Here is a 57,671-nt window from a genome sequence, read left to right as displayed (position 1 = left end):
GGGCAACCTCTCGCGGCTGCTCGGCGGCGCTCACGGTGGCCATGTGCGTAGCGGCGGTGGCAAACAGCAGCCACGGCACCAACAGCTGGCGCCAACGCCCTGGCCCAGCCTGTCGCCTACCGACTACAGGGCGCGGCGCGAGGTCGTCGTTGTCGTGTTTGACGAAAGGCTGAAATGTCGACGAGTGCTTCACGGGCGACCATTTTAGTCTGAACTCAGTCCATAACGCAGTAGCTGGACTATTGTTTACTCGATGGACGGCCTCTTATGACGCGCCAATGACGCACATGAGCCTCATCGGATGGCTCGCAAGCAAGCGCTCGGCGCACTATTGTCAGGTCGTTGACACCCCCCTTGTGACCACCATCACAGGGATCTGCGGACAGCGCCAGATCGCTTAGACATCCCGAGCGCCTCGCCCCACGCTAGAGCGCTGATGCATTGCCCCGGGGCGGACGCGCGTCCGCGTGCATTCCAACGGGATGCGGGGAAGAGAAAAGGTACATGACACGGATCCTGCTGGTCGAAGACAGCAAGAACCTGAATAGGGCGTTCACCATGCGCCTGGAGCACTCCGGCTACGCTGTCATCACGGCTTCCCACGTGGAAGAGGCATTTGCCAAGGCGCTGGAATCGCCTCCGAAGGCCGCGATCGTCGACGTCTGCTTGCCCGGCGGCAACGGGTTCGAGCTCACCTCGCGCCTGCGCGAGCGCCTGGCCATCGAGGTGGTCCTGGCCACGGCTAACCGAGACCCTAGCCTCAACCAACGAGCGCACGAGTGCGGCGCCTTCGCCCTGCTCAGCAAGCCCTTCGACGCATCGCTACTGCTAGCGACGGTGGCTGATGCCATCGCAAACGCTAACGACTCCGCCCTGGCCTGAGCAGCCCGTGCCGGCTACAAGTCGGCCGCAGGCGCCACGCTCAGCGTGCGCCGGATCTCATCGGATTGCAGACCGATGGCCATAGGGCGTATCACGCTCGCCAACACCCCCACGTCGTAGAGTTCCTCCACCACCCCGCTGATGCGTAGCCAGTGCGGCGCGTCGCCCGTCCTCAAGTCTACGATCATGAGACCGCAGCGCGCCTCGACGTCGCGCTTGCGCAGCGCCTTATCCAAAGCCAGCCCCGCGAAGGTGTTGCGCTCACCGCGCGGCCGTGACAGGCCGATGACCGCGTACGACCCAACGAAGGCCAGCCCGCGTGCATAGCCCGGGCAGAAGGCAACCTCCTCGAAGCGCCCCGCCTGCGTATCGACCCAACCGAAGCGGCCGTTGCCCGAGTCCAGCACCCAGAGCTTGCCGTCGTGCCATCGGGGCGAGTGGGGCATGGAGAGGCCATCCATTACCACCTCACCCGACGCCACATCGATCATCACCCCACCGCCTTCGCGACGCTCGCGCCAACCGTCGGCCACATCACTGCGACTGACGGCGGTGACGTAGCCGGGACGCCCGTCGACCATCGCAAGGCCGTTCATGTGGCAACGATCTTCCGCCGCCAAGCGGGAAATAAAGGGCGGTTTCCACACCGGAGCAAAGCTGTGCGTCTCGCTGGGCCGCGCCAGGCAGCTGAAGAGCGTGCTGACGAAGATGGGCCCCCCGGCGCTGTCGAGGGCGATGTCGTGGATATCGATATCGCCGGTGGTCCACGCGCATTGCGGTACGTACATTCGGTCGTAGCCCTGATGGCGTTCCTCGGGGCCCAAGGCATTCTCGAAGCGCCACAGCTGGTAGAGCGTGCTCAGGTACAGGGTCTGCGAGGAGCAGTACATCCCCATCGAGCGATTGAAGGTGCGGTTGAAGAGTTCGAGGCGACCGTCGGGCTTGAGGCCGATCCAGAACACCTTACCTACCTGATAGGTCGTAAAGGCCAGGCTGGCACCCACTTCCACCAGCCACGGCACGAATTGGCGGGACACGGAGATTTCAAACGGCGGCGCCTTGGCAGCGGCGGCGGGCCCATCTGACGCCTTATCGCTCATTGGTCTTCCCGGGTGGAACACGCGAACCCCAGTGTATCAGCGCATCGCCGCCAGCGAGGGCATGGGTCGGACGCTATACTGACGAGTGATGACCTTCGAAGACCACGCCTGATGCTCGATTTGGGTCCCGTCTGGCTGACGGCGCGCCTGGCGGCCGTCACCACCCTCATCCTGCTCGCCCTCGCGACGCCCCTGGCCTGGTGGCTTGCGCGCTCTCGCTCCGCCCTGCGTCCCGCGGTGGAGGCCATCACCGCCCTGCCCCTGGTGCTGCCGCCCACCGTGCTCGGCTTCTACCTACTCACGCTACTCAGCCCCAACGCCCCGCTCGGACGCCTGTGGGTGGAGCTTACCGGCGATGCGCTCACCTTCTCCTTCAGCGGCCTGGTGGTCGCCTCCGTGCTGTACTCGCTCCCCTTCGCGGTGCAACCGCTGCAGCGTGCCTTCGAGGGCGTCGATCATGGTCTACTGGAAGCCGCCGCCACATTGGGAGCCAAACCTACCGAGCGATTCGTACGGATCGCCCTGCCCCTCGCCCGCCGGGGGTATCTCACGGCGGCCGTGTTGGCGTTCGCTCACACGGTGGGGGAGTTCGGCGTCGTCCTCATGGTGGGCGGGGCGATTCCTGGCGAAACCCGCGTGATCTCCATCGCCATCTATGAACACGTGGAGACCTTGCGCTACGCCCAGGCCCACGCCCTGTCCCTCGGACTGCTGCTGTTCTCCTTCCTGGTGTTGCTGCTGGTCTACACCGGCAACGCTCGGCACCCCAGATCGCGAGGTGCCCGATGAGCGAGTCCGATACGCTCGACCTCGAACTGCGGGTCGACCGCGGCACCTTCACCCTGACCCTGGCGGAGCGCCTGCCTCTGCGGGGCATCACCGCCGTGTTCGGCCCCAGCGGCGGCGGCAAGAGCACCCTCCTGCGCGCTATCGCCGGTCTCGACCGCGCCGAGGGTCACATCCAGCTCGCCGACCAATGCCTGCTCGACAGCAACCGAGGCATCGATGTCCCGGCCCACGATCGCCCCGTCGGGTTGGCCTTTCAGGATGGCCGTCTGTTCCCCCATCTCGATGTGCGCGGCAATTTGCACTTCGCCTGGCGACAGGTGCCCAAGCACGCGCGCGAACAGAACTACTTCGACGAGGCGATCGAGGCCTTCGAACTCAGCGGGCTGTTAACGCGGAGCGTGGATGGGCTATCGGGCGGTGAGCGACAGCGGGTCGCCCTCGCCCGCACCTTGCTCGCAAGACCGCAGCTGCTGTTGCTGGACGAGCCCCTGTCCGCCCTGGACGCGACTCGCAAGGGCGACATACTGCCCTACCTCGACGAGCTCACGGCACGCTTCTCCCTGCCCGTGCTCTACGTAACCCACGCCCTCGATGAGGTGACGCGCCTGGCGGATCGCGTGCTGGTGCTCGACGGGGGGCGGCAACGCCTGCTGGGACCGGTGAGTGAGGTGCTGGCGCGGGCCGACCTTGAGGCCATCACCGGGCGCTACGACGCCGGCGTGTTGTTGCTTGGCGAGGCCGGGCCCTACGATGAGCACCATCGGCTGATGAGCGTGCAGGTGGATGAGCATACGCTGGTGATCCCGACGTCGGCGCCCGTCGCCGCCGGCCAGGCCCTGCGCCTTCGGGTCCTCGCCCGGGACGTGTCCCTGGCCCTCGAGCCGCCGCCCGCCATCAGCATCCGCAACGTGCTGCGCGCGCGCGTCACCCGCTGCCAGCCCGCGGCTCCTGATTCGCCCTTCGTCGAGGTGTCCCTGGCCCTGGGACAGCAACAGCTGCGCTCGCGCGTCACCCGCTCCGCCAGCGAGGAGCTGTCGTTGCGAGAGGACCTCGCGCTCTACGCGCTCATCAAGTCCGTGAGCTTCGATCGACCGGGTGACTGAGCGATAACCTAGAGAATTCGCTAGCTCTGTCGACTCTCTTCATACATGCGGATCAGGAAACCCCGGATCGCCTCCCGCGCATCCGCCTGCGGCATCAGCTTCTGCGCTTCCATCAGGGCCGCCATGTCGGCGATCGAGCGCTGGCCGTCGATCATGGACATCAGGAAGGCATGGATGCGCGTCGACGCCGCCTGCAACTTGAAGGACTCGCTGAGGGGCACGGGACTCTCCCCCACGGTGATCCAGTCCGGCAGGCTGACGTGGTCCGCGTCGGCGCGGGCATCGCGCGTCTTGTCGGCGGCGAGTACCACCACTTGTTCCACCCGCCCATGGCGACTGTGCGGCGAGCGCAGGTACGGCAATTCGTGTTCGACCACCTCGGGCGTAGCGAAGCCCGCCTCTTCCACCAGCGCCATCACCTCTTCCAGGCAATAGCGTGTCGCTAGCTCTGCGCCTGAGAAACTGAGCGATCCGAAGGAGATCCAGCGCCCGCCGGGCTTGAGCAGGCGGTTGATCCGACGTGCCTGCCGCGCGAAGTCCTCATCCACGATGTCGACCACCCATGGGGTCAGCACCAGATCCATGCTGCCCCACAAGACGGGCGGACGATGCACATCGCCCAACAGGAAGTGCAGTCCCTCGTGAGCCGCCGCTGGGGCCTTGAGTCGGTGAGCGACCGCCACGTCCGCGAGCCCCTTGGGCGCCAGGGGAAACTCGTGCAGCACTATCTCTCCGCCGGCGCTCAGCAGCTGCCCGATGCGGCCGAGAAACGGATTGATGTCGAGGGCCAGGGTGAGGCCGTCGGCGAGGTGCTGATGGAGGTCGTAGCTCAAGCGACCTGCCCCGCTGCCGAGCACCAGCCGGTGGTGGGTCTCGGCGGGCAGCACGGCGCGCACCGCCTCGAGCGACGCCTGGTTCTCCGCCTCGCCCCACACCCAATCGCGGAAGATGTTGGCCGTGTAGGTCAGCACCCCCTGGGTGGGCGGAAGGCGCGTACGCAAGGCAATCAGCGTAGCAAGGTCGGCCTGAAGAGCAGCCTCGTCGACGGGCCCCTGCGAGAACGGGCCCAGCACCTGCGCCACTTCCTGAGCGTAGCGCGCACGGCCCTCCGCCACCTTCGCCATGCGCTCGCGACTGGCCGCGGGCAGGCGCTTGCCGGCGCTGGCCAGGTGCTTGCGCAGATCGCCAGCTTCCCGCTTGGCGAGCGCCACTTCACGCTGGAACCGCAAGCGCCATTCGCCGAGGGCTGCCTCGGGCGCCGCGTAGAGGCAAGGCAGATCAGCGCGCACCGGGTACTTGGCTGTGTCGCTGCGCCACTCCCCATCGACGAACGCCAGGGCGCCGTGGCTACTCGGGCACGCCAACAGCCCCTCGAGGGCACTCACCGCCTCTGCCCCCGCGGGCGCGTGCGTTGCCCAAGACTCACGTTAGCTTCGCAGGAGATAAGCGGTTTCAGCCATGGCCGTGAGCCCTCGCTCGCGAAACTTCGGTTCCTCGTCGAGCACATCACGGCGCATCAACAGGTCGATCTCGTGCCTGGCCTCAAACAGGGCTTGCACTTCCTCCTCCCGCACGGAGAAGGGCGGGCCTTGCATCACGCTCTCGTCGTACTCCACCACCACCAGCAGGGTGTTGCAGGCGCCGGGCAGCACGCGCGCCAGGTGATCGACGTAGCGCGCCCGGTCAGCATCGTTGAGGGCGACCAGGGCACCGCGATCGAACACGGCCGTGACGTCCGCCAGGTGCGACTGCTCGAGGGCGAATACATCGCCGACGAAGAAGGTGACGTTGCCGGCCACGTAGCGGGTGAGCTCGGGGCTCTCCTGAGTGATCTTGGGCGTCTGGCCGTACTCATCGAAGAACTCCCGGGCCGCGATATCGCTCAGGTCGATACCGATCACCGGGTGCCCGCGATCGGCGAGCCAGGCCATGTCGAAGGCCTTACCGCAGAGGGGGAGAAACACCGCCCCCGGGCGCTCGTCGAGCCCCAGGCGATCGATGAATCGCTCGAGCGTCTGGTTGGTATGACCTTGGTGAAAACCGATGGCGCCGTCGCGCCAACGCGCCAACCAGAACTCTGCATCGGGCACCGGTGGCCTCCGCACAATCGACTGATGAGAAGGCCATTGTAGCCTCCTCGGCGACGCGAGCTAGCGTCGCCGCATCCGGCCCATCCGCCCTACCCCAGGCCCCGGTGATTCCGGTAATCTCAAGGTCAGGTTCAGACCCACGGCGAAGGCCCATGTCGCGTTGCAGACTGATCTACCGCAGCAACAGCATCGACGAGATGCTCTCCGAAGCCGCTCTCCAGCAACTCGCTAAGGAGAGTGCAGAAAAAAACGCCGCACGAAACATCACCGGCATGCTCTTGCTCTCGGGCGAGAAGTTCCTGCAGGTGCTGGAAGGCCCCGTGCGCGCCGTCAATCAGCTGTACGGCAACATCATGAACGACCCGCGCCACGAGAACGTCACCCTGTTGACCTACGAACCGCTGGGACCCGCCTACTTCCCCGAGTGGGACATGGTGATGCTGGATCTGTACAACTTGCCTTTGGAACCGCGTCGGCTCCTCATGAGCAAGTACGAGTCCAACGACGGCCAGATTCGCATCCCCGACCGCCTGCACGAGGTGTACGCCTTGCTCCTCGACGCCAAAGCGATCTGCCAGCTTCCGGACGCGGCCGCCGTGGGGTTGCGCCCGGTGACCCTGGCCAGGTAGACGGCCTCGCGCTAGCTAGCGCTGGCAGCAGGTGGCTCGGCGTCCTCCGTCGACACCGGATCCCGCGCGAAGCGCAGGGAGCACACCAGCACTGCGCACACGATCGCCGCCAGCAACCAGAAGGCGGCACGCGCTCCGCCATCGAAGCTCGCGACCACGGCGGCCCGTGCCTCCTCGGCGGCCGGTACCGCCGCCGGATCGAGCGTGGGGGCGAATCCTGCACCCGCCATCACCACACTCACCGCCGCCGTGGCGAGGGCGATACCCACCACGTTGCCGGCATTGCGCGCCAGGTTGGTGAACCCCGACACCACCCCGTAGTGCTCACGGGGCACGGCGTTGATCACCGAGCTGGTGTTCGGCGCATGGAAGGCGGCAGCGCCAAAGCTCGTGACCATCATGGCGATGATCACGAACGTGACAGAAGACGTCGGCCCCACCAGGCCCAGCGCGATCAAGCCCACGACGCACACCGCGAGGCCGAGGTGCGCGAAGCGACGCGCGCCGAGGCGATCCGATAGGCCCCCTGTGATCGGCGAGGCGATCGCCGTCACGATGGCGGCAGGCACCAGCACCAGCCCCGTCGCGGTGGCATCGAGGGCGAGCACGGACTGCACGTGAAACGGCACCAGGTAGCGCATCGCGGCCAATCCCATGAAGGTGGTCAGGGTGCCGAGCACACCCATGGCGACGATGGGAATGGCAAACAGGCGCAGATCCAGCATCGGCTCCGCGGCCACCCGCTCGCGCCAGATGAACAACACGAGCAACACCGAGGCGAGCGCCAGCCCCGCCCACAGGTGGGGCGATGACCAGCCCACCCGCGCGCCACTCGACAGGCTGACCAGGAACGCCACCAGGAACATGGCGGAGAGCGCGGCGCCCAGCCAATCGAAGCGAAGTGCCTGCTCGACGGGCCGCACCTTGCGCCGACGCAGCACGGCCTGGGCACAGATCAACACTGCGATGCCGGCCACGGCGACGCCGAGAAACACCTGACGCCAGCCGAGCGTGCCGATCACCCACCCGCCGAGCGCTGGCCCCACGATCGCCCCGACGCCGACGACACCCATCTGCATGCCCAGCACGCGACCGCGCTCACGACTCTCGAACGCGTTGGCAAGAATCGCCACGGAGTTACCCTGGGCAGCAGCAGCGCCGACCCCCGTCACCACGCGGGCCAGGATCAGCATCTCGATGGAGGTGGCCGACCAGGCCACCAGGGATCCCGCCACGAAGGTGGCAAAGCCGATGAGGTAGACGAGTTTGCGCCCGATCAGGTCACCGAGCCGCCCCATGGGCACGAGCAAGGCGGCGATCGTGAGCCCGTTGCCCACCGTGACCCACTGCACCGTTGGCAGATCGGTGCCGAACAGCTGCGCCAACGTCGGCAAGGCGACCACCGTGGCGCTGTTGTCGACGACGGAGACGAACACGCCGAAAACGACGACGACAAAGACAACCCACTTACGATCCAAGGGTGCGAATCCCTCTGCCCGGTGCCGAGCGATGACTAACGTTCAGGATAGGTAAGTGCTAGCCCGGTCCCGGTCGGTCCAGGGACAGCACAAACTGGTAGGCCTGCTCGGCCAGCGGCGCACTGGTCTGCGGCGACAAGGCGTCGCCGGCGAGCACGTGTTGGCTCTTATCGCCCGCTCCCTCCACGGCCTGGAGGCGATTGCGGGGATTGGGGAAGCGCTCGTGCAGCGCGATCACCGCCGCGACGTTCAACACCTGATCCGCCGGCGAGTAAAAGCTCAACACGGGCATGGCCATGGCGGCGGGGTCACCGCGCTCCACCCGTTGCAGGAGTCGCATCATGGTGCCGACCGCAGCGGTGGGGTAGCGGGTGGTCCAGTAGCGCGCGTGGGCCTCGTTCTCCGGGGTGAACTCACGTTGCTCGCCCCCCACGACGCGCGCGATCAGATCGCCGAGCGGCCACAGGAATACCCGTGCGCTGCGATTGGCTACGCCGAAGTTCGGCGACACGAACACCATCGCCTTGACGGCCGACCGGTTCAGCTCCTCCCCCATCGCGAGGGCCGTCGCCAGGGTGGCGCCGGTCGAACAACCGACGACGATCACCTCATCACCGAGTTGGCTGGCGATGGCGAGCGCCTCGCGGCCATCCTCGAGCCAGTCGTCGACGCTCGCCTGCGCCATGGCGGCGCCGCTGCGTCCATGACCACTCAACCGGGTGTAGAAGAGATTCGCGCCCAGGGCGTCGGCCAGCAGATCGGCCATAGGGCGGGTCTCCTGGCGCGTCGCGGAGAACCCGTGCAGATACACCACGGCCAGGGGACGGCGTCGCACCTCCCCGCCGTGCCAGACGATCTGCTTCTCCGTGCCTTCGCGCACATCGCCGACGGCCGCCTCGCGCGCGGCGAGCCATGGGTCAAGTTGCGCGAGGTCAGCGGGCACTGCGGATCCTGCCCCGCTCATCTCCGGGGCCGCCGTCGTGCCGGCCGCGCAGAGCACGAGCCAAGGCAACAGCACCCAGGCCATGCGCCCCGCCTGTGCGCGAGCGGGCATGCGGAAACGTTCGGGAGGCATAAGATCTTCTTCATCAGGCGGCGCGGAATGATGGAGGCTGGGATCGGCGCGTCACCCTCAGTCGAGATCCCACTCATCGGTGGCGGGCAGATCCAGGACGGCGCGCCTGGCCGGCCCCCCCACTCCTGAGCGGGTGACGTTACCCATCAAGGACTCGAGCGTGATCAACGACGTGGGCACAGCCAGGGGACGCCCCGTGCGCGCGCTGCGCTGTGGCCCCGGCGCGTGTAAGCGCTGCGCCGCGTAGGTCTGTTCGAGTACGCGTTCCCACGCATCGAAGAGGCTCCAGAGGCTCTCGTCCATCGATCAGCGATCCTTGGCTGCACGGCACACGGCCGCTTCCGGTCACACCATCATACCGGCTCCCAGCGAAGTGCGGGCATCGGCGGTGTATGCTCTGGCGCCACTCTCATCACCGCGGAGCTTCGTGCCATGCCCTACACGCTCGTCCTCGTCCGCCACGGTCAGAGCACGTGGAACCTCGACAATCGCTTCACCGGCTGGAAGGACGTCGACCTGACGGAGCAAGGCCGTGGGGAGGCGATCGCCGCGGGGAAACTCATCCGCGAAGCCGGCCTCACCTTCGACGTCGCCTACACATCGGTGTTGACCCGCGCCATTCGCACCCTGTGGAGCATTCTCGACGAGCTCGACCTGCTCTGGCTGCCCGTGCATCGGCAGTGGGAACTGAACGAGCGGCACTACGGTGCGCTGCAGGGCCTCAACAAGGCCGAGACGGCGGCCAAGCACGGCGATGAGCAAGTTCACATATGGCGTCGCAGCTACGACATCCCGCCGCCCGCCATGGAGGACGGCGACGAGCGCCACCCTCGCCATGACCGGCGCTACGCCGGCGTCGATCCGGCGCACCTCCCCGGCACGGAATCCCTCAAGGACACCTTGGCGCGCGTGCAGCCCTTCTGGGAGCGCGAGATCGCGCCCCGAGTGCGCAGTGGCGAGCGGGTGCTCATCGCCGCCCACGGCAACAGCCTCCGGGCGCTGGTGAAGATGCTCAGCGGCATCTCCGACGATGAGATCACGGGCCTGAACATCCCCACGGGCGTGCCCCTCGTCTACGAGCTCGACGACGATCTTAAAGAGATTTCCCGCGCCTACCTCGGCGACCCGGAGGCCATCAAGGCAGCGGCCGCGGCTGTCGCCGCCCAGGGTCAGGCGCAGGACTAGCCACCGTGGGGCAGGAAATCGAGCGCAAGTTTCTCCTGCGCAACGCGGGCTGGCGCCCCCTGGTGAGTCGCTCCGTCACGATGCGCCAGGCCTACCTGAGCGAGGCCGGTCGCGCCTCGGTCAGGGTGCGCGTGGAAGGTGAGCAGGCCAACCTCAACATCAAGAGCAGCACGCTCTCGATCGAGCGCCAGGAGTTCGAGTTTCCGATCCCCTTGAGCGAAGCCCTGGGCCTCTTTCCCCTGTGCGCCGATCATCCGGTCGAGAAGGTGCGCCACTACGTGCCGGACGGGGAGTTCACCTGGGAGATCGATGAGTTCGAAGGCGCCAACGCCGGCCTGATCGTCGCCGAGATCGAGCTCGCCTCTCCCGATCAGGTACACCCCACCCCCGACTGGCTGGGTGAGGAGGTGTCCTTGGATAAGCGCTACTACAACGTCTACCTCGCCAAACACCCCTACGGCAACTGGGGCGATTCGCCGCCCGACGTCACGTCCTGACCGGTCGATTCCGACTGATCCTAACGTTCTCGCTCGCTCCGATGTGAGCGCAGGCAGGCCATCGCCTTGCCTGCGCTCGACGAGCGCCTACGGCGCGGGGGTGACGCGGGTCTCGATGATGAACTGCATCATGTCACCGTTGCGCTCGAGGTAAGCGCGCGCGCCGTGCACGGCGTGGGACGGATCGTGAAACTCGAATATCGGATCAGCGCCGGTCTCACCGGGAGCGAACTGGGCAAACTGGGCGTCGCGGCAGAGGTTCGGACCAGCGAAGTAATCCAGGTTCGGGTCGGAACAGTAGGGCTCCAGGAAGTTCAGGATCTGCAGCCGCAACTCGGTACGCACGGGGTGCGCCTTGCCATGATCTCGCACCACCAGGTGCACCTCGGCCTCAGGATTCTCGTAGCCACGACCGAAGCCCATGGGATCGACGATGTTGCCGCTCCCAAGATCCAAGCCGCCACCGGCCGCGGAGCGGTAGATCGCCCCCACCAAGCGAATGCCCCCACGCGTGGTGGTGGTGCCACCGGTGGCGAACACCACGGCGATCTCCGCCGCCAGGTTGGGATCGATCAGGGCTGGATCCGGTGTGCCGTTCTCCAGCGACTCCACGTAGGCCGCGCCGAAGATGTCCGTGGGACCGCACTGCTCCGCAGCGCCCGGATTCTCCGTGCACGCATCGGGGTTGTTGAAGATCACCCACCACACGGTGATCGCGCGGCTGAAGCCAGGATCGTCGTGATGGTCGGCCAGGGCCCCTTGGCCGGCGAGGACCAGGGCGCCGATGAGTACGAAGGCGCGCGTAAGGTTGCGTGAGGTCATGTCGACCCTCCTTGAGTCTGGCTGGGGAGCGAAGAGCGCGATCCAGCCAGCCCAGCCCACCGGGGTGTGGATCGAGGGTGATGCCCACTCGTCGTCGGCGTGTACTGCGTTGCTGCGAAGCACATCGCTCGATCGCGGTGAGGCGTCTTGTTATCTCGGTGACGCGAAACTTCTCGAACTGCCGGAACTCTAGCGCAATCCGGCGCCACAGGCGACAGATATTTCGCATCAGCCGCTGCGTGTGTGGTGCCCGAGAGGGGCCTTCGACGGTGCTGGGCGCCCAGGGCAGGACGCAGGTGGGGGCTGGCGCTAGCGCGCGGATGCCAGGCGCAGCTTGATCTCGTCCCACATGCCTCGGTACGCCATCGCCGCATCACTGGTGCTTGCGAAGCGATCCACGGGCTGGCGCTTCACGCCCATGCGCTCCACGTCGACCGCGTACGGAACACTGTGGGTCAGGGGGCGGGCGAGCTTCTTGCCCGGTAGTTGTCCGTCCATGATGTCGCGGTGCAGCTGCTTGCGCCGATCGCACATCGAGAAGAACGGTAAGAGCTGCAGCGACTTGGTCTGCTTGTCGTCGAGTTCGGCGAGCAGCTGCTCCCAGGTACGCACGGACAGGGTCGTCGGCACGATGGGCACCAGGAGTGCATCCAGGCAACGCAGCACGCTTTGCGTGAAGCGCGTGTAGCCCGCGGGGCAATCAAGAAACACAAAGTCGTAGTCGCGTTGCAGCGACTTCAGGCGCGCTGCGAGTAGCTGGTGGGGCTTGGTGATCTGGTGCACCAGGCGCTCGAGCTTGCGGTGCTTCGGGTCCGCTGGAATCAGGTCGAGATTCGCGTAGTCGGTGCTGCGCACGGCCTGCGCCAGCCTGCCGCGCTCGCGCAGCAAGCTCTTCACGCCGCCGCCAGGGGCCGGCTGCATGCGGTAGTAGAAGCTCACGGCCCCCTGCGGGTCGAGATCCCAGACCAGGGTCCGGGCGCCCTCGCACGCTGCGAGGTAAGCCAGGTTGACCACCGTGGCCGTCTTGCCCACACCGCCCTTGATGGCGAAGCTACCGATCACTGCCGTCATGGGGCGGCGAACAGGGCTTTGCAGAGCACTCGCATGTCCTTGCTGGCAAAGGTGCGCAGGGAGGCTGCCGCTTCGACGCCGAGGTCACGTTGCTTGGCCTGCAGGCCCACGCGGAGCTGTTCGATGGCGCTGGCCACCGCGGGAGTCAGGGCGTCTTGCAAGCGCATCCGCTCGGAGAGGGTGATCAAGGCTTGCTCGTGCACGTAACAGTCATGGTGCGTACCCAGCTGGTCCTGCAACGCCTTGAGCTCGCGGCGCAACGCCCGCACACGGTCCTTCGGTAGCAGGGTCGCGAAGGCATCGAGCAGGTAACGGCACCGCTTGGCGACGATGCGCGCGTCGTGCAGCACCTGCGCGTCCTGACCGTCGCCAGCGCCGACGGCCGCCTTGCGCAACTTGCGAAAGCGTCGACGCAGGCGCGCCCGGGCGTAACCGTCGATCGGCGCCATCGCGTGCTCCAGCGGCGTACGCCGCGGCGCCGGCGATGCTACGAATTCCTTTAGGGAGCTCACCAAGCGCTCGAAGCGTACCGATGCCAGACGCTCGTGCAGGCGCTCGTAGGCCTGCTCCAGCTCTCGCGCGACAAAGCTCTGACAGTGGGTCGAGAAGGCCTCGCGTACCTCCCCCTCCTCCTCGAGCAGGCTCGCGTAGTCGTCCAGCGACAGCACCAGCACATCCAGGTCGCGCGCATCCCCGGTGATTTCGCCCAGCCACTTGAGATCTCGCCGGTAGCGCTCGAGGGTGCGCTTGGGGAACACCCCGTCCAGCTCGCTCAACAGGGCGCGGGCGCGCCGCAGGGACGTGCGAAAGTCATGGAGAAACTCTGGGTCCGTGCGCGCCCGCACGCCGGGCAGATTGCATTGCATGACCCCGAAGAAGGCCGACAGCAGCTGGCGCGCCGCCTCGTCCGTTCGCGCTTCAGGCGCGAGGTGAACTCGAGGCCGGACCACGTAGCAAGCGGGCCGACGCCCGCTGAACGCGAGCGCCTCCACCATCAGGTCATGCTCGGCGAGACGCAGGCCCAGGCGCTTTACCTCGCGACTCAACGCCTTGCAGCTAGCCTCGTAGCCACGCAGGGGCTGCAGGCGAAGGCGCCGAGCCACCACGGGAGCCGCCTTGGTGTGATCGGCATCCGCCAGGCTGCCAGTCTCGAAGGTGAGCCGGGCCAGGGTCTTGCCGTCGTCGTTCTCGAAATTCAGCGTGTGGGCCTGGGTGTGCACGATCACCTGGGGCAACAATGCGCGCGGCTCGGTGAATCCAGACAGGCGCTCACGAAATGCCCCTACCGGCAGCTCGTGGGCGAAGTGGGGCATGCGTGCGTTGGGCAGCACGCGGTCGGGGGCGCCGTTCTCCAGGCACCGCCAATGCAGGTGATTGGACGAGCCGTTGCGATGCTCTTCCAGCACGTAGCCCTGATTGAAGAGCCGCCAATCGAAGGTGTCGAAGTAGCAGACCACCCATCGCTGGGCGCCAAGATCCCGCAGCGCAAAGCGCTGACACAGAGTGTCGGCGATGTCTGCCGCCGCGAAATCCTCGGGCAGCGCGTATTCGTGTCTCATTAATCCCCGCGTCCAGACGCGCGGGGCGTCTGCAACCGCAGCCGCTCAGCTCCCCGGCGCCGCTTGCTCGACGCCGTGCCGCCGCTTCCCGTCAGCGCGATCCATCATCGCTGCGAGATCCCCGGGCGGAGCGACGCTCGAGGCGCCGACTGAACTGTTTGGCCAGCCTGTCGTTCAGGCTTTTTTCCCTGCGCTTCAACGCTGCGGACGCGCGTCTTGCGGCGATCGCGATCAGCGTTTCCTGGCTTCCCTGCTTTTCTCGATGAGTTGCCGGTTGCCGTTGTACGTACGTGCCGTCTGACCTCATGTCCCACGCGCTTCTCGCGTCTGCGAGCTGCACGTTGAGCATCAGCCGCAGCTGTGCCCGCAAATCCGTGTCCTCGATCGGGGCGATTACTTCCACCCGCGATTCGAGGTTACGACGCATGATGTCAGCCGATCCTATCCAGTATTCCTCATCCCCGCCGTTGTTGAAGTAAAAAACTCTGGCGTGCTCAAGAAAGCGGCCAACAATACTGATCACTCGGATGTTGTCGCTGACCCCAGCGAGCCCCGGCCGTAACCGGCACGTGTCTCGAATGATGAGGTCAATCGTAACGCCTGCCATCGACGCGCGATACAGGGCCCGCACCACATCCACATCTTCGAGCGCATTGCACTTGAATTGAATGCGCCCAGGGTGAGTGTCGCTATGCAGCTCAATTTCGCGCTCGATGCGTGAAATCAGTCCGGCCTTGAGTGTTTCCGGTGCACACAGCACTTTCCCATAGCGTCGCGGAGTGGGATATCCCGTCAGGTAATTGAAAAGCTCTGTAACGTCTTCGCCTATGCTCTCATCGCAGGTGAACAGGCCGAGATCGGAGTACAACCTCGCCGTGCCCGAGTGATAGTTACCGGTGCCGATATGCATGTAACGGCGCAGACCGTCGTGATCGCGGCGGACCACGTGGATCAACTTGGTGTGGGTCTTTAGTCCCAAAACACCGTAGGTCACGTGCACGCCCGCCTCTTCCAAACGCTTCGCCCAACGGATGTTGGCAGCCTCGTCAAAACGCGCCTGCAACTCCACCAGCACCGCCACGTGCTTGCGATTGCGCGCAGCGTCCACCAGGTATTGGATGACCTTGCCCTCGTGGGAGGTGCGGTAGAGGGTCATCTTGATGGCGAGCACGTCGGGGTCGAGTGACGCTGTGCGCAGGAAGCGTTCCACCGAGGAGGTGAAGGACTCGTAAGGATGTTGCACCAACATCGGTCCACCCGAGCGAATCAGCTGGAACATGTTGCGCGAGTCGTGGGCGAGGCGCGGGTGGTCCACCGGGTGATGGGGCGGGGCTTTCAGGGACGGGATGTCCAGCGCCGCGATCTCGAACAGGCTTCGCATCGCGATCATGCCGCGGACGGGATACACGTCTTCGGGTTGCAGGCCGAGGCGAGTCATCAAGGTAGTGCGCAGCTGTGGGCGCATCTGCGCATCCACCTGAAGGCGCACGATGGGCTTGAAGGGCTGTTCCTCCAGACCGCTTTCGATCAGTTCCAGCAGGTCCCCGCTATCGACCTGGGGCAGGTCCAAGCGTGCGTTGCGGGTCACCCGGAAGAGGCTGCAACTCTCCACCTGCATCCCTGGGAACAGGAGATCGAGGTTGTTCGCCATCACATCCTCGAGGAGGACGAAGCGGTTGCTGTCCTCCACCCGCTGCAGGCGCGGTACCACCTCGTCGGTGACCGGCACCTTGACCCGTGCGATGCGCTGCTCCCGCTCCGCGGGGTAGTACATGGTGACCAACAGGTTCAAGGCGAGGTTGGAGATGAACGGGAACGGGTGGCCCGGGTCCATCCCCAGCGGCGTGATCAAAGGATAGACGTTGCGGATGAAGTGGTCGCGCAGCTTGGTCCGCGCCCCCGGCGACAGATCTTGCCAGCGACAGATGCCGATGCCCGCGGCGTCCAGGTCCGACACCACCTCCTCAAAAATCGCCTCGCGCTGACGCTGCACCGCAGTAATCTTCGTGCGGCATGCTTCGATCAGCTCGCTGGGCGTGCGGCCGTCCGGTCCCCGATCGGCGATGCCTGCCATCACCAGGTTGCGCAGGCCCCCGATCCGCTTCATGAAGAACTCGTCTAAATTGCCGCTCACGATGGCTAAGAACTTCACCCGCTCGAGCAGCGGAGTGCGCGAGTCGCGGGCCTCGTGGAGCACCCGGAGGTTGAAGTCGAGCCAGGTCAGCTCGCGGTTTAGGTACAGCGACGGATCGTTCAGATCGATCGCTGCGGCGGCGGATTTCGCGCGCGTGCGAGTGGGCGGTTGGCGGGTAGCAGCGCTCAGAGCGGGGTCTCCTGAAGGTGGTGGGGCCGCCCTCCCGTGGGCCAGCCGCGGAGGGTCGACAAGGCGCTGCCCGCGGCAGACGATGCCACGGGGTCATGTTCGCGCCCGGAATCCCCCAGTCTACTACGCCTGAGTCATAACGCGACCTCGCGTCGCATCAGTTCCAGCCGTCTCGCGCACACGCGTGACACCCCGCCACAGGTGCGCTAGATTCGAGTCAACTTCGACTTATCCGTCCACCCACCGCCCCATCAGGAGGTGCGCATGATTGGAGAAAGTCACGACCTGGCTGAGGATTTCCCGGAGTATCGGGATCGGATCGCAACGCTGAGGGAGTCGAGCAGCGAGTTCGCTGAGCTCTACAACGACTACCAGCGGGTCAACAAGGAAGTTGTGCGAACAGGCCTCCGCCGCACTGTGCACTCAGACGTCTACACCACTGAGCTGAAGCGAATGCGCCTGCTGCATCTGGATCAGCTCTACGCGATGCTCAAAGCCTAAGAGCTAGCGACACCCTCTCCCAACCCCGGCCGGGCTGCTCGTCGAGCGGCCCGGCCCGATTACCTAACGGTCACGTTCGTCCAGCATCGCGCGGACGGCGCGCTCCAGCGCGAACACGTGCGTATCTTCCTCCTCGGCGCTACGTAAGGCCTCAGCCATCTGGAAGAGGTAATCGCGGTTGCTTCCGCTGGGGCCCTCGGCGAGCAAGATCTGTCGGGCGATCTCGGGCGTCGGCGCGTGACCGAGATACTCGGGGTTGTCCGCTGCGGCGTGATACACGACGGCGCGCAACAACTCTCCCCCCTGGCCCGGCGAGGAGACGTGGACGATTACCTCGTCCCGCTCGTAGCCTCCCTTCTCCCGGTAGTCCAGGCGATCGAAGACGGCGTGGCGGACGTCGTCGCTGATGCGGTAAGCGACGCCCCAACAACGATCGCCCGGTGACGGGATGAGGGTCACCACTCGCCCGGGGCGTCCAGGCACTCCGCGGTGGTCCGTCGACCCCTGCCAGAAGCGCCTCGCCCAGCCCTCGATCCAACCGCTACGCCGCTCCTCGAAGGGGAAGTCGGGCCGCCACACCAGCGAGCCGTAGCCGAAGACCCAACACGAGGGGGCTGTGCCCTCGGTCGGCGCCCTCCTCGCCAACGCTCAGCGCAGCCCCGTTTCCTGCCGTGCGATCACCAGTCTTTGGATCTCGCTGGTGCCCTCGTAGATCTCGGTGATCTTGGCATCGCGGAAATAGCGCTCGACCGGCATCTCCTTGCTGTAGCCCATGCCGCCGTGAATCTGCACCGCCTGATGGGTGATGAACATCGCCGTCTCCGACGCGAAGAGCTTCGCCGTGCTGGCCTCCGTCGTGAAGCGTGCACCGGTACGCGCCGACTCCATCTTCGCCCACGCAGCGCGCAACACCAGCAGGCGCGCCGCGTCGAGGCGTGTCTTCATGTCTGCGATCTTCGCCTGCGTCATCTGGAAGCTGCCGATGCGCTCACCGAAGGCCGTGCGTTCCTTGGCGTATTCGATGGAGGCTTCGTAGGCGGCTCGCGCGATGCCGAGCGCCTGGGCGGCGATGCCGATGCGACCCGCATCGAGCACGGACATGGCGATCTTGAAGCCCTCGCCCTCTTCGCCGAGTCGCCCGTCGACGGGGCAACGGTAGTCGTCGAGTTCGATCTCACAGGTGGCGGAGGCGCGAATACCGAGCTTTGGCTCGGTCTTGCCGCGGCTGAAACCCGGCTCCTGGGTATCGATGACGAAGGCGGTGATGCCGCGGGCACCCGCATCGGGGTCCGTCTTTGCGAACAGCACCACGTACCGCGCCACGGGACCGGAGGTGATCCACTGCTTCTTGCCGTTGATCACATAGTGGGTGCCATCGTCACTGAGTTCGGCACGCGTGTTCATGTTGCCCGCGTCGGAACCGGACTGGGCCTCCGTCAAAGCGTAGGCGCCGATCGCCTCCCCCGACGCCACCGGCACGACGAAGCGACGCTTCTGCTCTTCCGTGCCGTACTTGAGAATGCCGTTACAGTAAAGCGAATTGTTCACTGAAATGATGGTGCCGTGGGCAGCGTCCGCCGCACACACCTCTTCCATCATCACGGCGTAGCCGATGGTGTCCAGGCCAGCCCCGCCGTACTCCTCGGGCACTTCCACGCCCATAAAACCCAGCTCACCGGCCTTACGGATCGTCTCCGTCGGAAACTCGCCACTTTGATCGTAGGCAGCGGCCACCGGCGCGATTTCCTTCTGAGCAAATTCACGCGCTGCGTCCTGGATCATGCGCTGCTCGTCGGTGAGTGCAAAATTCATGACTGGCTCCAACCAAAAAAGTGCGGCCGAGGATACCATTGGGCCTGAAGCAGTGCAGTGACGGTTCACGGGGCCCGAAAGCGGGCTCACGAAGACGGTATGTAGCCTTTCGGGAACAGGATGACATCGCACCGTACGGCGCGATGATTAGGCCACTTGGTTCGCAAAGCGTTGCAGACCCACCGCTTATGACGTATACCAGTTCGTGGTCAGAAGATTACGTTAGTCGACGTCGTCGGTGATCTTTACAAGGACGTTGAGTCGGCAGCCGGAAGGCAGATCGTTGCGCGACGCAGAATCAAAAGTTTACGGGGGCAAGGCACGGCCGTTGCATTGCACCTCGCCAGGATCAGCAACGAAGTACGGCAGCACTAGTTATGGAACGTCGTCTTAACAAACGGTACAAGGGCAGCGGATTCGTCTACGTCTGCACCAACGGTCAGACGCGGCGCAAGCTCCCGATCGGGAACCTGAGCGCTCGCGGCGTGTTCGTCCGCTCCAGCGGCTACGCCTTGCCGCTCGATACGGCTGTCGACCTGGTGTTCGTGGTCAACCTTGGCAGCGTCACCAAGCTCTACCATCGAAAGGCAGTGGTCGCACATCGCTCCCGCGAAGGCATGGGTCTGCTTCTCCATCGGACCATTCGCCAGGGCGTCGAACCGTCCCTGCGCATGCACTCCTGAGGGAGCGCAGGCTGCCGACGCAACCCTGCGCCGGCAGCCAACGCCCGCGATGCCTAGCGGGCCACCTTCACCTCATACACCGCCTTTCCTGACACCCACGTCGCGTTCACGCCGATCTTCCAGATGTCCTGCGCGGGCACCTGGAACGGATCTGCGTCGACGAGAATGAAGTCGGCCCAGTAGCCCTGATCGAGGCGACCCTGACGATCGTCCGCGTGGGCGGCGAAGGCCCCTTCGACGGTGAACGAGCACAAGGCCTCGGTACGGGTCATGGCCTCTTCCACGATCCACCCCGTGGGCGGCTGCCCTGACCGATTGCTCCGCGTCACCGCCGCGTGCAGCCCGAAGAACGGGTTGGCAGGTTCCACGGGGAAGTCCGATCCCGATGCGATGCGTGCACCGCTCTCGATCAGGTGACGCCAGGCGTAGGCGCCGACCAGGCGCTGAGCGTCCAGACGCTTCATGGCCATGAACATGTCGCTGGTGGCGTGGGTCGGCTGCATGCTGGCGATTACATCGAGGGCGGAGAAGCGGGGAATGTCTGCCGGGTGGATGATCTGGGCGTGCTCCACCCGGTGTCGGCGGGCGACACGTTCCTGTGGCGGCACCTGGGCGAAGGCGTCCAACACCATGCGATTGGCTGCGTCTCCGATCGCGTGAACGTTCACCTGGAACCCCCGTGCCGAGGTCTCTCGCACCAGCGCCGCCAGCGCCGTATCCGCCTTGAACGCGAGGCCCTGATTGCCCGCCTCATCCGCGTAGGGCGCCAGGAGCGCTGCCCCTCGGCTGCCGAGGGCGCCGTCGGCGTAGACCTTCACGCTGCTCACCGTGAGGAAGTCGTTGCCCTCTCCCACCAGCGGCGCCGCGAGCGCCTCCCGTGCCGATTCGGCGAGCATGCCGTAGACGCGAATCGGCAGTTCACCGGCCTGGGCCAGTTCGCGGTAGATGGCGAGGTCCTGCGGGGTGATGCCCGCGTCGTGGACGCCGGTAATGCCAAGGCTGGCCAGCTCGTTCAGCGCCGTCAGGATCGCCGCCCGATCGTCATCTCGCGATGGCGCGGGCACCAGCCGCTCGACCAGGTCGCCGGCCGCATCGATCAACACCCCTGTGGGCTTGCCGCGTTCATCGACCTCGACGCGGCCGCCCACCGGAGCGTCGTCGGCCGCCGTGATCTCGGCCACCGCCAGGGCCCGCGAGTTCACCCACGCCGCGTGGCCGTCGATGCGACCGAGGTACACCGGCCGGTCATCAACCACCTGATCCAGATCGCTGGCGGTGGGGAACGCGCCACCAGGCCACTGCTCCTGGTTCCACCCACGCCCCACCACCCACGGCGCTTGCGGGTTCGCTTCGGCGTAAGCCGCGACCCGCGCCAGCGCTTCCTCCAGCGATCGCGTGCCCACCAGGTTGACCCGGCCGCGCGCTTCGCCGAGGGCGCGCACGTGTCCGTGAGCATCGATCAGTCCGGGCAGCAGGGTCTGCCCGGCACCGTCCACGATCGCCATTCCGACGGGCGCTTGCTGGCTCGCCTGCGATGCCTGCTCGGCGCTCGCCCAGCGCTGGGCCACGCGGCCCTGGGCGTCCACCTGCAGGCCAGCAAAGCGGCTCAAGCGACCGTTCGCGTCGCAGCTGTATCCGTTGATGTTGTGCACCAAGACCTGCGCGTGGGCAGGCCAGGCGAGGCTGGCGGCAACGACGCACGCCGCGAAGGTGCGAACAGATAACGGTGGAATTCGAATCATGGGTGGACCTCGATGTCCTGAGAAATCCTTCACGCGACAAGCTTGCCTCATCCGCCGCGCAGGGTGCCCAAGTTGGCAATAAGTAATGCCAGGCTACTCCAAAGGACTGCCTGTGCAGCCCAGCGCCAGGGCAGGCGACGAAGCAGGGAGACGAAACTCGCCGTACTCACCACGGTCAGACCGGTAAAGACCGCGAGCCAGAGCAACTGACCATCAAGCTCTGCCCGCGCAGGCTCCAGGTCACCGGAAAAGAGCAGTACGCCCTTGATCAACATGACCAGCAGCAGCACAAGAAGGATGAGCCCCGATGAGCCGAACACGATCCCCGTGAGAAACGTCAGCGGATGCACGACGACACTTTCCGTAAGCGCGCGAAGGCGCAATCGGCGCCCTTGATCGGGCGCGGAGCCAGGTCTAGTGTTGTTTGCAATACACCGCACTCGCCCTCGATATATCCGCAGCGCCCATGCTCGGGCGGTCTTGGCCTCAACACCACGCTAATCCCCCAGGTGAATGAACAGATGAGAAGTATCGCATTGCCCGCACCGGCGCTACACAAGGCGCTTGCCCTGTTCACCCTGCTCTTGTTCATCGGCGCCCTCGCCGCGGCGCCCACATGGGCGGCCGAGGCGGACGCGGATGACAAGGCGATGCCGGCGGCGGAGGATAATGTTCTCGACGAACCACTGGAAGCGCTGCAGCCGGCACAACAGCACAAGAAGATCGTGCAAGTGGTCACGGACCTCATGGATCAGTTCCACTACGCCGGCACGGACATCGACAACGCCCTCTCCAGTCAAATTCTTGACGGCTACATCGACGCCCTGGATGGCAACAAGTTCTACTTCCTCGCCCAGGACGTGCAGCGCTTCGAGCGCTACCGAACCACCTTGGACGACTCCGTGCGCGCGGGAAACGTGGCCCCGGCCTTCGACATCTTCAACCGCTACCGCAAGCGCGTACACGAGCGCATCGTGCACGCCATCTCGCTCCTCGATACCGAGCCTGACTTCACGATTGACGAGGCCTACTACTTCGATCGCGAAGACCAGCCCTGGGCGCGCACCGCGTCCGAGCTGGATGAGATCTGGCGCCAGCGCGTAAAGAACGACTCTCTTAGCCTAATGCTCACAGGTAAAGAATGGGGCGGCGATGACGGCGTCGCCTCCACCCTGCGCAAGCGCTACGAGCGCGTCCTGCGCCGTACCAGTCAGCTCACCGCTGATGAGGTGTTCGAGAGCTTCATGAACGCCTACGCGGACACGCTCGACCCTCACTCGAACTACTTCTCCCCGCGCAACACGGAGGAGTACCGCATTCAGATGAGCCTCTCCTACGAGGGCATCGGTGCCTCGCTGCAATTGCGCGAAGACTACGTCACCATCATGAACATCATCCCCGGCGGTCCCGCCGCCATCGATGGCTCGATGGAGCAGAAGGATCGCATCACCGCGGTCGGTCAGGGAGATGAGGGATCGTTCGTGGACGTGATCGGTTGGCGCCTCGACGACGTAGTCGAACTCATTCGCGGCCCGGGCGGTACGACGGTCCGCCTGCAGATCCTCCCGGCCGGTGCTGCACCGGGCTCCGCCGAGAAGATCGTCGCCCTGGTGCGCGACGAGGTCCGACTCGAAGCCCAGGCCGCCCAGCGTGAAACCCTCGAGATCGAACGCGGCGACAACGCCTACAAGGTCGGCGTCATCAAGGTGCCGAGCTTCTACCAGGACTACGCGGCGCGCCAGGCCGGCCGCAAGGACTACACGAGCACCACCCGCGACGTGCGCCGTCTCATCGGCGAGCTGAAGGAAGAAGGGATGGACGCGCTCATCGTCGACCTGCGCAACAACGGCGGCGGACATCTGTGGGAGGCTCGCGCCATGACCGGCCTGTTCATCGATGGCCCGGTGGTGCAGTTCCGCGAGACCAATGGTCGCGTTCGCCAGCTCAGCGACATCGAACCCGGCGTCGCCTACGACGGCCCCCTCGCCGTGTTGGTGGATCGCTACAGCGCGTCGGCCTCGGAAATCTTCGCGGCCGCCATTCAGGACTACGAACGCGGTGTGGTGATCGGCCAGAACACCTTCGGCAAGGGCTCGGTGCAGAACCTCTACGATCTCAACCGCTGGAGCACCAAGCGTTCCACCGGCGACATGGGGCAGCTGACGCTCACGATCGGCAAGTACTACAGGGTGACCGGAGGCAGCACCCAGCTGCGTGGCGTGGCGCCGGACATCCACCTGCCCTCGCCGGTCGATGAGGACCTGGTCGGCGAGTCGACCCGCGAGACCGCGTTGAACTGGGACCAGATCGACGCCACCCGCTTCCGCCAGGGCACGCCGCTCGACACGCAGATCGTCAGCCTCGAGCGCTACCACGGCAAGCGTGTCGCCGATGACCCCGACTTCCGCCTGTGGCAGACGGAGATCGAAGACCTGGAGGAGTTCAGCTCCCGAACGTCCGTCTCCCTGAACTACGACGCCCGCAAAGCCGAGCGGGATGCCCGCCAGCAGCGCCGCCTCGCACTGGAGAACGAGCGGCGTGAAGCCCTCGGCATGGAGGCGCTGAAGGACGTCGAGGCCCTCGAAGACGTGGAGCCGGTGGATGTGATGCTGCACGAAGCGGCGGAGATCATCACCGACTACTCGAGCCTGGCCGGCCTGCTACCCCAGCGCACGGCCGCCAGCACTCCCGCCCCTATCGAGAGCGAGGCGGTGGTGAACTAAGCCGACTGGTACTTGGGGGCCGGACGAATCCTTAGGTTCGCCGGCACCCCTCGGACCCGGAAGGGGGAGCGGTGCCGCGGCGCCGCTCCCCTTTTTTCGTGGTACTCCGCGAACCCCGTCACCAAACGCCGCTCGGGCGATTACGTCCTGTCGGGATGTGCGCAACCAATCGCGGCATCGAAACGTCGAAGACAGCAGGATGCCCGCGGCCGTAGGGGACTTGCAGATGTGTAGTTTGGTGTTATACTCCTGTACAACACTAATCAACCACTACGGCAAACCGGTAACACGGTCGACTCCAGTAGCTGCGGACTGACCTGCACGGCGAGGCACCCCCCATGACTGACCCCAAGCTGCAACGACTTCCCCAAGCACTCCCCCACCATCGGACCCTGCGTCTGATCCCGGTGGCCCTTCTCCTCGGCTTCTCCCTCACGGCTCTCCTCACCGGCTGCAGCGTCGGCGGCGAGAAAGCAGAGGTCGCGGACAATAAGGAGGAGGAAGAGGAGGTGGCCATTCCGGTCGAGGTCGCCGCCGCCCAGCGTGGAGACATCCTCGCCGTGTACTCCGCCACCGGGTCCCTCGAAGCCGAGCGCGACGCCGAGGTGGTCGCCAAGGTGGAAGGCCAGATCACCCAGATCCTGGTAGAGGAAGGCGACATCGTGAAGGCTGGCGACGTACTGGCCCGCCTCGACGGCGATCAGTTGCGCCTGGAACTCGCTCGCGCTCGCGCGTCCCTGGAGAAGCTGGAAGCGGAGTACGGGCGCAACAAGCACCTACACAACAAGGGCCTGGTGACCAAGGAAGCCTACGACACCATCCACTTCGACGTCCGCGCCAGCCGCGCCGACGCAGAGCTCTCCGCCTTGCGCCTGGGGTACACGGAGATCCGTGCTCCGATCGACGGTGTGGTGAGCGAGCGCATGGTGAAGGTAGGCAACACGATCACCGCCAACACCCCCACCTTCCGCGTGACCGACCTCGAACCGCTGATCACCGAGCTGTTCGTGCCCGAGCGTGAGTACCGCAAGCTGGCCGCCGGCCAACAGGCCGAGGTGACGGTGGATGCCCTTGGTGATGTCAGCTTCGCCGGTCGCATTGCCCGCATCGCACCGGTGATCGATCCCACCACCGCCACCTTCAAGGTCACCGTGGAGACGACCGACGCCGCCGGCCGCCTGAGCCCCGGCATGTTCGCTCGCATCAACGTGGTCTACGACGTGCATCCGAACGCCCTGCAGGTACCGCGCGACGCCCTGGTCGACGGCGTTGGCGACCAGGCGGTCTTCGTGGTGAACGAGGAGAACACGGCGCAACGCCGCACGGTCACCACCGGGCTCGACAACGGCGGGCGGGTGGAGATTCTGGACGGACTCAACGACGGGGACGAGGTGGTCGTCGTCGGCCAATCGAGCCTGCGTGACGGAGGCCAGGTGAACGTCGTGAACCGCCGCGCGGAACCGATCACCGAGGCCTTCGCGGGCGACCTCTTCCAACCCTAGGCGAACTCCGCGCGGGGCGGGCTTGCCCTCGCCCCGCGTGATGACCGCATCCGACCGGCAGGGTCTCTCCCTCGCCGCAGGTCTCTAGTCCTTTCCGAGTCCCTCGTCCACGGGAGATACGCGCATGACCTTCGCCGAACTTGCCACCAAGCGGCGCGTCACCGTCATCATGTTCACCACGGCCGTGATCCTCTTCGGTCTCGTGTCCTTGGGCCGGCTCAACGTCAACCTGCTACCCGATATCGCCTACCCCACGCTCACGGTGCGCACGGAGCTCACCGGCGCGGCGCCGCAGGAAATCGAGAACCTGCTGACCAAGCCCATCGAGGAGTCCGTCGGGGTTATCAAGAACGTTCGCCAGGTACGATCGGTCTCCCGCTCAGGCCAGTCCGATGTGATCCTGGAGTTCCTCTGGGGCACCAACATGGATCTGGCCGCGGTCGACGTGCGCGAGAAGCTGGACACGCTGCAGCTGCCGCTGGAGGCCAAGCGCCCCCTGCTCCTGCGCTTCGATCCCTCCTCCGAGCCGATCATCCGCCTGGCCCTGATGGACGCGACCGCCGAGGAGAGCCTCGGCGAGTCCAGCGAAGCGCGCCTGAAGTGGCTGCGTCGCTTCGCGGAAGACAATCTCAAGACTGATCTCGAGGGCGTGGAAGGCACGGCCGCGGTGAAGGTGAGCGGTGGCCTCGAGGATGAGATCCAGATCCTGGTGGACGAGGACAAGGTGGCAGCCCTCGGCTACTCCATCGACACGATCGCCCAACGCATCCGCGCCGAGAACGTCAATCTGTCCGGCGGTCGCCTCGAACAAGGGTCGCAGCGCTTTCTGGTCCGCACCCTGAACGAGTTCACCAGCGTGGACGATATCGCCCGCACCATCATCGCCACGCCCGACGGACGCACGGTCTACCTCGACGACGTGGCGCGCGTTGTCCGTGGCTACAAGGAACGTGAGGCGGTCACCCGCGTGGACGGGCGCGAGTCGGTGGAGCTCGCCATCTACAAGGAGGGCGACGGCAACACCGTGCAGATCGCCGCTCGCCTGCAGGCGCGCCTGGACGACCTGCGCGAGACCTTGCCCGACGGCCTCGAGCTGCGCGGCCTATACGATCAATCGCGCTTCATCAATGCGGCGATCTCCCAGGTGCGCAACGCCGCCCTCTTCGGCGGCCTGCTGGCCGTGCTGGTGCTCTACTTCTTCCTGCGCGACCTGCGCTCGACGCTGATCATCGGCATGACGATCCCGGTCTCGGTGATCGGCACCTTCATCGCCATGTACGGCTTCGACCTCACGCTCAACATCATGTCCCTCGGCGGCATCGCCCTGGCCGTGGGGTTGCTGGTGGATAACTCGATCGTGGTGCTGGAGAGCATCTTCCGACGGCGCGAGCAAGGCGAGGATGTGGTGTCGGCCGCCCAGCGCGGCACCAACGAGGTGGGCACGGCGATCACCGCCGCCACGCTCACCACCATCGCCGTCTTCTTCCCCATGGTGTTCGTCTCGGGGATCGCCGGCCAGCTCTTCCGCGACCAGGCCTTGACGGTCACCTTCGCCCTCGCCTTCTCCCTCTTGGTGGCGGTGACCCTGATCCCCATGCTGGCCTCCATCGGCGGTGGCGAACGCTTCCAAGAGGCGAGCTCCGACGAGCGCCCGGGCCTGCTCACCCGTGGCTTCTCCTTCGTGCTGCGTTGGATCGCCCGCATCTTCGGCGCCATCGTGTGGGTGATCTTCAGCGTGCTCCTGCGCCCCTTCACGTGGCTGTTCCAGAAGTCCTACGACGCGATCGCCCACCTGTATCGCCCGATCCTGGCCGGCGCCCTACGCCATCGCCTGCTGATCGTGGCCGTGGCGATCGGTATCTTCGCAGGCGCGATGACCCTCGTGCCTCGCCTCGGCACGGAGCTGATCCCCCAGCTCAGCCAGGGCGAGTTCAACGTGGACCTGCGCCTGGCCCCCGGCGCGCCCCTGGCGAGCACCGACCGCGCCGCGCGTGAGGTGCAACTCGCGGCGCAAGGGATCGATGGTTACGAGCGCTCCTTCTCCGTGGCCGGCACCGGCAACCGCCTCGATGCGAGCCCGGTGGATGCCGGTGAGAACACGGCGCAGCTGAGCGTGAAGCTGACCGACGGCGCCACACGGGCCACGGAGATCGAGGCCATGCGCGTGCTCCGCGACCACCTCAACCAGCAGGCGGGGGTCGAGTACGAGTTCAGCCGTCCGTCGCTCTTCTCCTTCAGTACTCCCCTGGAGGTCGTTGTCCGTGGCTACGATCTCGACAAGCTGCAGACCACCAGCGAGCGCATCGCCGAACGCCTGCGCGCCGGCGAGCGCTTCGCGGACGTGCGCACCACCATGCAGTCGGGCCAGCCGGAAATCCAGATCCTCTTCGATCACGAGCGTGCCGCCCGCCTCGGCCTTGCCGTGCGTGACATCGCCGACGAAGTGGTGGCCAAGGTGCGGGGCGAGCTGGCCACGCGCTACACCCTGCGCGATCGCAAGATCGACGTCCTCGTGCGCTCCCTGGACACGGAACAAGCCTCCGTGCAGGAAGTGCGCGAACTGATCGTCAACCCCTTGTCCGATCGCCCCGTCACCCTCGAGGCGGTGGCCGACATTCGCATCGCGGCCGGGCCGGCTGAGATTCGCCGCGCCAATCAGGAGCGCGTGGCGCTGGTGCAAGCGAACCTCGCCTACGGTGACCTCGGCGAGGCCGTGGCCGAACTCGATGCGCTGCTCGGCGAGGTCGCCCTCCCCGGCGGCATCAGCGCCGAGGTCGGCGGCCAGAACGAGGAGATGGACGCCTCCTTCGAGTCCATGCGCTTCGCTCTGCTCATGGCCGTGTTCCTCGTCTACCTCGTGATGGCCTCGCAGTTCGAGTCCCTGATCCACCCCTTCGTGATTCTGCTCACCGTGCCCTTGGCCCTGGTCGGGGCCGTGCTTGGCCTCACGGTCACGGGCACCAGCATCAACGTGGTCGCTCTGATCGGGGTGATCATGTTGGTGGGCATCGTGGTCAACAACGCCATCGTACTCGTTGACTACATCAACCAAGCCCGCGCCCGCGGCATGCAACGCGAACAGGCGATCATGGAGGCAGGCCAGGCCCGCCTGCGCCCAATCCTGATGACCACCGCGACCACCGCCCTCGGCCTGCTGCCGATGGCCCTCGGCATCGGTGAGGGGGCGGAGATCCGCGCCCCCATGGCGATCACGGTGATCGGCGGCCTGCTGGTGGCGACGGTCCTCACCCTGGTGGTGATCCCGGTGGTGTATTCGCTGCTCGACCGCAAACAGTACGCCGCCCCGGTCAGCAACCCCGCTCTGGCTACGACCCAGGCCTAAGGCCTTCAAGGAGATCGAGCGATGAAGCACACGCGCCTCGCCCTGGCCCGCCCCGTCGGCACGGTGATGATCTTCGTGGCCCTCGGCCTGGTCGGGCTCATCTCGGCTCGCCAGCTGCCGCTGGAGTACATGCCCGACATCCAGTGGCCGGGCATCTTCGTGCAGATCCCCTACCCCGGCTCCACGCCGGAGGAGATCGAGGAGCGCATCACCCGTCCGGTCGAGGAGGCCTTGGCCACCTTGAGCGGTATCGAGCGTATGCAGTCGACCACCACCCAGGAGCAGGTCGAGATCTGGGTCGGCTTCGACTGGGAGACCGATGCGTCGGCCAAGGGCATCGAGGCGCGCAGCAAGATCGACGCGATACGCGACGAGTTGCCGTCGGACCTGCAGCGCATCCTGGTCTTCACCGGGTCCCTCGGCGATCAGCCCATCATGCAGCTGCGCATCTCCTCCGAGCGCAACCTGTCCGACGCATACACGCTCCTCGAACGCGAGCTCAAGCGGCCGATCGAGCGCATCCCCGGCGTCTCCAAGGTGGAGCTGCAGGGGGTCGAGCCCCGCGAGGTGCGCATCCTCCTCGATGCGGATCGCGTCGCCGCCTACGGCATCGACCTCGCCGCCCTCGTCGAACTCCTGCGCAAGAGCAACTTCGCCGTGAGCGCCGGTCGCATCACCGACGGTGGTCAGCGCCTCAGCCTTCGTCCCCAGGGCGAATTCCGCTCGCTAGAGGAGATCCGCAGCATACCGGTTAACGGCAGCGTTCGCCTCGGCGACATCGCGCAGGTGGAGCTCACCGCGCCGGACCGCGACTACGGCCGGCACCTGAACGGCGAGTACGCCATCGGCCTCGCCGTCTTCAAGAGCACCGAGGCGAATATGGTCGAGGTGGCTCAGCGCGTGGTCGACGAGGTGGAGCGCATCAGTGAGAAGCCGCTCATGCGCGGGATCCAGCTGTTCGAACTGGAGAACCAGGCGGACGGCGTGAAGACCTCCCTGTCCGATGTACTGCGATCCGGCCTGATCGGTGCCCTGCTCGCGATCGCCGTGCTCTACCTCTTCCTGCGCCAGCTCACCACCACCTTGATCGTCACCCTGTCGGTGCCGTTCTCGCTGCTGATCACCCTGGGCGCGATGTACTTCTTCGGCCTTACGCTCAACATCCTGACCATGATGGGCTTGATGCTCGCCGTCGGCATGTTGGTGGACAACGCCGTGGTGGTCACCGAGAGCGTGTTCCGATACCGCCAGATGCACCCCGATGACCCGAAGGGCGCGACCCTCAAGGGTGTGCGCGAAGTGGGCATCGCCGTGCTCGCGGGCACTGCCACCTCGATCATCGTCTTCCTGCCGATCGTGTTCGGCGTCAAGGCGGACATCACGATCTTCCTCTCCCACGTAGCGATCACCATCGTGGTGTCCCTCATCGCTTCCCTGGTCATCGCCCAGACCCTGGTGCCCATGCTGGCGGCCCGCGTGGCACCGCCGCCCGAGTCGACCCAGGGCGGCCTCATGCGTCGTCTCACCGACGCCTACGTTGGATTCCTGGACATGTCCCTGGCCAAGCCATGGCTGTCCCTATGCGCCATCGTGCTGATCATCGCCAGCGTGCTCATCCCCGCCAACTTCGTGAACTTCGACATGTGGCCGGAAGAGGGTCGGCGCCGCCTAAACCTGTTCTACCACCTGGACGGCACCTACCCCGTGGAGCGCACGGAAGAACTGGTCAACACGGTGGAGGCCTACTTCAACGAGCATCTCGAGGAATTCGAGATCCGTGACATCTACAGCTACTTCGACACCCGAACGGCGCAGTCCACCCTGCTGCTGACGCCGAAGAAGGATGCGGTGCTCTCCGCTGGCGAGATCATGAAGAAGATCGAGGAGGGGCTGCCGGAACTGGCCATCGCCGACCCGAGCTTCGAATGGGAACGCCAGGGCGGCAACGAGGGCTTCAGCCTGCAACTCAGCGGCGACTCCATGGACGTGCTGGCGCCCTTGAGTACGGAGCTGGTGCGCATCCTCGGCACCGTCGAGGGCCTGCGCAACGTTCGCTCCGATGCCCGCAGCGGCGACGAAGAAGTGCAGATCGTGGTCGACCGCGAACGCGCGATGAAATTCGGCCTCTCGCCGCAGACCGTGGCGGGTGCCGTGGCCACGGCCATGCGCGGTGAAAACCTGCGCGAATTCCGTAGCAACGACGGCGAGATCGACATGCGCCTCGCCTTCCGCGACTCGGACAAGTCGGACCTCGAGAGCCTGCGCCGCCTGCCGTTGTTCGCCGCCGATGGACAACAGCTGCCCTTAGGCGCGGTGGCGGAGCTACAGGTGGTGCGTGGGGCGAGGCAGATCAAGCGGGTCGACCGGGCCACCGCCGCCATCGTCACGGCGGACCTACCCTACGTGTCCCTCGATGAGATCAAGCCGACCATCGAGGCGATCATGGCGCAGTTCGAACTGCCCCCGGGCTATCAGTGGAAGTTCGGCCGCGGCTTCGACCAGAACGAGGAGACCGGTCAGATCATGCTGGTGAACACCCTGTTGGGCATCGCATCGATCTTCCTCGTGATGGCGGCGCTGTTCGAGTCCACCCTGCTGCCCATGTCCATCATCACCTCGATCGTGTTCTCGATCATCGGCGTGTTCTGGTTCTTCATGCTCACGGGCACCGCGTTCTCCTTCATGGCCACCATCGGTATCCTGATCCTCATCGGTATCGTGGTGAACAACGGGATCGTACTCGTCGACCACATCAACAATTTGCGCCTCGAGGGCGTACCACGAAAACAGGCGATCCTCGAGGCCGGGCGCGATCGCCTGCGACCTATCCTGATGACGGTGGCGACGACCGTGTTGGGGCTGCTGCCGCTGGCGGTGGGTGACACCCAGGTGGGCGGCGACGGCCCGCCCTACTACCCGATGGCACGGGCGATTATCGGCGGACTGGTGTTCTCCACCATCACCTCGCTGCTCATCGTGCCCCGCGTATACGTCTGGTTCGACCAGCTGGACAACTGGTGGCGGATGGTCGTACGGACGGCTTTCCGCACCGCGAAGGCTGCGTGATGGCCCTGGCTAGGCCAACCGATAGGGTGCGTTAGGTGATGAGCGCCTCGCTCACGGACCAGTAATCGTCAGCGAGGATGTTGACGTCCACCTGCACACCGGCCTGGCCTTGGTGGAACTCGAGCGGGAAGGTCATCATCGACTCGGCCGTCGGCACGGTGGCCTGTTCGCCCTGGAACTGCGCCTTCACCTTGAGGTGGCGGGCGCGCAGCTTGAGCTCATCGGCGTACCCACGCTTGTTCGCCATCTGCTGCATCGAGCGCTCGATGATCTCCATGAGGGCTTCACAGTCGCGCTGCGAGCCGTAGGCTACCTCGGTGATGGAGGAGGTCATCGCCTTGCGGCTGAACGCGGCCAGGGAGTTTTCGGAGAACTCCACGAACAGGTACTGCGCGAAGGCGAGTACGGCGAGGTTGATCTTGCGTCGCGCCTCGACGCTCAAGCCCGAGAAACCGGGGGGCTCGCGGTCTAACTGTGCCTGGCGCTCCTGCCGCAGCTGCTCCACGCGCCCGCGCACTTCCGCGACCACCGCCTCCTGGTGCGAGATCTCCTCACGGATCGCACGCCGTTTGAAGTGGTTCCAAAATCCCTTCAGGGCGGCGATCCGCGCCTGCTGGTCGATGATGGTCTGGCGCTCCCGCGCGTACTCCTGCCCGATGCGGGCGAGACGCTCGTCGAAGGACGCCACGCTGTGCTGTTGCTGGGCGCGGAACCCCTTCTCTTGATCCATACGTTCGCGGCCGAGGTGTTGCTCCTGGAGCTGCTCGGAGAATTCGATAAGCTGGTTATGACAGAAGCGCCACAGGCCGCGGAGCTGGAAATAGACCAGCGCAGGATAAGCCGTCTCGCGCTCGCTGAGGCGCTGCTCGAGGGCGGCGAGGCGTTGGTTGCTCTGCCCGGGGTCCCCCTCCACCGCCGCCAATCGGTCGCGAAGGTGGTCGCACTCGGCGCGCAGTTCGGAGAACGCCTTCTTCAACTCGGCGCGGTTCTTGAACAGGGCCACCAGGCGATCGTCGGCGTCCCCGCTCGCGGGTATCGGATCGAACCCAGTCGGTGTGTCCTCGGATGTGATCGCAACGGCCTCGGCCCCGGAGGACCCGCCACGCTTACGCACGAGTTTTGAGAGCAAATCCGACATGACTGCGACAGGCCGCTAAGACGTCCCTGCGCCCACCAGGGCAAACCCGAAAGTGTAATGGCTGACATACACCCGTGTGGGCACACGGGTCACACAACGGCAGCGATCGTTCTAGTCCTGTCGCCCCTGACTCACCGTGAAGCGATGCCCACGGTCGGCGCAGTATTCCAGCCATTTGTTGAGCATGATGTTCCGAGTCCACCGACGACGCAACTCCGCGCCCGTGTGCGTATCGAACTGACTCAGGGCTGGATGGAATCTGCGCCCACCGCACGCCATGGCCTCCGCCAGACGCGCGTCACGGTAGACGCGCACGCTGAGGTCGGGATCGGCGATCTCCTCGCCCTCCTCCTCGAAGCGATAGGTGAGGTGCAGCGTCGTGGTGTAGGAGCTGACCTCCGTGAGGCGCATGAAGAGGGGGCAATCGCCCTCCACGTCAGAGCGGTACTCGCGCCCGATCTCATCGAGTGCGTCGAGCGGATCGATGATCCAAGACAGGCGCAGATAGTTACTCTCGTACAACGACATGAGCGCCGCGAAACTCTTCGGCGGCGCCAGCGTGGGCGTGAGTATGGCGCTGTCTGCGACCACGAATTACTGTCTCCTGAAAGCAACTCGCTGGACTATAGCATAGGGGTCCAGCGCCACTGCCAGGGTGAGTAAAGCACGACGAGACCCGGGTCACTGACCGTGCATCCGACGGGTTTACGCGCGCTCGACCCTTGCCTGGGACTTCGACTTCGTGTAGGGGTTCTGCGCTACAGTTCTCATTCCGGAAGCAGCTCGGATGCGGGTGTTACGCCTTCGCCCCATACCGTTGCCAAAGAGCACTAGTTTATGGATCTGATCACAGTCACCACGACACCTTTCGACGACCAACGGCCGGGCACGGCGGGCTTGCGCAGGCGCGTCGAGGTGTTCAGGCAACCCCACTATCTGGAGAACTTCGTTCAGGCGACACTCGACGCCTGCTTCAGCAAAGGCTGCACGTTGGTGATCGGTGGCGATGGTCGCTACTTCAACGATCGCGCGATCCAGTCCATCATCCGCCTTGGAGCTGCCCACGGCGTCGCGCGCATGATCATCGGACGTCACGGCTGGCTCTCCACCCCGGCCGCCGCCAACCTCATCGCCGAGCGCAACGCGGACGGGGGCTTGATCCTCACGGCCAGTCACAACCCCGGCGGCCCGGACGGTGACTTCGGCATCAAGATCAATGTGCATGGCGGTGGCCAGGCCAGCGCCGCCCTCGCCGATCAGATATGGGCGCACACCAAGACACTTCAAGCCTACCGCCAACTGGGCGCCGAGGAGGTGGATCTCGATCGCCTCGCCGAACACGACTATCACGGCATGCAGATCGAGGTCGTCGACCCGCTCGACGACTACTGCACGTTGCTCGAAGGACTCTTCGATCTCGATCGCCTACGAGAGTTGATCGGTAGTGGATTTCGCATGCGCTTCGACGCGATGCACGCAATCACGGGTCCCTACGCCAAGCGCCTTCTCGAGGACACGCTCGGTGCGCCGGCGGGCTCGGTGGTGAACGCCACCCCGAAGGAAGACTTCGGCGGCGGCCACGCCGACCCCAACCCCGTCGATGCCGCCGCCCTGGTCGATTTCATGTACGGCGACCAGGCGGTCGACTTTGCCGCGGCCTCCGACGGCGACGGCGATCGCAACATGATCTTGGGTCCCGGCCTCGTCGTCTCGCCGGGTGACAGCCTGGCCTTGCTTGCGGCGCACGCCACGTGCGCACCGGGCTACCGTGATGGCTTGCGCGGCATCGCCAGATCCATGCCCACGGCGCGGGCCGCGGATCGCGTCGCCGAGGCGCTCAACGTCCCCTGCTACGAGACGCCGACGGGATGGCGCTTCTTCGCCTCCCTGCTGCAGAACGAGCGGATCAGCCTGTGCGGTGAGGAGAGCTTCGGTACAGGTTCCAGCCACGTGCGCGAGAAGGATGGGCTGTGGGCCGTGTTGTTCTGGCTGAACATCATCGCGGTGACCGGGAGGTCCGTGGATCAGCTCGTGCACGAGCATTGGGCGCGCTTCGGGCGCGACTTCTTCGCCCGCCACGACTACCACATCGCCGAGCGCGACCGCGCCACGGACGTGATGAGCTCCCTGGAGCAGCGCCTGGGGACGCTGCCTGGACAACGCGCCGGCGAGCTCACGGTGGCCGACGCCCTACGCTTTGACTACACGGATCCCGTGTCGGGTGAGGTCGCCGCCAACCAGGGCCTCATCGTCCACTTCACCGATGGCGCCCGTGCGGTGTTTCGCCTGTCGGGCACCGGCACGGGAGGGGCCACCCTGCGGCTGTACGCCGACCGTCACGTCACCGATCCCGCCGATGTCGACCGCGATCGCCACGCGATGCTAGCCCAGACGATGGCCGCGGCGGCCGCCCTGGCGGAGATCCCGCGCATCACGGGCCTCGCCGAACCCAGCGCGGTGATCTAGTCGCGTCGAGCCCGAACCGGCAGGCGCATGCGGCTGACGATGCGCGCCGCCACCTCTTCCACCGAGGAGCGCGTGGTGTTGGTGTAGGGCACCGCATGGCGCTTGTAGAGGGCTTCCGCCTCGCGCACTTCGAAGCGAATCTGCTGGGGGGAGGCGTAGCGGCTGTTGGGCTTGCGATCCTCACGGATCTGCACGAGCACCTGCGGCTCGATGGTCAGCCCGTAGAGCTTGCGCTGGTAGGGGCGAATCGGTGACGGCAGGCCTCGCCCGTCCCGATCGAAGTGTTCCTCCGTCAGCGGGAAGTTGGCGGCGAACACGCCGTAGTGCAGGGCCAGGTACAGGGACGTGGGCGTCTTGCCCGAGCGCGACACCCCCACCAGGATCACGTCCGCATCCTCGTAGCTCTTCGGCTGCAGGCCGTCGTCGTAGGCGAGGGAGAAGTTGATGGCGTCGATGCGCGCCCGATAGACGGCGTCGTCCGCCTGCCCGTGGGCGCGACCGGTGGTGTGGGTGGAGGCCACCCCGAGCTCCTCTTCGAGGGGGCCGATAAAGGCGTCGAAGAAGTCCAGAAAATACGCTTCCGCGGTCTGCAGCACGCCGCGGATGCGATCGTCCACGAAGGTGGCGCAGACCAGCGGTCGCTCCCCTTCGAGCTCTGCGGTCAGGTTGATCCGCCGGATGGCCTCGCGGGCCGCCTCGTCGTCGGAGACGAAGGGCATCGTGATCATCCGAAATTCGATGTCTTCGAACTGGGTCAGCAGGCTCCGCCCCATGGTCTCGGCGGTGATGCCCGTCTGATCCGACACGAAGAAGACCGTGCGCTTTTTTGCCGCTACCGCCACCGCTGCACGTTCCTGAGCTAAAATGCCCGATCGATTTTGCGTCGCTGAGCGGAGAAAACCAAGGCCGTGACCCAGTACGTGATCCCCTTTCAGGAACTAGGACTAGACGACCTGCCTCAGGTAGGCGGCAAAAATGCATCCCTCGGCGAGATGATCGGCGGCTTATCCAGCCTCGGCGTCAGCGTGCCCGACGGCTTCGCCACCACCGCGGATGCCTTCCGTGAGTTCCTGCGCCAGGATGGCCTCGATGCGCGGATCCGCGAAGTCCTGGACCATCTAGACACCAACGACGTGGAAGCCCTCGCGGCCACGGGCAAGCAGATCCGCGAGTGGATCAGCAGCACGCCCCTGCCCGCCGGCCTACGCGATGCGATAGGCACGAGCTACCGCGCCATGTGCGAGCAGGAGGGCCGGGAGATCGACGTCGCCGTACGCTCCTCGGCCACCGCGGAAGACCTGCCCGACGCCTCCTTCGCCGGCCAGCAGGAGACCTTCCTCAACGTGCGCGGTGAGCAGGACGTGCTCGATACGGTGCGTACGGTGTTCGCCTCCCTGTTCAACGATCGCGCCATCTCCTATCGCGTGCATAAGGGATTCGTTCACCACGAGGTCGCCCTCTCGGTGGGGGTGCAGCGCATGGTGCGTTCGGACCTCGGTGCCAGCGGCGTAATGTTCACGATCGACACCGAGTCAGGTTTCTCCGACGTGGTGTTCATCACCTCCGCCTACGGCCTTGGCGAGACCGTCGTGCAGGGCGCCGTGAACCCGGACGAGTACTACGTCTACAAGCCCGCTCTGGAAGCCGGCAAGTTCCCGATCCTGCGTCGCAACCTCGGCGGCAAGGCGATCAAGATGATCTACTCGGATGGCGGAGCGGATCGCGTGCGCACGGTCGATGTGCCGAGCGTCGAGCGGCGACGCTTCTCCCTCACGGACGATCAGGTGCAGTCCCTGGCGCGCCAGGCCATGATCATCGAGAAGCACTACCAGCGCCCCATGGACATCGAGTGGGGACTCGACGGCAGCGACGGTCAGCTCTACATCCTGCAGGCACGCCCGGAGACCGTGGTGAGCCAGGCGGGCGGACGCATCGTGCGCTGCAAGCTCAAGGAGCGCGGCGAGATACTCACCACCGGGCGCAGCATCGGCAACCTGATCGGCAGCGGTCCGGCCAAAGTGATCAGCGGCATCGAGCAGATGAGCCTGGTGCGCGAAGGCGACGTGCTGGTCACGGACATGACCGATCCCGATTGGGAGCCGGTCATGAAGCTGGCCTCGGCCATCGTCACCAACCGCGGTGGACGCACCTGTCACGCGGCGATCATCGCCCGCGAACTCGGCATCCCCGCGGTGGTCGGCACCGGCGACGGCACCCGCCGTATCGAACCCGGCGCCCCCGTCACTGTCTCCTGTGCTGAAGGCGACGAAGGCTTCGTCTACAGCGGACGCCTAGAATTCGAGCGCAGCGAACTCACTCTCGACAAGATGCCTGACGTGCCCGTCAAGCTGATGATGAACGTAGGTAACCCCGACCGCGCCTTCGACTTCGCGATGCTGCCCCACCGCGGCGTAGGCCTGGCGCGGCTGGAGTTCATCATCAACCGCATGATCGGGGTGCACCCGAAGGCCTTGCTCGAGCTGGACGCCGTGGATCCCTTCGTCCACGACGAGATCCGCCTGCAGATGGCCGGGTTCGACGATCCCGTCGACTTCTACGTGCGGCGCCTGGCCGAGGGCATCGCCACCATCGGCGCCGCCTTCGCGCCGGAGCCGGTGATCGTGCGCCTCTCGGACTTCAAGTCCAACGAGTACGCCAACCTCATCGGCGGCGACCGCTACGAGCCGAACGAGGAGAACCCGATGCTCGGGTTCCGCGGTGCGTCGCGCTACATCGCGGAGGAGTTCCGTCCCTGCTTCGAGCTCGAGTGTCGCGCCCTGCGCATGGTGCGCGAGGAGATCGGCCTGAAAAACGTGTGGGCCATGGTGCCCTTCGTGCGCACGGTGGGTGAGGCGAGGCAGGTGCGCGACCTGCTCGCGGCCAACGGCCTGGAGAGCGGCAAGCACGACCTCAAGATCATGATGATGTGCGAGCTGCCCTCGAACGCGCTGCTCGCCGAGCAGTTCCTCGAGTTCTTCGACGGCTTCTCCATCGGGTCCAACGATCTCACCCAGCTGACTCTGGGCCTCGATCGCGACTCGGGGATCATCGCCGAACTCTTCGACGAGCGTGACGAGGCGGTGAAGCTGTTGCTCACGCGGGCCATCGAGGCCTGCCGCAAGGCCGGAAAATACGTCGGCATATGCGGTCAGGGCCCCTCGGATCACCCCGATCTCGCCCAATGGCTGCTCGACCAGGGCATCGAGAGCATGTCCCTCAACCCGGACACGGTGGTCGAGACGTGGATCGCCCTGGCGGAAGGTCATGGCGCCAAGGCCGGCGGATGAGCCGTCCCACCGGTGACGGCGAAGACCGTGCACCGGAGGACGAAGCGGAGCGGGCAGCACCGGAGGACCCAGCGCAGGTAACCCGCGACGCTGCCCTGCCGACGCCGCTGCCCACCGATGCCCCCGGCGCGGGCGATCGTCGAGGAGATGAGCATGCCCCCAGCTACGGCACCCTACCAGGGCGCTGGGGCCTGCTGCGCGATGCCGCCGCCTTTCAGGTGAAACTGGTGGTGGACGGCCTGCGCGATGTCCTGCTCAGTCCCGTGTCACTGATCGCCGCCATCGCCGGGCTGGCCCTCGGCCGCCACGATTGGTTCTACGACGTCCTGCACCTCGGGCGCCGCTCGGAGAAGTGGATCGACCTCTTCAGCGCGGCGCGGCGCGTCGGCCAGGCCGAACCCACGAACGCTACCGAACAGACGCGTGAGGCTGAGCGTCCACGCTACTACCGGCGATCGACCCGATCAGCAGATGCGCAGGAGCGAGACACCAGCGCCTCCCAGGCACCCCCCGAGCCCCCGCAGCTCCCCGCCAAGCCGCGGACGTGGTATAGCGACTCCCGCTGGAGTGAGGCGGATCAGCCAGGCGCCGAGAGCGAATCCATCGATGACCTGATCCAGGCTCTCGAGACGCGCCTGCAGGAACAGTACCGCCGCGGAGGCGTGACGGCGCGCGCGAAGCACACGATCGACCGCATGCTCGACGCGGTCGAGAAGCGCTACCGCGAGGGCCAGCGAACGCCGCCGAGTTCCGACAACTGAACGCGCGCCACGGCCGAGGTCAGCGCGCGCCCTAGCCTTCCCCTTCCGCCGCCGCTTCGGCGACGACGATCGCCAGGCGATCGCCCTGGGGGGAAATCGCCAAGCGCGATACCTCGCCCCCCGGCACGATCAGATCGCCCACGGCCAACCAGCGCGATTGGTCCGCCGGCAAGCGCAGGAGCGTCCGGCCTAGCACCGTGAAGGCCGCCCCGCTGGTGGGGTCGATCGCGAAATCCCCCGCGCCCCCGGGCACCATGGGTGCCCAGGTCGATACCTCGCCCGTGGCCACCTCGTAGCGCCGCAGCTCGCGGTTATTCTCATCCAGGGACTGCACGAAAACTACGTAGCGACCATCGGCCGAGCGTGCCAGGGCACGCCCGATACCTTCGGCGATGGGTTTGGGTGCTGACGCCTCACCGGGCGGTGTGCGGTCTGCGCGCTCGGCAAGCACCAGCGATAGCGGCTCGCCGACGAGGAACAGGGCGAGATGGGTGTCGGACGTCCACAGGTGATAGCCGACGTTATCGAGGCTCGGCAGCAGGCGGGTCACGTCGGTGCCGACACCGGTCAGACGCCACAGGTGTTGCGCACCGTCCGGTTCGACCCGAACCGTGGAGAGGCCGCCCCCTGGCATCGGGGTCGGCGAGTACTCGCTCATGGTGGCCGTCGCCGTGAGGCGCACCGGCGCGGCCTGCTCGTCGTGCAAGGAAAGGCGGTAGATGTCGGCCTGACCGTCGCCGCGAATCGACGTGTAGAAAAGCGCCTGACCGTCGGCCGAGAAGGCGGGTTGATTGTCATAGCCCACCCGTGGCGTCACGTTGCGAGGGCGACCGAGGAGCACGTACTCCCCCGTGCCGCCGAGCGTCGCCAGGTAGATGTCCGTACGCGGCGCGCCCGCGGACACGGCCGCCACGGCCGAGGGGGCTTCCTCTTCCTCCTGGGCGGATGCGTTCACCGGGCTCAGCACCAGCGCCCACCAGGTGACGACGAGCATCATCGGGCCTACCCCCTCGCGAACGGCGGGCTGGCGGGTATCGTGGTGGTGGGGCATGGGCGAATCTCCGTAAGCTGGTCCGGCAACCTCTGCCGGACGCGGGTCGCCAGGGTGCCAGGCCCCAGCCACAAGATCATCCTCGGCCAACGGTCAGCGCGACCGTCCACCCCGATCCGGCATCTCCTTAGCCGCAACTAGTGCTGACTCTCAGGCGTAGGCCCACCGCTCGCGCTAGAATAGGCGTTCTGCGCGCGAGGTTATTTCATGGTCATCACCCGCCAGGCCCTCTCCAATCCCGTCGCGGTCGTGGTGGCCGTTCTGATGGTGCTGCTCTTCGGCAGCATCAGTCTGTTCGGCTTGCCCATCCAGATGATTCCGAGCGTGGAGACCCCACGTATCCAGATCCAGACCTTCTGGCGTGCCGCCGCGCCCGAGGAGGTGGAGTCGGAGATCATCGAGCCGCAGGAAGATGCTATGCGGGGCCTGCCGGGCCTGAAGCGCATGACCTCTTCTGCCAGCCGCGGCAGCGCGAACATCGACCTCACCTTCGATATCGACGTCGAGATCGACCGCGCCTTGATCGAGGTCATGAACCGCCTCAACCGAGTGCCTAGCTACCCGGCCGATGTGGACGAGCCCATCATTAACATCGGTCAGGACGAGAACCGCAGCGCCATCGCCTGGTTCGCCGTGCGCCCCCTGCCCGGGCAGGCCATCGACATGGCCGCCCAGCAGGACTTCGTCGACGATGTGATCGTGACCGCTATCGAGCGCGTGCCTGGCATCTCGAGCGCATCCGCGTTCGGCGGACGCGCGTCGGAGGTACGCATCACCTTCGATCCCTACAAGGCGGCAGCCTACGGCATCGAGATCCCCGCCCTCGCCGCCACCACCGGCGGCAACAACGACACATCCGGCGGCTTCAACGAAGTGTTCCGGCGCCAGTACACGATGCGCTTCGCCGGTAAACCGAGCCTGGAGGAGTTCGGCGAGCTGGTCCTCGATTGGGCTGACGGGTCGCCCGTGCGCCTGCGCGACATCGCCACCGTCGAGAAGACGCTGGTCGACCGCAGCGGCATCCTCAGCCAGAACGGCGGCCCCTCCATCGCCTTCAACGCGCAGCCGCAGACCGGCGTGAACGTGCTCGAAGTGATGGCGGGCCTGAAGGAGACGGTAGCGTCGCTGAACGATGGCGTCGTCGGACGCCGCGGCATGTTCATCCGCCAGGTGTACGACGAGACCGTCTACATCGAGTCCTCCATCGGCATGCTGCGCACCAACCTCCTCCTCGGCATCACCCTCGCCGTGGTGATCCTGTGGTGGTTCATGCGCAAGCTGCGCGCCACGGTGATCGTGGCCCTGGCCATCCCGGTCTCCCTGTTCTTCGCCTTCACCGCCCTGCAGTTCTCCGGCCGCACGCTCAACATCATCTCCCTGGCCGGCCTCGCCTTCGCCATGGGCATGGTGCTCGACGCCGCCATCGTGGTGTTGGAGAACATCGTGCGCCTGCGCGAGCAGGGCAAGTCTAGTGCGGAGGCGGCCCACGACGGCGCTTCGCAGGTGTGGGCCGCACTGGTCGCCTCCACCGCGACCACCGTGGCCATCTTCCTGCCCATCCTGTTCCTGCGCGACGTCGCCGGCCAGCTGTTCGCGGACCTTGCCTTCACCCTGGCCGTGGCGGTGGTGACGTCCCTGATCATCGCCATCACCATCATCCCCACCGCGGCCACCACGTGGCTGCGCAACGTCGAACTCACCGATCCCCACGCCAGCTGGTGGGATCGCGGGTCGCGCACGGTGATGGCGCTCACGGACACGCCGCGCCGACGCTACTTCTGGATCGGGACGCTGGTGAGCCTCGCCGTCGGTCTGACCGTATTGCTGAAGCCCGAAGCAGACTACCTACCCGAGGGTCAGATGAACTTCGCCTTCGGCTTCATCCTGCCGCCCCCGGGACAGAGCATCGACACCGCAGAGACCGAGTTCGTCGATGTGGTCAACGAACGCATGAGTCGCTTTCTGAACGGCGAAGCCGACCCGCCGATGCAGAACTACTTCTTAGGGCTGTTCGGTAACTTCGGGTTCTTCGGCATGCGCGCGGAGGACCCGGACGACTCCGATGCGCTCATCGATGCGGTCAACGCCACGGTCTTCGCGGACATCCCGGACACGATCGCCTTCGCCCAGCGCTCGTCCATCTTCTCTCGCCTCGGGGGCGGCCGTGAGATCGAGGTGAACATCCAGTCGCGCGATATCGAAGCCACCTTCGCCGCCGCCGGTGCGGGCCTCGGTGCGATCCAGCAGGCCCTGCCGGGATCTCAGGTGCGCCCGATTCCCGGCCTCGAGTTCGCCGAGCCCGAGCTGCGCATGGCGCCGAACGACCGGCGTATCGCGGAGGTCGGCTGGGACCGCAAGGACATCGCCAGCGTGGTCCGCGCCCTCGGGGATGGGCTCTTCGTCGGCGACTACTTCGACGGTGACAAGAGCTACGACATCGTGCTGCGGGGCACGGACTGGGAGACGCCCGAGACCCTCGCCGCCACCCCCTTGATGACGCCCACGGCCGGCGTGACGGCGCTCAACGAGGTGGTGAACATCGAGCGCACGTCTGGGCCGAGTCAGATCCGACGGGTCGACCGCCGGCGCTCGGTCACCCTCTCCGTGAGTCCCCCGGATATCTCCCTCGAAGAGGCCCTGGCCGTACTGCAGACGGAGGTGGATCCGGTGATTCGCAGCCAGCTGCCCGATGACGGCGAGGTGACCTACTACGGCAGCGCCGACGAGCTCGCCATCGCCCTCAGCAACATGGCGCGCAGCTTCGCGCTGGCCGTGGCCATCCTGTTCCTGCTGATGGCGGCCCTCTTCCGGTCCTTCCGCGACAGTCTGCTGGTGATCCTGGCCCTGCCTCTAGCCACCGTGGGCGGTGTCGTCGCCCTGCGCCTGACCGACGCGCTGGTGTTCCAGCCCATGGACCTGATGACGATGATCGGCTTCATCACCCTGCTCGGCCTGGTGGTGAACAATGCGATTCTGCTGGTGCATCAAACGCGCATGTCCGAGCGCGAGGGCATGAGCCGGCGCGACTCCGTGGCCCAGGCGGTGCGCCTGCGCCTGCTCCCGATCCTCATGAGCACCCTAACCAGTTTGTTCGGTATGCTGCCGTTGCTGTTGGTGCCTGGCCCGGGCACCGAGCTCTACCGCGGCCTGGCCGCGGTGATCGTCGGTGGCATGACCGTCTCCACCGTCTTCACCCTGATTCTCCTGCCGAGCCTCCTGCGCATCGGCGAAGCGCGAACGGCCCACGACGCAGCCCCCACGGGCAGCAGCACGAGCGGCGGCCCCCTGCGCGAGTCCTACGCTGAGAGGCACTCCTCCCTATGACCGAAGCCCCCCTACGCACCGACCGCCGCGCTTGGATGGCGAGCGGTGCCCTGTCGTCACTGCTGCTGCTAGCCGCGCCGACGCTGCTCGCCCAAGGCGGCCCGCCGGGCGGATTCCCGGCGCCGCCGGTGCGGGTGGAACGCGCCCAGATCACCTCCCTGGCGCCGACGATCCCCGTGCCCGGATCGGTGCTCAGCCGCGACGATACGCGCCTCGCCGCCGAGGCGGCAGGTCGCTTGGTCGCCCTGGCCGAAGTGGGCGATCGCGTGGCTGCCGGCGACATCATCGCCCAGGTCGACGACGCCCTCCTGCGCCAGGAGCGCGCCCAGATCGACGCCGAGCGGGCGCGCGCGGCGAGTCAGCTGGCGTTCCTGGAACGTGAAGTGTCGCGCCTCACGAAGTTGGCGGCGACCAACGTGGCCGCCGAGCGAGAGCTCGACGACACGCGCTCGCAGCGCGACGTCGCCGCGCGCGACCGCGACGTCATCGACGCTCGCCTGGCCCAGAACCAGATCAACCTCGATCGGGCAAGCCTGCGCGCGCCCTTCAACGGCATGATCACCCAACGCTTCGTCAATCCGGGCGAGCGCGTAGCCATCGGCGATCAGGTGCTGCGCGTGGTGGGCAATGAGCGCATCGAGATCATCTCCCAAACCACGGTCACCGCCGCCCGCTATCTCTACGTGGGGGGCAACGTCACGGTCGCCGATGAGACCGGTCGCCAGGGCGTCGGCCTCGTGCGCACGATCGTGCCCTTCGGCGACTCCACCCGGCACATGTACGAGATGCGTATCGACGTGCCGGCCGAAGACTGGTTGATCGCGCAAGCGGTGGTCCTGCAGGTGCCCGTCTCGGTGCCGGAGGAAGTCCTGGCCGTGCCGCGCGACGCCCTGGTACTGCGCCAGGAGGACACCTACGTGATGCGCATCAACGGCGATGACGAGGCGGAGCGGGTAGACGTCGCCACGGGACTTTCGGCCGGCGCGCTCATCGCCGTCACGGGCGATCTGCAGCCCGGTGATCGGGTGGTGGTGCGCGGCGCGGAACGCCTCATGCCGGGCACCAAGGTGCGAGTGCTCGCGGCGCCCGAGCCCCTCGGCCCCGCCGCCGCAGAAGTGAGCGAAGACGGCTAGTGTCCGGTCCCTAGACGCCGCCCGCTTCGCGCCGCCAGCGCACCGTCAGATTGTTGGCGGGCATCTCGTGCACCTCCTCGCACGTGAGACCGTTGGCTGCCGCCAAGCCATCCACAGCCTCCAGGTCGCGAATCCCCATATGCGGCGCAGACTCGCGCAAGGATCGGTCGAAGCGCTCATTGCCCTCACTGGTGTGTTCACCGCCTCGCTTGAAGGGTCCGTACAGCAACAAGCAGCCACCGGGTAAGAGACTGCCCGACGCGATCGCCATCATCCGCATGACCTCCGGCCAGCTCATGATGTGTGCGGTGTTCGCGCTGTAGACCACCTCGACCGCGGGCACGAACCCGCCCTCGGCCTGGGCCACATCGAGCACGTGCGGGCCCTCGACGTTCGCGAGCGCGGCCTCGTCGCACCAGGCTTCGATGCCCGCGTGGTTCCCGGGCCGGTCACTCATTATCCAGGTGAGGTGGGGTAGTGCGGCGGCGAAGAAGACCCCGTGCTGACCGGTCCCGGATCCGATCTCGAGTACCCGTGGACGTGCCCACTGCGCGAGCGTGGGTCGCAACACCTGCAGGATCGGCTCGCGGTTTCGCTCGCAAGCAGGAGCGAACGGTTTCATTCACCTGACCTCACGGCAAGGCCGCGCCGCGTTACTCGCTGGGAAGGGAAATGAAATGCTCGCGGTAGTAGCGCAGCTCACGGATGGACTCGTGAATGTCGTCCAACGCCACGTGAGGCGCGCGCTTCTCAAAGCGCTCCGCCATGCCCGGCGCCCAGCGCTTGGCGAGTTCCTTCAGCGTGCTCACATCGAGGTTTCGGTAGTGGAAAAACCGCTCGAGGTCCGGCATTAACCGGGCCATGAAACGACGGTCCTGGCAGATGCTACTGCCGCACATGGGCGAGTTGCGCGGGGGCACGAGTTGGCGGAGGAACTCCAGGGTCTGGGTCTGGGCTTCCTCCGGGGTAACCGTACTAGCACGCACGCGATCGACGAGACCCGACTCCCCATGCGTGCGCTTGTTCCAATCGTCCATCCCTTCCAGCACTTCGTCCGGCTGGTGGATCGCGAGGACCGGACCCTCGGCGATCAGGCCGAGGTGCTTATCCGTCACGACAGTGGCGATTTCGATGATCTGGTCATTCACGGTATCGAGACCGGTCATTTCCAGGTCGATCCAGATCAGGTTTTCGGGGCTTGCTACCATAGGCCGGGAGTCTAGCAGCGCAGCGACCCGTGCGCCTATGCCTGTGACGCACTTGTAAATGCGTGTCGCCGCCCACAATTCCCCCTGTCGAGCGCTGGAATCTTGAGCGCGGTACGGGAATACCACTACCATCAGCGCCGAGTCGCGCCCCGCGGCAGCCTCGAACGCGAAGCTAATCAACGAGCTAGGACACAACTCAACGATGCACTGGATGACGCCCCTCTTCCTGGCCCTGCTGGCAGCGACCACCATCGTGCGCCTGTGGCTGAGCAGTCGACAGATCGCCGCCGTGCGCCGCGGTCGTGACCGAGTGCCGGCGCCCTTCGACGACACCATCTCCCTGGAGCAGCATCACAAGGCCGCGGACTACACCATGGCCACGACCGGCTTGAGCCGCATCGGCACGGTGGTGGACGCCGCGCTGCTGCTATTCTGGACCCTGGGCGGCGGCCTGATGCTGGTCCACTCGCTCGTGTCCTCGCTTCAGCTCGGTCCGCTGCTCACCGGCACGCTGGTCACCCTGATCACCTTCATCGCGATGTCGACCCTGGAGCTGCCCCTGTCGATCTGGCGCACCTTCCGCATCGAGGCGCGCTTCGGCTTCAACCGCATGACTCCCGCGCTGTTCATCTCCGACCAGATCAAGACGCTGGTCCTGATGGCCGTGATCGGCACCCCGCTGATCGCCGTCGTCCTGTGGCTGATGGCGGCCGCCGGGAGCCTGTGGTGGTTGTACGCGTGGGGCGTGTGGGTGGCCTTCAGCCTCGCCCTCTTTTACCTCTACCCCGCCTTCATCGCGCCCATGTTCAATCGCTTCACGGAACTCACGGACGACGGCTTGAAGGCGCAGATCGAGTCGCTGCTGCAGCGCTGTGGCTTCAAGAGCCAGGGCGTCTTCGTGATGGATGGTTCGCGACGTTCCAGCCACGGCAACGCCTACTTCACCGGGATGGGGAACAACAAGCGCATCGTGTTCTTCGACACGCTCCTCGAGTCGCTGAACGGTGAGGAGATCGAGGCAGTGCTGGCCCACGAGCTCGGCCATTTCCGTCGCCAGCATGTGCGCAAGCGCCTAATGACGAGCTTCGCTTTGACCTTAGTGGGCCTGGCCCTGATCGGTTGGCTGCGCGCCTCGCCGGATGCCATGGCAGCGCTCGGTGTCACCGTGCCCACCGACGCCCTCGCCCTGCTCCTGGCCTTGGTGGTCTCCCCCGTCTTCACCTTCCCGATGACGCCGATCACCGCGGCGCTCTCGCGCAAGGACGAGTTCGAGGCGGATGAGTACGCGGCCGAGCAGTCCAATCCCACGGCGCTGATCGAGGCGCTGGTGAAGCTCTACCGGGATAACTCGAACACGCTCACCCCGGACGAGACCCACTCGCGCTTCTACGACTCACACCCTCCGGCTCCGATCCGCATCGCCCGCTTGCACCAACTCGCCAGCAGCCGCTGAGCCGGTACGGCGCCTGTGCCAGGCGGGGGCCGTCGTCGCGAGCGGAGTGGGCCGGGCCGACGAGGTGGGTCGCGCCCGGCTGACGCCGAGGCTGCCGAGGCGGGACTCGTGGTGGCAAGCTTCGGCCGCCGCTGCCTCGTGGAGGACACCGGCGACCCGCCTCGCAAACGCCACCGTTGCGTGCCCCGCGGGCGCGGCCTGCGCATCGTCTGCGGTGACCACGTGCGTTGGCAGCGCGCCGCCGCCGGCGCCCGCGACGGCCAGGTCCTCGCCATCGAACCTCGCCGCAACGCCCTGGAGCGCCCCAACCTTCGAGGCTTCAACGAAGTGCTGGCGGCAAACGTCACCCGCCTCGTGGTGGTGGTGGCGCCCGCCCCGGCTCCCGATCCCTTCATGGTCGATCGCTACCTCGCCCAGGCGGAACTCATGGGATGCGAAGCGCTCATCGTGCGCAGCAAAGGGGATCTGCCCTCCCTCGACGACGATGAGGACCTGCTGGAGCAGGCCTTCGCGGAATGGCGCGACGCCGGCTACGACACCCTGCGCGTCGCCATCTCCGCACCGGACACCATCGAGGCCCTCGCCCACGCCCTACGCCAGGACACATCGATCCTCGTGGGCCAGTCGGGCGTCGGCAAATCATCCCTCCTGAACGCCCTGGTGCCGGACCTGGACCTTGCGACCGGTGAACTCTCGGAGAGCTCCGGCGAGGGACGACACACGACCACCGCCGCCCACCTCCATCACCTGCCCGATGGCGGCCAGGTCATCGACTCCCCGGGCGTGCGCGACTACGCACCGGGGCGTGTGGGTGAGGCGGAAGTCGCCAAGGGCTTTCGGGATATCCGTGCCCTGGCGGAGGGGTGCCGGTTCCACAACTGCCTGCACATGCAGGAACCGGACTGCGCGGTGCGCGCGGCGCTGGCGGGGGATGGCCCCGGCACCTTGGCCCCACGCCGCTACGAGAGCTATCGGCGCCTGGTTCGCCTAATGGAAACGCTGGGTCGCGGTCACCACTGACGCCCCGTCCCGAAAGGGGCCCTTAGAAGCGCTGGCGACCCGACAGGGCGTGAGAGAGTGTGCCCGCATCGACGTACTCCAGCTCGCCCCCCAGCGGCACGCCGTGGGCGATGCGGGTGACTTGCACCCCGGCTTCGCGGGCCAACTCGCCCACGTAGTGCGCGGTGGCTTCGCCCTCCACCGTGGGGTTGGTGGCCAGGATGAGCTCGCGCGGCGTGCGCTCGCTGAGGCGTTGTTCCAGCACGTCCAGGCCGAGTTCAGCGGGGCCAATCCCGTCCAGGGGTGATAGATGGCCCATGAGAACGAAGTACTTGCCCGAGTAGTCCGCGGTCTGCTCTACCGCAACCACATCGGCGGGCGACTCCACCACGCACAGCAAACCGTCGTCGCGACGCGGCGAGGCGCAGACGGCGCACAGCTCCACCTCACTCAACATCCGGCATTCGCGGCACCGCCCCATGCGTTGCGCGGCGTCGGCCAGCACGGACGCCAGCGTGCGCGCTGCCTCGCGGTCGCGGTCGAGCAGGTGAAAGGCCATGCGCTGAGCGCTCTTCGGCCCGACGCCCGGCAAGCAACGCAGGGCCTCGATGAGGCGGGTGAGTAGCGGCGAGTAGATCACGGTCGCAGGATGGGCCTTAGAACGGCAGCTTCATGCCCGGCGGCATCAGACCGGCCGCCAGACCGGACATGCGCTCCTTGGAGGTCTCCTCCACCTTGCGCAGGGCATCGTTGACGGCGGCGGCGACGAGGTCCTCCAGCATCTCCTTGTCTTCCATCGCGGAGGCATCGTCGATGGTGACCGACTTCACTTCGTGTTTGCAGGTCATGGTCACACTCACCATGCCGCCGCCGGATTGGCCGGTCACCTCCACGTTGGCCAGCTCGTCCTGTGCGCGTTGCATGTCGGCCTGCATCTTCTGGGCCTGCTTCATCAGCTTGCCGATATCGCCCTTCATGGTTGTCCTCTTCTCGTAAGGTTGGGTTGAGCGGCATGTCGAGCACCGCCCGAGATACGGTTAGCGGCCGCCTGCCTCGCGGACGTGCGGTGCCGACGGCGCGGCGGTTCGCCCTCCTTTCGCGGGTGCACCCTCCTTGCCGGGTGCCACGGCGCTGACGCCAGTACGCGAGGGGCCCTGGCGCGCTTGCACCGTCTCCTCCAGCAATTGCGCGCCCAGGGTCTGCTGCAAGGCCTTGACGTAAGGATCCTCGTGCATCGATCGCACCGCCTGGGCATGGCGCTCGGAGCGTGCGATCTCGGCCCGCTGGGCAGCGGTTTGCGTCTGCGGCTGACCGACGGAAAAGTCCAGGCGCCAGCCCTCTTCGGCGCGGTGTTCACGCCACGACTGTTCCATCGTCGAACACTGCTGGCGCGTGAGCAGGTGCTCTCGGGCCTCGTCCACCTGCAAGCGCAGGATCTGGCCCTCCACCCCGGTCACCACGCTGTTGTCCGCCAGCTGGCGGAGCATGCCACTCGAGCCGAGTGACTGGGCAAAGCGTTCCCAGTCCGCCTGGGTGGGCGGATCGGAGGTCACCCGCGAGGCGACGGGCGTCGGCGGGTTCTCAGCGGCCTGCGTGGGCGCAGCCTTCGTCGGGACGGGCGGCGTTGCGGGCGCCTCGACCACCGGCGCGGCAGGCGGCGGCAGTGGGGTGACCTTGGGCGTCGCTGCCTTGGCCTCGGTCTTCACCGGCGGCGGCGGTTCCGATGGCGGGGTCGGCGGGGACTCGGCGGGTACGCGCACCGGCGGGGGCGCACTCGCTACCGCCCCACTCGGAGCCGATGCGGTTGGACCGCTCGCCTTACCTGCGCCCGATCGCGCCAACGTGTCGCGTGGCTTCTTCGCAGCGCCACCCACGGCTTGTCCGCCGGCGCCCGAACCGCCGTCACCCTCGCCTTCCATCTGGAACGCGAGCATGCGAAGCAGGGTCATTTCCAACCCCAACCACGGCGTGGGCGCGAGCGGCAGGTCTCGCCGTCCATTCACGGCGATCTGGTACCAGAGCTGCACGGCATCCGCGGGCGCTCGACCCGCGAGGCCCTGGATGGCCTCCGCGTCCGGTACCCGCTCCGCCAGGGCATCGGGCACCACCTGCGCGAGCGCCAACTGCTGACAACCGCTGGCGAGCTCGCTGAGCACGCTGTCCGCGCCCAGCCCCCGCTCGGCCAGGTCGCTCGCCACGTGCATGAGCGCAGAGCCATCGCCGTCGGTCAATGCCTGCAGTAGGCGCAGGACGTGCGTGCGGTCGACGGTGCCGAGCATATCCGCCACGGCATCGCGCATGAGGTTGCCCCCAGCGTGGGCGATCGCTTGATCGAGCAGACTCAAGGCATCGCGCATACTGCCATCGGCCGCGCTCGCGATGAGCGCGAGCGCTGGAGCCTCATGGGCGTAGCCCTCCGCCTCGGCGATGCGCGTGAGCTGCGCTTCGATCACGGTGGGCGGCAGGCGCTTTAAGTTGAACTGCAAGCAGCGCGACAACACGGTCACCGGCAGCTTCTGTGGATCCGTCGTCGCCAGCAGGAACTTCACGTGGGAAGGCGGCTCTTCGAGGGTCTTCAGCAGCGCATTGAAGGAGTGCGTCGACAGCATGTGCACCTCATCTATGAGGTACACCTTGTAGCGGCCGCGAGTCGGTGCGTACTGCACGTTGTCGAGCAGTTCGCGCGTGTCATCCACGCGCGTGCGCGAGGCGGCGTCCACCTCCAGCAGATCGACGTAGCGCCCCTGATCGATCTCCACGCATGCGCTGCACTCGCCGCAGGGCGTGGAGCTCACGCCGCGCTCGCAGTTGATCGACTTGGCGAAGATTCGCGCGAGGGTCGTCTTGCCCACCCCGCGGGTGCCTGAGAACAGGAAGGCGTGGTGAAGGCGATCGTTGTCGAGCGCGTTGATCAAGGCGCGCAGGACGTGTTCCTGGCCCGCCACTTCGCTGAAGTTCTTGGGGCGCCACTTGCGCGCCAGCACGAGGTAGCTCATGCCGAGCGATCGTCCTGCTGCTGGGTGAGGGGTTGGGCGGCGAACTGAATCATGCCCCCGAATTTAGCACGCTGGGCTGGCGCGAACCGCGCCTCCAACATTCGCTATGGAGGCGGCCCGCGCCAGTCACACCCCGGCGCCCGGTATGACCGCTACCGCTGCTCCCTTCCGGGCCTGACGGGGTTTACGGCTGACCGTCGCGAGGGGACCGACGCGGCCCACCATAGCGAGCCGCAAATAGTACCATCCAGGGGCGCCGTTGGGCACCGCCCTACGGTAAGCTGAGGGTCCTGTCCGCCCTCGTCACGGAGCGCTCCGAATGGCCGAACGCAGCACCCCCACCTTCCCCATCGTCGACCTCGCCCTCGCTAATGAGCAGTTCCGCGATGTGATCAAGACGGGCACCAAGCTGCAGGTGGTGCTCATGAGCATCCCCGAGGGGGAGGAGATCGGCGCCGAGGCCCACGAGGGCCATGACCAGGTGTTGGTGTTCGTGCAGGGCACGGGCAAAGCCGTGCTCGGCGAGGAGGAACGAGAGGTGGGTGCCGGCGACCTGGCCTTCGTGACCTCCGGCACGTATCACAACTTCATCAACACGGGCTCGGGGCCGCTCAAGCTCTACACCCTCTACGGGCCACCGGAGCATCCCGCGGGCACGGAGCACGCTACGCGCGCCGAGGCCGAAGCGGACGAACACGACCATTAGGTCGCTACACGTCTGCCTAGCCGGCTGACAGGAGGCGCTGAAACTCCGCCTCGTCCGCCTCACCCCAGGCCTCACCGGCAGCGGCTCGGGCCTGCTCCATCAGCTGGCGGGCCTGCTGTCGATCTCCCTCGAGCTCAGCGTATCGAGCACGCGCCTTGAGACCTAAGGGGCTGGGCGGGTAGTCGAGTAAGCGTCCGATGTAGGGTGCAGCGCCTGACGCATCCCCCAGGCTGAGCTGGCTCTGGGCCAATTTCGCCAGCAAGCCCGCCTCCTTGTTACCCCAGCTCAGCGACTCCACATGGGCGAGCGCCGCCGAGTAGTGCTCGAGGGCGCCCTGCGCATCGCTGGCGATCAGGGCGATGTCACCGTGCAACTCCAGCCCCTCCACACGCACCTGCGCCAGCCCGTCATCCTGGTCCGACGCTTGCACCACGGCGTCGGCGAGTGCGCGCGCCTGGGTCAACTCCCCTTGGGCAATGCGCACGCGCCCCACGAGCACGTCGGTTTGCAGGATGCGCAAGCCATCGTCGATGGCCTCGAACAGTGCGCGCGCCTCGCCCAGATGCTCCTCAGCGCTCGGCAAGGCGCCGAGGGTGAGCTCGACTTCACCGAGCAAGGAGAGCGCCGTGGCTTGGTAGAGGCGATCGCGCGCGTCGCGGGCGATCGCCAGAGCGGCTTGCGCGGATGCCCTGGCGGAGGCGAGATCGCCCCGCTCCTGGTAGAGATGCGCCAGCATGTTGTGGCTGCGACCCACACCCGTGCGATCGCCGATCTCCTCCCGAATCGCCAAGGCCTGCAAGTGGTAAGGCTCAGCGTCCTCCAGTCGGGCCTGCTGGTGGCGCAGGTAACCGTAGTTGTTGAGCGCCATGGCCTCGAGGCGGCGATCCCCCACGTTGCGCCAGGACTCCAGGGCTCGGGTGAGATGCCCCTCGGCGTCGGCGTAGCGGCCTTCGCTCATCGCGATGTTCGAGAGCGTGTTGTAGATGTAGCCGGGCGGCGGATCGTAGCCCGCCGCCTGATAGGCGAGCTGGGCGCGCCCCAGATAGGCCTTCGCCGCAGGCAAGTCCGGCTTCCCCTTTTCCAGGATGGCCAAGTTAACGAGGAGCTTCGCCTGTACCTCGGCACTCTCCACCGCCTCGGCGACGGCGAGGCCTCGGGTAAGCGTTTCGCGGGCGAGGTCCGGCGAGTCGGTCCGGGTGTAGACGATGCCAAGCAGGTTCAACACGTCGGCAAGTTCGGCATTGGGCACGCTTGCCGAGTACTCCTCGTCCATGGCGAGCAGCAAGGTCGTGGCCTCGTCCGTCCGACCCAGCAGACGCAGGCATAGGGCCTGATCGAAGCGCGGCAGGAACAACCCCGGATCCTGGGTACGCGCCACCTCCAGCAGGGGCAGCGCCTGCGCACACCGCCCCTCCAGGGCCAATCCCTTGCCCCGCGCGTAGGCCTCGTTGACGAACGCATCGCCAGAGCCGGCGTTGCTGACGTCCAGGCGCCGTTGACCGACCAACCGTGCACCCACGCTGCGGGTGACCGCCTCAGCGAGGCGCAAGGTCTCGTCCCCCAGCATCGTCGACCGGCTGGGCGTGTCCTCGGGACCGTAGAGACTGAAGTCCATGCGCAGCGCGCCGGCATCCTGCGTGAGGCGCATGGCGAGCACGTGACTCACCCCGTACAGGCTACGCAAGCGCTCGCGAACCGCATCACCGACCGCTTTGTCGGCCAGCGTGCCCCCGGCGCCGAGATTCCGCGCGAGCTGCACGACGTTGGCGTCGCTCAGCACCTCGACGCCCAGCTCGGCGAGGCCGTTGCGGGCGAGGGACATCAGGCCGAGGTCGACCCAGTTGAGGGTGTCCTCACCCGTGTCGTTGACCACCGGGAGCACGGCGACGCGCAAGCCCGCGGGGCGGACCGACGGGTCGCCGGCCTGGCCCATCCACCAGAGGGCAGCCACCGCGAGCACCAGCGATGCCGCGACCAGGGGCACGATGAACCGCGGTAGGCCCCGGCGGCCGGCGCCATCAGCGACGGGGGGGAGCGGCGCGGCGCGGCTCGCCGGTGACGGGGCCGGTGCGGTGGCGGCCGTCTCCGCGGGCTGAGGGACCGGCGCCGGCGGCTCGAGCGCCGCGGGCGGCGGCGGGTCGGCGATCTCGCCCAGGAAGCGATAGCCGTGGCCGTGCACCGTCTTGATCAGGCGTTGGCCTGTCGCGTCGTCGTCGACCGCCCGGCGAGCCTTCATGATGGCGCGGGTGAGCGCCGTCTCGGACACGATCACGCCCGGCCAGACGGCGTCCTGAAGCTCGTCCTTGGTGACCGCGCGCTCGCGGTGTTCGACCAGGTAGGCCAGCAGATCGAAGACGCGGGGCTCCACCTGCCGGGGCACCCCGTCGCGACGCAGCTCGCGCGTGTCGGGATCGAGCACGTACTGCTCGAAATGCACGGGCCCGCTCAGCATGACCGCCGCGCACCTCGGCCCGGGCGCTGCTCACGCGCCTGTTCGCGCCATCCCGGCGCTGCCCTTCGGCGGCCGAGGAAACCACGCAACTGATTGATTTTATTCACGTCGCCCAATGGTCAGGGAAGCGTCAGGTAACCGTCGTTTCCGTTAGGAGTGTACGGCCTACCTTGCCGAGCACACCAGGGGACGCGGCGCGCTCGTCACGGCCCTGGCGCTTCCACCCTGACGGCCCCGAGGGCCCTCGGGTGCCTTGCCCAAACCAATGAGGAGTCCGTCATGTTGCAACGTTCTAGCCTGTTCGCGTGGTCCCTGTTCTGCTACGCCGTCTTCTTCGCCACCTTCCTGTACGCCGTCGGCTTCATCGGCAACCTGTTCGTGCCCAAGGCCATCGATTCCGTGCCCGAGCTGCCCCTGTGGCAGGCCATCGCCGTGAACGCCGGTCTGCTGCTGGTCTTCGCCCTTCAGCACAGCGTGATGGCCCGACCGGCCTTCAAGCGCTGGTGGACACAGGTGATCCCGCCGGCCGCCGAACGCGCCACCTACGTGCTCATGTCCTCCCTCGCCATGATCCTGCTGTTCTGGGGATGGCAACCGATCGGCGGCGTGATCTGGCAGGTTCAGGCGGCGCCCTGGGAGGGTGTGATCCTCGGGCTCTACCTCGGCGGCTGGCTGCTGCTCCTCGCCGCCACCTTCATGCTCGATCACTTCGAGCTCTTCGGCCTGCGCCAGGCCTGGCACGCGATGCGGGACGAGCCCGCTGTGGAAGCGCAGTTCAAGACGCCGTGGCTCTACAACCACGTGCGCCACCCCATCTACGTGGGCTGGCTCGCCATCGTGTGGGCCACGCCCACCATGACCGCCGCCCACCTCCTGTTCGCCCTTGGCTGCACCGGCTACATCCTGGTCGGCACGCTGCTTGAGGAGCGCGACCTGCAGCGCGCCCATCCGGAGTACGCAGAATACAAGCGCCGCGTGCCGATGCTGGTGCCGTCCCTGCGCAAGCGCTGGGTGGTCGACGGCGCGCCTGTCACCACCGCCACGGTGGGCGAGGCATGAGCGGGCGAAGCATGCCGGCCACCGCCTCCGCGTGGGGACGCAAACTCACCGCCGCCGGCTTCGCTTTCTTTTTCGCCAAGGGAATGCTGTGGCTGGCGCTGGGTGCCACGCTCTGGCAGCACGGCACCTAGGCCCTCGAGGGCTGCCCCGCCACCTGCGGCGGGGCGGCCTTCCACCGACGCGCGCCAACGCTTGTGAATCCGAACGGGGGGCGGCTGCGATTATGCAGGTGGCATCCACCCGCCCGTTCCCAAGGGAGACCCTACGTGAACAAACTGTTCAGCCTGATCGCTAGCCTCATCGCCACGGCCCCCGCCCTGGCCTGCGAGGGCACGCTCCTCGACCACACCTTCGAGCGCCTGGCCTCCGACGAGCAGGTCAACCTCTGCGAGGCCTACTCAGGCAAGGTCGTGATGATCGTGAACACGGCCTCGAAGTGCGGTAACACGCCGCAGTACGACGGCCTCGAGAAGCTGTACAAGGAGTTCGGTGAGGAGGGCCTGGTGATCCTGGGCTTCCCGTCTAACGACTTCGCCGGTCAGGAGCCGGGCACGGAGGAGGAGATCAAGAGCTTCTGCCGCCTCACCTACGGCGTGGAGTTTCCGATGTTCGAGAAGAGCACGGTGAAGCGTAAGAACGCCAACCCCCTCTTCGCAGGACTCGCCGAGGCCTCCGGCACCTTCCCCACCTGGAACTTCCACAAGTTCCTGATCGGTCGCGACGGCGAGCTCATCACCGAGTTCGCCCCGCGCACCAAGCCTTACGACAAGCGCATCGTCAAGGCGATCGAAACGGCTCTCGCCCAGGAGGGCTAGCCGTCCGAGCGCTGGCCCCGGAGCACCTGCGCTCGGGGCCAGTCGCCTGCCATCAGATCTTGCCGTCGAGGCCCATCTGATAGTACTTGTGGGTGATGCTCTCCTGGTTCTCCAGCAACCAGTCGATCGAGGGCTCGTTCTGCATCGCCTTACGGATCGATTCGGTCATCGCCTTGCGATGGATCTCGAACAGAGCCTTGTGATCGAGGTTGTCATCCGTCGCCACGCCCGGGTTCAGCCACACGCTGCAGATGATGCCGAGGTCGTTGGCCTTCTCCTTGGGGATGTAGCCCTCACGCACGGCGTCGAGGACGCCATTGGCGATCGCCCCCTGCACGGTGCCCATCAGGATGTTCGTGTAACGCGTGTTCTTGACCGTGACCTTGCTCACGCACAGGGTCACGGGACGCACCTGGATATTGGTGTTCAGGATGGCGAACACCTTGGAGTGACCCATCGCCTGGTCGCCCGTGAGGGTGGCGAGGGCCGTCCCGACGGGCCCATCCAGCTCGCCGATGACCACCTCGGGCTCGGCGGCCGTGAACGGCGGCCCACCGGCCACCAGGGCTTCGCCGGAACGAAATACGATGCGATCGGACATAGGGGTTCTCCTGCTACTGAACCAAAGGCGCGCATGATACCCACGCCAAGAGCACGAGCGCACGAGAACCAACAACCGTAGCTGCAATCCCAGCGATCCCGACACGGAGAGCGGTCGGGAAGCTCGGGACAAAGGTGGCCCGGCGCCCCCCCACGCCCCCGGGGGGGGAGGGCCCCCCGGGGGCCGACCCCCCGAGGCGCCGGGCCGTGGGGAGACCCCCAGAACGCCCCGCCCCCGGGGCCCAACC

At 66.4% G+C, this 57,671-nt stretch carries 49 protein-coding genes and 1 other RNA gene (1 of these 50 running past the window's edge); 23 read left to right on the top strand and 27 right to left on the bottom strand.

Going from position 1 to position 57,671, the window contains the following annotated elements; all coding sequences use genetic code 11:
• Positions 1 to 79 carry the 5' end (the start) of a DUF6777 domain-containing protein gene (locus AAF184_01285; protein ID MEO0420938.1) on the bottom strand. The gene continues 1,085 nt to the left of window position 1, outside the view, so 79 of the gene's 1,164 nt are visible here — the first part of the coding sequence; its start codon is at positions 77 to 79; its stop codon lies off the left edge, out of view.
• A gap of 425 nt (positions 80 to 504) precedes the next feature.
• Between AAF184_01285 and AAF184_01280 the strand changes: the two genes are divergently transcribed.
• Entirely contained in the window at positions 505 to 882 is a 378-nt protein-coding gene (locus tag AAF184_01280; protein ID MEO0420937.1) for a response regulator, read from the top strand.
• Between the two features lie 14 nt (positions 883 to 896).
• Here the strand turns inward: AAF184_01280 and AAF184_01275 are convergent, their stop codons facing one another.
• Positions 897 to 1,982 carry a TIGR03032 family protein gene (locus tag AAF184_01275; protein ID MEO0420936.1) on the bottom strand — a complete coding sequence of 362 codons (1,086 nt, stop codon included), beginning with the start codon at positions 1,980 to 1,982 and terminating at the stop codon, positions 897 to 899.
• 111 nt (positions 1,983 to 2,093) lie between these two features.
• On the opposite strand from AAF184_01275, the gene modB reads away from it, so the two are divergent.
• Together modB and modC are read left to right on the top strand one after the other, a co-directional pair.
• Positions 2,094 to 2,771, top strand: coding sequence for a molybdate ABC transporter permease subunit (modB, locus tag AAF184_01270; protein MEO0420935.1), 678 nt, complete (start codon positions 2,094 to 2,096; stop codon positions 2,769 to 2,771).
• Positions 2,768 to 3,874, top strand: coding sequence for a molybdenum ABC transporter ATP-binding protein (modC, locus tag AAF184_01265; protein MEO0420934.1), 1,107 nt, complete (start codon positions 2,768 to 2,770; stop codon positions 3,872 to 3,874). Before modB ends, modC begins: the two co-directional genes overlap by 4 nt.
• Positions 3,875 to 3,894: 20 nt before the next feature.
• On the opposite strand, the gene AAF184_01260 is transcribed toward modC, so the two are convergent.
• Positions 3,895 to 5,259, bottom strand: coding sequence for a class I SAM-dependent methyltransferase (locus AAF184_01260; GenBank protein MEO0420933.1), 1,365 nt, complete (start codon positions 5,257 to 5,259; stop codon positions 3,895 to 3,897).
• Positions 5,260 to 5,301: 42 nt separating this feature from the next.
• The gene (locus AAF184_01255) at positions 5,302 to 5,964 is read right to left on the bottom strand and encodes a thiopurine S-methyltransferase (protein MEO0420932.1); all 663 of its coding nucleotides are present in this window, start codon (positions 5,962 to 5,964) and stop codon (positions 5,302 to 5,304) included.
• Positions 5,965 to 6,116: 152 nt separating this feature from the next.
• Here AAF184_01255 and AAF184_01250 point away from each other — a divergent pair, with 152 nt between their 5' ends.
• Positions 6,117 to 6,593: a BLUF domain-containing protein gene (locus tag AAF184_01250; GenBank protein MEO0420931.1), complete on the top strand. Its 477-nt coding sequence runs from the start codon at positions 6,117 to 6,119 to the stop codon at positions 6,591 to 6,593.
• Positions 6,594 to 6,604: 11 nt separating this feature from the next.
• Here the strand turns inward: AAF184_01250 and AAF184_01245 are convergent, their stop codons facing one another.
• From AAF184_01245 to AAF184_01235, 3 genes are all read right to left on the bottom strand, one after another.
• Positions 6,605 to 8,071, bottom strand: coding sequence for an MFS transporter (locus AAF184_01245; GenBank protein MEO0420930.1), 1,467 nt, complete (start codon positions 8,069 to 8,071; stop codon positions 6,605 to 6,607).
• A 58-nt stretch (positions 8,072 to 8,129) separates the two neighbouring features.
• Positions 8,130 to 9,125: an alpha/beta fold hydrolase gene (locus AAF184_01240; GenBank protein ID MEO0420929.1), complete on the bottom strand. Its 996-nt coding sequence runs from the start codon at positions 9,123 to 9,125 to the stop codon at positions 8,130 to 8,132.
• A gap of 78 nt (positions 9,126 to 9,203) precedes the next feature.
• Entirely contained in the window at positions 9,204 to 9,449 is a 246-nt protein-coding gene (locus tag AAF184_01235; protein ID MEO0420928.1) for a hypothetical protein, read from the bottom strand.
• A 129-nt stretch (positions 9,450 to 9,578) separates the two neighbouring features.
• Between AAF184_01235 and gpmA the strand changes: the two genes are divergently transcribed.
• Positions 9,579 to 10,331, top strand: coding sequence for a 2,3-diphosphoglycerate-dependent phosphoglycerate mutase (gene gpmA, locus AAF184_01230; GenBank protein ID MEO0420927.1), 753 nt, complete (start codon positions 9,579 to 9,581; stop codon positions 10,329 to 10,331).
• A 5-nt stretch (positions 10,332 to 10,336) separates the two neighbouring features.
• Complete coding sequence (locus tag AAF184_01225) at positions 10,337 to 10,828, top strand: CYTH domain-containing protein (GenBank protein MEO0420926.1); 492 nt, start codon at positions 10,337 to 10,339, stop codon at positions 10,826 to 10,828.
• Positions 10,829 to 10,915: 87 nt separating this feature from the next.
• Here AAF184_01225 and AAF184_01220 read toward each other — a convergent pair whose 3' ends face one another.
• From AAF184_01220 to ppk1, 4 genes are all read right to left on the bottom strand, one after another.
• A complete protein-coding gene (locus tag AAF184_01220) occupies positions 10,916 to 11,650 on the bottom strand; it encodes a hypothetical protein (protein MEO0420925.1) in 735 nt (244 codons plus the stop codon).
• 309 nt (positions 11,651 to 11,959) lie between these two features.
• Entirely contained in the window at positions 11,960 to 12,721 is a 762-nt protein-coding gene (locus AAF184_01215; protein ID MEO0420924.1) for a ParA family protein, read from the bottom strand.
• The gene (locus tag AAF184_01210; protein MEO0420923.1) at positions 12,718 to 14,280 is read right to left on the bottom strand and encodes a CHAD domain-containing protein; all 1,563 of its coding nucleotides are present in this window, start codon (positions 14,278 to 14,280) and stop codon (positions 12,718 to 12,720) included. Before AAF184_01210 ends, AAF184_01215 begins: the two co-directional genes overlap by 4 nt.
• 91 nt (positions 14,281 to 14,371) lie before the next feature.
• Positions 14,372 to 16,603: a polyphosphate kinase 1 gene (gene ppk1 / locus AAF184_01205; protein ID MEO0420922.1), complete on the bottom strand. Its 2,232-nt coding sequence runs from the start codon at positions 16,601 to 16,603 to the stop codon at positions 14,372 to 14,374.
• Positions 16,604 to 16,867: 264 nt separating this feature from the next.
• Between ppk1 and AAF184_01200 the strand changes: the two genes are divergently transcribed.
• On the top strand, positions 16,868 to 17,104 hold the full coding sequence (locus AAF184_01200) for a DUF465 domain-containing protein (protein ID MEO0420921.1): 237 nt from the start codon (positions 16,868 to 16,870) through the stop codon (positions 17,102 to 17,104).
• Between the two features lie 63 nt (positions 17,105 to 17,167).
• On the opposite strand, the gene AAF184_01195 is transcribed toward AAF184_01200, so the two are convergent.
• Both AAF184_01195 and AAF184_01190 read right to left on the bottom strand, forming a co-directional pair.
• Positions 17,168 to 17,749 carry a gamma-glutamylcyclotransferase gene (locus AAF184_01195; protein ID MEO0420920.1) on the bottom strand — a complete coding sequence of 194 codons (582 nt, stop codon included), beginning with the start codon at positions 17,747 to 17,749 and terminating at the stop codon, positions 17,168 to 17,170.
• Between the two features lie 3 nt (positions 17,750 to 17,752).
• On the bottom strand, positions 17,753 to 18,916 hold the full coding sequence (locus AAF184_01190; protein ID MEO0420919.1) for an acyl-CoA dehydrogenase family protein: 1,164 nt from the start codon (positions 18,914 to 18,916) through the stop codon (positions 17,753 to 17,755).
• Positions 18,917 to 19,293: 377 nt separating this feature from the next.
• Here AAF184_01190 and AAF184_01185 point away from each other — a divergent pair, with 377 nt between their 5' ends.
• Positions 19,294 to 19,599 carry a hypothetical protein gene (locus AAF184_01185; GenBank protein ID MEO0420918.1) on the top strand — a complete coding sequence of 102 codons (306 nt, stop codon included), beginning with the start codon at positions 19,294 to 19,296 and terminating at the stop codon, positions 19,597 to 19,599.
• Positions 19,600 to 19,652: 53 nt separating this feature from the next.
• On the opposite strand, the gene AAF184_01180 is transcribed toward AAF184_01185, so the two are convergent.
• Both AAF184_01180 and AAF184_01175 read right to left on the bottom strand, forming a co-directional pair.
• A complete protein-coding gene (locus AAF184_01180; protein MEO0420917.1) occupies positions 19,653 to 21,341 on the bottom strand; it encodes an amidohydrolase in 1,689 nt (562 codons plus the stop codon).
• 47 nt (positions 21,342 to 21,388) lie between these two features.
• Entirely contained in the window at positions 21,389 to 21,691 is a 303-nt protein-coding gene (locus AAF184_01175) for a hypothetical protein (protein MEO0420916.1), read from the bottom strand.
• Between the two features lie 171 nt (positions 21,692 to 21,862).
• Here AAF184_01175 and AAF184_01170 point away from each other — a divergent pair, with 171 nt between their 5' ends.
• The 4 genes from AAF184_01170 to AAF184_01155 all read left to right on the top strand — a co-directional run bounded on the left by AAF184_01170 (position 21,863) and on the right by AAF184_01155 (position 31,975).
• A complete protein-coding gene (locus AAF184_01170) occupies positions 21,863 to 24,064 on the top strand; it encodes a carboxy terminal-processing peptidase (GenBank protein ID MEO0420915.1) in 2,202 nt (733 codons plus the stop codon).
• Between the two features lie 338 nt (positions 24,065 to 24,402).
• Positions 24,403 to 25,566 carry an efflux RND transporter periplasmic adaptor subunit gene (locus AAF184_01165; protein MEO0420914.1) on the top strand — a complete coding sequence of 388 codons (1,164 nt, stop codon included), beginning with the start codon at positions 24,403 to 24,405 and terminating at the stop codon, positions 25,564 to 25,566.
• A gap of 124 nt (positions 25,567 to 25,690) precedes the next feature.
• A complete protein-coding gene (locus AAF184_01160) occupies positions 25,691 to 28,909 on the top strand; it encodes an efflux RND transporter permease subunit (GenBank protein ID MEO0420913.1) in 3,219 nt (1,072 codons plus the stop codon).
• Between the two features lie 21 nt (positions 28,910 to 28,930).
• Entirely contained in the window at positions 28,931 to 31,975 is a 3,045-nt protein-coding gene (locus AAF184_01155) for an efflux RND transporter permease subunit (GenBank protein ID MEO0420912.1), read from the top strand.
• A gap of 31 nt (positions 31,976 to 32,006) precedes the next feature.
• On the opposite strand, the gene AAF184_01150 is transcribed toward AAF184_01155, so the two are convergent.
• A complete protein-coding gene (locus AAF184_01150; GenBank protein ID MEO0420911.1) occupies positions 32,007 to 32,978 on the bottom strand; it encodes a hypothetical protein in 972 nt (323 codons plus the stop codon).
• Positions 32,979 to 33,224: 246 nt separating this feature from the next.
• Complete coding sequence (locus AAF184_01145) at positions 33,225 to 33,704, bottom strand: DUF1249 domain-containing protein (protein MEO0420910.1); 480 nt, start codon at positions 33,702 to 33,704, stop codon at positions 33,225 to 33,227.
• Between the two features lie 246 nt (positions 33,705 to 33,950).
• On the opposite strand from AAF184_01145, the gene AAF184_01140 reads away from it, so the two are divergent.
• A complete protein-coding gene (locus tag AAF184_01140) occupies positions 33,951 to 35,579 on the top strand; it encodes an alpha-D-glucose phosphate-specific phosphoglucomutase (protein MEO0420909.1) in 1,629 nt (542 codons plus the stop codon).
• Here AAF184_01140 and AAF184_01135 read toward each other — a convergent pair.
• Entirely contained in the window at positions 35,576 to 36,421 is an 846-nt protein-coding gene (locus tag AAF184_01135) for a pyruvate, water dikinase regulatory protein (protein ID MEO0420908.1), read from the bottom strand. The two genes, AAF184_01140 and AAF184_01135, sit on opposite strands and share 4 nt — an antisense overlap.
• Positions 36,422 to 36,487: 66 nt before the next feature.
• Between AAF184_01135 and ppsA the strand changes: the two genes are divergently transcribed.
• Positions 36,488 to 38,866, top strand: coding sequence for a phosphoenolpyruvate synthase (gene ppsA / locus AAF184_01130; protein ID MEO0420907.1), 2,379 nt, complete (start codon positions 36,488 to 36,490; stop codon positions 38,864 to 38,866).
• Entirely contained in the window at positions 38,863 to 39,627 is a 765-nt protein-coding gene (locus AAF184_01125) for a hypothetical protein (GenBank protein MEO0420906.1), read from the top strand. Before ppsA ends, AAF184_01125 begins: the two co-directional genes overlap by 4 nt.
• Before the next feature lie 31 nt (positions 39,628 to 39,658).
• Here AAF184_01125 and AAF184_01120 read toward each other — a convergent pair whose 3' ends face one another.
• The gene (locus AAF184_01120) at positions 39,659 to 40,678 is read right to left on the bottom strand and encodes a hypothetical protein (protein ID MEO0420905.1); all 1,020 of its coding nucleotides are present in this window, start codon (positions 40,676 to 40,678) and stop codon (positions 39,659 to 39,661) included.
• Between the two features lie 207 nt (positions 40,679 to 40,885).
• On the opposite strand from AAF184_01120, the gene AAF184_01115 reads away from it, so the two are divergent.
• A complete protein-coding gene (locus AAF184_01115; protein MEO0420904.1) occupies positions 40,886 to 44,002 on the top strand; it encodes an efflux RND transporter permease subunit in 3,117 nt (1,038 codons plus the stop codon).
• Complete coding sequence (locus AAF184_01110) at positions 43,999 to 45,135, top strand: efflux RND transporter periplasmic adaptor subunit (GenBank protein MEO0420903.1); 1,137 nt, start codon at positions 43,999 to 44,001, stop codon at positions 45,133 to 45,135. The genes AAF184_01115 and AAF184_01110 overlap by 4 nt, the downstream gene beginning before the upstream one ends.
• Positions 45,136 to 45,145: 10 nt before the next feature.
• On the opposite strand, the gene AAF184_01105 is transcribed toward AAF184_01110, so the two are convergent.
• Together AAF184_01105 and orn are read right to left on the bottom strand one after the other, a co-directional pair.
• Positions 45,146 to 45,757, bottom strand: coding sequence for a DUF938 domain-containing protein (locus AAF184_01105; GenBank protein ID MEO0420902.1), 612 nt, complete (start codon positions 45,755 to 45,757; stop codon positions 45,146 to 45,148).
• A gap of 31 nt (positions 45,758 to 45,788) precedes the next feature.
• Complete coding sequence (gene orn / locus AAF184_01100; GenBank protein ID MEO0420901.1) at positions 45,789 to 46,343, bottom strand: oligoribonuclease; 555 nt, start codon at positions 46,341 to 46,343, stop codon at positions 45,789 to 45,791.
• Positions 46,344 to 46,554: 211 nt separating this feature from the next.
• On the opposite strand from orn, the gene AAF184_01095 reads away from it, so the two are divergent.
• Together AAF184_01095 and rsgA are read left to right on the top strand one after the other, a co-directional pair.
• Positions 46,555 to 47,796 carry a M48 family metallopeptidase gene (locus tag AAF184_01095; protein ID MEO0420900.1) on the top strand — a complete coding sequence of 414 codons (1,242 nt, stop codon included), beginning with the start codon at positions 46,555 to 46,557 and terminating at the stop codon, positions 47,794 to 47,796.
• Between the two features lie 111 nt (positions 47,797 to 47,907).
• A complete protein-coding gene (gene rsgA / locus AAF184_01090; GenBank protein MEO0420899.1) occupies positions 47,908 to 48,816 on the top strand; it encodes a ribosome small subunit-dependent GTPase A in 909 nt (302 codons plus the stop codon).
• Between the two features lie 22 nt (positions 48,817 to 48,838).
• Here the strand turns inward: rsgA and recR are convergent, their stop codons facing one another.
• The 4 genes from recR to ffs all read right to left on the bottom strand — a co-directional run bounded on the left by recR (position 48,839) and on the right by ffs (position 52,005).
• Entirely contained in the window at positions 48,839 to 49,435 is a 597-nt protein-coding gene (gene recR / locus AAF184_01085; protein ID MEO0420898.1) for a recombination mediator RecR, read from the bottom strand.
• Positions 49,436 to 49,451: 16 nt separating this feature from the next.
• Positions 49,452 to 49,772, bottom strand: a complete 321-nt coding sequence (locus tag AAF184_01080) for a YbaB/EbfC family nucleoid-associated protein (GenBank protein MEO0420897.1) — start codon at positions 49,770 to 49,772, stop codon at positions 49,452 to 49,454.
• Positions 49,773 to 49,832: 60 nt separating this feature from the next.
• Complete coding sequence (gene dnaX, locus AAF184_01075) at positions 49,833 to 51,791, bottom strand: DNA polymerase III subunit gamma/tau (protein ID MEO0420896.1); 1,959 nt, start codon at positions 51,789 to 51,791, stop codon at positions 49,833 to 49,835.
• 117 nt (positions 51,792 to 51,908) lie between these two features.
• Positions 51,909 to 52,005, bottom strand: an RNA gene (gene ffs / locus AAF184_01070) — signal recognition particle sRNA small type.
• Positions 52,006 to 52,110: 105 nt separating this feature from the next.
• Here ffs and AAF184_01065 point away from each other — a divergent pair.
• The gene (locus tag AAF184_01065) at positions 52,111 to 52,497 is read left to right on the top strand and encodes a cupin domain-containing protein (protein ID MEO0420895.1); all 387 of its coding nucleotides are present in this window, start codon (positions 52,111 to 52,113) and stop codon (positions 52,495 to 52,497) included.
• A 16-nt stretch (positions 52,498 to 52,513) separates the two neighbouring features.
• On the opposite strand, the gene AAF184_01060 is transcribed toward AAF184_01065, so the two are convergent.
• Positions 52,514 to 54,949, bottom strand: a complete 2,436-nt coding sequence (locus AAF184_01060) for a tetratricopeptide repeat protein (protein ID MEO0420894.1) — start codon at positions 54,947 to 54,949, stop codon at positions 52,514 to 52,516.
• Between the two features lie 279 nt (positions 54,950 to 55,228).
• Between AAF184_01060 and mddA the strand changes: the two genes are divergently transcribed.
• The 3 genes from mddA (at position 55,229) to AAF184_01045 (ending at position 56,823) form a co-directional block, all read left to right on the top strand.
• A complete protein-coding gene (gene mddA / locus AAF184_01055; protein MEO0420893.1) occupies positions 55,229 to 56,008 on the top strand; it encodes a methanethiol S-methyltransferase in 780 nt (259 codons plus the stop codon).
• Complete coding sequence (locus AAF184_01050; GenBank protein MEO0420892.1) at positions 56,005 to 56,139, top strand: hypothetical protein; 135 nt, start codon at positions 56,005 to 56,007, stop codon at positions 56,137 to 56,139. Before mddA ends, AAF184_01050 begins: the two co-directional genes overlap by 4 nt.
• Before the next feature lie 144 nt (positions 56,140 to 56,283).
• A complete protein-coding gene (locus tag AAF184_01045) occupies positions 56,284 to 56,823 on the top strand; it encodes a glutathione peroxidase (GenBank protein MEO0420891.1) in 540 nt (179 codons plus the stop codon).
• Positions 56,824 to 56,875: 52 nt separating this feature from the next.
• Here the strand turns inward: AAF184_01045 and fae are convergent, their stop codons facing one another.
• On the bottom strand, positions 56,876 to 57,424 hold the full coding sequence (fae, locus tag AAF184_01040; GenBank protein MEO0420890.1) for a formaldehyde-activating enzyme: 549 nt from the start codon (positions 57,422 to 57,424) through the stop codon (positions 56,876 to 56,878).
• Between the last annotated feature and the right edge of the window lie 247 nt (positions 57,425 to 57,671).

Source organism: Pseudomonadota bacterium (genome assembly GCA_039815145.1).
Classification (GTDB): Bacteria; Pseudomonadota; Gammaproteobacteria; order Steroidobacterales; family JBCBZW01; genus JBCBZW01.
Note: the sequence above shows the minus strand (reverse complement) of the source record. Positions and strands in the feature narration are given on the sequence as shown.

Excerpts from the sequence above, each read along its gene's own strand:
- fae (MEO0420890.1), bottom strand. The coding sequence starts at position 57,424 with ATGTCCGATCGCATCGTATTTCGTTCCGGCGAAGCCCTGGTGGCCGGT.
- AAF184_01160 (MEO0420913.1), top strand. The coding sequence starts at position 25,691 with ATGACCTTCGCCGAACTTGCCACCAAGCGGCGCGTCACCGTCATCATG.
- AAF184_01125 (MEO0420906.1), top strand. The coding sequence starts at position 38,863 with ATGAGCCGTCCCACCGGTGACGGCGAAGACCGTGCACCGGAGGACGAA.
- AAF184_01220 (MEO0420925.1), bottom strand. The coding sequence starts at position 11,650 with ATGACCTCACGCAACCTTACGCGCGCCTTCGTACTCATCGGCGCCCTG.
- AAF184_01190 (MEO0420919.1), bottom strand. The coding sequence starts at position 18,916 with ATGAATTTTGCACTCACCGACGAGCAGCGCATGATCCAGGACGCAGCG.
- orn (MEO0420901.1), bottom strand. The coding sequence starts at position 46,343 with ATGGTAGCAAGCCCCGAAAACCTGATCTGGATCGACCTGGAAATGACC.
- mddA (MEO0420893.1), top strand. The coding sequence starts at position 55,229 with ATGTTGCAACGTTCTAGCCTGTTCGCGTGGTCCCTGTTCTGCTACGCC.
- AAF184_01240 (MEO0420929.1), bottom strand. The coding sequence starts at position 9,125 with ATGCCCGCTCGCGCACAGGCGGGGCGCATGGCCTGGGTGCTGTTGCCT.
- AAF184_01080 (MEO0420897.1), bottom strand. The coding sequence starts at position 49,772 with ATGAAGGGCGATATCGGCAAGCTGATGAAGCAGGCCCAGAAGATGCAG.
- AAF184_01275 (MEO0420936.1), bottom strand. The coding sequence starts at position 1,982 with ATGAGCGATAAGGCGTCAGATGGGCCCGCCGCCGCTGCCAAGGCGCCG.
- AAF184_01210 (MEO0420923.1), bottom strand. The coding sequence starts at position 14,280 with ATGAGACACGAATACGCGCTGCCCGAGGATTTCGCGGCGGCAGACATC.
- modB (MEO0420935.1), top strand. The coding sequence starts at position 2,094 with ATGCTCGATTTGGGTCCCGTCTGGCTGACGGCGCGCCTGGCGGCCGTC.
- AAF184_01140 (MEO0420909.1), top strand. The coding sequence starts at position 33,951 with ATGGATCTGATCACAGTCACCACGACACCTTTCGACGACCAACGGCCG.
- AAF184_01250 (MEO0420931.1), top strand. The coding sequence starts at position 6,117 with ATGTCGCGTTGCAGACTGATCTACCGCAGCAACAGCATCGACGAGATG.
- AAF184_01065 (MEO0420895.1), top strand. The coding sequence starts at position 52,111 with ATGGCCGAACGCAGCACCCCCACCTTCCCCATCGTCGACCTCGCCCTC.
- AAF184_01115 (MEO0420904.1), top strand. The coding sequence starts at position 40,886 with ATGGTCATCACCCGCCAGGCCCTCTCCAATCCCGTCGCGGTCGTGGTG.
- AAF184_01120 (MEO0420905.1), bottom strand. The coding sequence starts at position 40,678 with ATGCCCCACCACCACGATACCCGCCAGCCCGCCGTTCGCGAGGGGGTA.
- AAF184_01060 (MEO0420894.1), bottom strand. The coding sequence starts at position 54,949 with ATGCTGAGCGGGCCCGTGCATTTCGAGCAGTACGTGCTCGATCCCGAC.
- AAF184_01280 (MEO0420937.1), top strand. The coding sequence starts at position 505 with ATGACACGGATCCTGCTGGTCGAAGACAGCAAGAACCTGAATAGGGCG.
- gpmA (MEO0420927.1), top strand. The coding sequence starts at position 9,579 with ATGCCCTACACGCTCGTCCTCGTCCGCCACGGTCAGAGCACGTGGAAC.
- AAF184_01105 (MEO0420902.1), bottom strand. The coding sequence starts at position 45,757 with ATGAAACCGTTCGCTCCTGCTTGCGAGCGAAACCGCGAGCCGATCCTG.
- AAF184_01215 (MEO0420924.1), bottom strand. The coding sequence starts at position 12,721 with ATGACGGCAGTGATCGGTAGCTTCGCCATCAAGGGCGGTGTGGGCAAG.
- AAF184_01165 (MEO0420914.1), top strand. The coding sequence starts at position 24,403 with ATGACTGACCCCAAGCTGCAACGACTTCCCCAAGCACTCCCCCACCAT.
- AAF184_01155 (MEO0420912.1), top strand. The coding sequence starts at position 28,931 with ATGAAGCACACGCGCCTCGCCCTGGCCCGCCCCGTCGGCACGGTGATG.
- modC (MEO0420934.1), top strand. The coding sequence starts at position 2,768 with ATGAGCGAGTCCGATACGCTCGACCTCGAACTGCGGGTCGACCGCGGC.
- AAF184_01170 (MEO0420915.1), top strand. The coding sequence starts at position 21,863 with ATGAGAAGTATCGCATTGCCCGCACCGGCGCTACACAAGGCGCTTGCC.
- dnaX (MEO0420896.1), bottom strand. The coding sequence starts at position 51,791 with ATGAGCTACCTCGTGCTGGCGCGCAAGTGGCGCCCCAAGAACTTCAGC.
- AAF184_01180 (MEO0420917.1), bottom strand. The coding sequence starts at position 21,341 with ATGATTCGAATTCCACCGTTATCTGTTCGCACCTTCGCGGCGTGCGTC.
- AAF184_01095 (MEO0420900.1), top strand. The coding sequence starts at position 46,555 with ATGACGCCCCTCTTCCTGGCCCTGCTGGCAGCGACCACCATCGTGCGC.
- AAF184_01185 (MEO0420918.1), top strand. The coding sequence starts at position 19,294 with ATGGAACGTCGTCTTAACAAACGGTACAAGGGCAGCGGATTCGTCTAC.
- AAF184_01050 (MEO0420892.1), top strand. The coding sequence starts at position 56,005 with ATGAGCGGGCGAAGCATGCCGGCCACCGCCTCCGCGTGGGGACGCAAA.
- AAF184_01200 (MEO0420921.1), top strand. The coding sequence starts at position 16,868 with ATGATTGGAGAAAGTCACGACCTGGCTGAGGATTTCCCGGAGTATCGG.
- AAF184_01110 (MEO0420903.1), top strand. The coding sequence starts at position 43,999 with ATGACCGAAGCCCCCCTACGCACCGACCGCCGCGCTTGGATGGCGAGC.
- AAF184_01235 (MEO0420928.1), bottom strand. The coding sequence starts at position 9,449 with ATGGACGAGAGCCTCTGGAGCCTCTTCGATGCGTGGGAACGCGTACTC.